Below are 55,530 nucleotides of genomic sequence, written 5' to 3'. Positions count from 1 at the left end.
GCCCATCATCCCCTGGCGCCACCAGTTCTGGATGATGCCTTCCTGCGGCTTCACGCCGGGCCGGTTGAAGCCGTAGAACGGCCCGGCGGGAATGTCGCGGTAGAACTGCGCCCGGTTCGTGGCCGTCTGCCGTTGCAGGCCGTCGAACACGTCCTTCGGCAGGCCGTCGGGATTCGACGCGGTCTTGACCATCAGCGGCGGCACGGCGTTAACGAGGCAGGCCTTCGCGGCTCGCTTCTCGCCGTGGCGAGCCAGATAGCGCACGACCTCGCCGCCGCCGGTGGAGTGGCCGACGTGGATCGCGCCCTTGAGGTCGAGATGGTTCACGACCGCGGCGAGGTCGTCGGCGTAGTGATCCATGTCGTGGCCGTTCCAGACTTGCGCCGAGCGGCCATGCCCGCGCCGATCGTGCGCGACGACACGATAGCCCTTGGAGAGGAAGAACATCATCTGCGCGTCCCAATCGTCGGAGCTAAGAGGCCATCCGTGCGAGAAGACGATCGGGGTGCCATTGGAGGGACCCAAATCCTTGTAGAAGATCTGGACCCCGTCTTTGGTAGTGATATAGCTCATGGGTGGATTTCCTTCCGGAGTTTCGGCGCCATTCGGCGCAGTAGGAGCAGCGGACGCTGCGAATGGCAAAGCCACTGCTGCTGCAGTGCCTGCCCCGATGACCAAAAACTGACGGCGCGTGACGCCAGCGACGCTAGGCTGTATTGGCGCGGGATCAATCTTCATGGGTATAGACCTGAGTGGAGACGCGATCAGTCTAGTCACGGTCTCCTCGCCGTGCGATATGCATCACGTGCAATTCGATGTTGCAGGTGCTTCACCAATGTTGCGGCAACGCATCCAGCGCGTGCCGCTGGGTCGTTCACCGAGCTCAGCCATCCGCACGACAGGATCTTCAAATGCGCCGGCTCATTCTTGATGAACTCTCGCTGAACGCGATTGGTGCGTAGCGATTGACAGAACTATCCGCACCCGGCCCCTAGTTCAGGCAGGCATTTGCTTCTAGATTTCAATGCATCACGTCAGCATCGATGCATCGGCTCGAGGGCCATGCGGCGTGTTCGTTGTCCACCCCAGTCACAGGAACCAACATGACCCAACACAGCAACTACCAACAGCAGAACAACCGGCGTCGTACACCGATCCGAGCGAGCGCGCCATGCCCGTTCCCACGATGACATTCGATCTGGAACGCACCGCCATGGTCGAGAAACACGCCGTCAGTCAGCTCATCCAGGAAACCTCATGACTCAATTTCCTACTTACGTTCAGTAGTCCAGATAACGGACCACGAAGCGCATGGAGTTCAGCCCGCTATTTCAGAAGATCACGATCGAAGGGCCTATTCGCGAGAACGCGTGCACACCCAATACAACTAGCAGGAGCTGCCGATCCTCACCTGCCTCGTGGGGACGATCAACAACTGGTACCCCGTAAACGTTGCGTCCTGTATCGCCCGGCTCGTCTGACAAGGAGTTCGGGTAGCCGCAGTGAGCTTTCCAGGCGGCGATGAAACCTGGCGGCTGTGACGATCACTCCGTCTATTCCCGATTCTGGAAGTTGCTTTAGCGAACGCGCGCTTCGGACCCCGTGACAGTGCGTCTGCCGCACCTGCTAGCGTTCCCGCGCAGCCAACCGGAGAATTATTATGTGCGAATCCTCAAAATTTCATGGCCGCCGTACCTTCTTCAAGGGCATGGCTGCCGCCGCGGCAGTGGCCTCCACGCAACTACCCTCGCTGGCCAACTCAGCGCCCGCCGGTGGCGGTGCCAAGTACGCGGATCCGGCCAAACCGGCACTGCCCAAGACGGGCATGAAGCTTGACCTCACCCGTACTGCGTTAGTCGTGATCGATCCGCAGATTGACTTCATGAGCCCGAAGGGCAAGGCGTGGCCGGTGGTCGGCGAAAGCGTGACCGAACAGAATATGGTGCCGAACCTGGTGCGACTGTTTCAGGCGTCCAAGAAGGCCGGAATTGCGATAGCGATTTCCCCCCATTACTACTATCCGCAGGACCATCGGTGGCAGTTCCAGGGTGGGGCGGAGATATTTCAGCACAACCTCGGCCTGTTCGACCGTCCGAGTGCGCTCTCGCTTGAAGGCTTCCGCGGGTCAGGCTCGGACTTCCTTCCGGAGTTCAAACCGTACATCGAGGATGACAAGACAATCATCTGCTCGCCGCACAAGCTCTATGGCCCCCAGGTCAACGACCTGAAGCTCCAACTGGGCAAGCAGCGCGTGGAGCAGGTCATTCTGACGGGCATGCTGGCAAACCTGTGCGTGGAGTCACATCTGCGCGATCTGCTCGAGAATGGCTTCGAGGTGGCAGTCGTGCGTGACGCCGTAGCAGGACCGAAGCTGCCGGAAGGCGATGGCTATGGCGCTGCGCTAGTCAATTATCGCTTCATCGCCGATGCGGTCTGGACCACAGACGATACGGTAAAGATGCTAGAAGGTAAGTCGGTCTGAAGCATTCCCAGCCTAGGCGCCCCCGGGTCATGGATGTCGGGGGTGCACGATCTGAGCATAAAGCGCAGGCATATTTTCGAGGCTACCTCGATGGCAGTATGTTGCGAGCCGGTTAGCGCATTCGATATCGGCCAGCTCCGATTGCGCATACCGCTCACGCCAACGCGAGACCTGCACGCGGTTCGGTGACCGCCTGAGGCGCTGTCGTGCCTTGGCGTTCGGGTGCGCTGTTCGGCATCGGCGTGAGCAACTCGTTTGGGCTGCTCACGGTGATTGGCTTCTACGCGACCGGAACCGATAGAGCTCAGATCATCCATTTTGCACATCGAGTTCCCATACAACCCAACGGGCGACATCATGCAAGAACTGATCGAAAGTTTCCCGAAGCTCCAGTGCGAAGAGTTTGGCAGAAGTGCAGCGTGCCCCGTCGCGTATCATCACGTGAAACTTGACGCCGCTACCTTCCGAAAACTGCGTCGCCTAGCTCCTGTCCTAGATGACGTGCTTAATGCCGGCGAAGTCGAGCACGCCGACCAGGCCGTGAATCTTGCTGCCCTAGCGGCCCTGTGCTCACAGCTGTTTGACGCATATCGCGGCAGTTCGGTGACCGCCTGATCGTCAACGATGATGTCTTCGAATGGGGACACCTGCGGCAAAGCGCGGCCGTGTTCGGTCCGGGCGACTTGGGTGAGACGCTGTCGCGCCTTGGCGTTCGGGTGCGCTGTTCGGCATCGGCGTGAGCAACTCGTTTGGGATGCTCACGGTGATTGGCATCTACGCGACCAGAACCGATAGAGCTCAGATCATCCATTTCGCACATCGAGTACACAACCAAACGGGCTATATCATGCAAGATATGATAAGGTATCCTGAAGTTACAGCGCGAAGAGTTTCTCAAGCGCACGGAGTTGTTTAAGCAGCTTGCAACCACTCAGAATCCGCGAACGTTGTTCGTCGCCTGCTCAGACAGCCATGTAGTGCCGGAGCTGCTGACACAGCAAGAGCCAGGCGAGTCGTTCGTCATTCGCAACGCCGGCAACATAGTTCCGGCTTACGGCATGCAGCAAGGTGGCGTGTCAGCCAGCATCGAATACGCAGTCGCAGGCCTGAACGAAACTGACGTCGTCATCGGTGGATACTCCGACTGTGGTGCAATGACTGCCGTCGCCACATGCAAGTGCCTGGACCGTATGCCTGCGGTGGCGGGTTGGTTGAGTCATGCCGATGCCGCGAAAGCGGTGAATGAGGCTCGGCAGCACACATCCGACCGCGCACGCGTCGATTCCATGGTCCGCGAGAACGGTCCGGCCTGGACATCAGGGATCTGGCGGCCTACTACGCCGACTTTCAAAACAGGGCAGTCCGCTTGCGGAAACGCGAGAAGAGCTGGCCCTTGTATAGAGGGTGATGCCGTGCGTGACGCTGGATGTGCCCCAGGCACCCGTACCTTGCCATACGACGAATAAGCGGCGCCGCACCCAAAACCGCAGGCAACATGGCGAGCCGAGAATTCCCGAGGATTTCAGCCAGTGTTGAAGGAAAAAACCACTTTCCACAAACGGAATGCTTGATATATCCGCAGCAATAACAAGAGATTTTTAGCGAATGTCTCAAATTCGTCCAGAATCAGCCTTTCGGCGTGCGCAGTCGAACGGCGCAGTGGGTCGGCAAGCGACGTCCACGGAAATTCACGAAGAACCAAAAAAAATGGCGCCGCAGGCATTCAGCCCGCGGCGCCATTGCGTGTCGCCGCGACGGGTACGACCCGCCGCGGCGCGACAGCATGCTTAGATCTGCACGGTGTCGGCGACTTCCTTGAAGTCTTCGATCTGGTCGAAGTTCATGTACTTGTAGATCTTGTCGCCATTGGCACTGAGCACGCCCATGTCGGCCATGTACTCGTCCTTGGTCGGGATCTTGCCCAGACGCGAGCAGATCGCTGCCAGTTCCGCCGAACCGAGGTACACGTTCGTGTTCTTGCCCAGGCGGTTCGGGAAGTTGCGGGTCGACGTCGACATCACCGTCGCGCCTTCGCGCACCTGTGCCTGGTTGCCCATGCACAGCGAACAGCCCGGCATTTCGGTGCGGGCGCCGGCCGTGCCGAACACGCCGTAGTGGCCTTCTTCCGTCAGCTGCTTCTGGTCCATCTTGGTCGGCGGCGCGACCCACAGCTTGACCGGGATGTCGCGCTTGCCTTCCAGCAGCTTCGACGCGGCGCGGAAGTGACCGATGTTGGTCATGCACGAGCCGATGAACACTTCGTCGATCGTGGCACCCGCGACGTCGGACAGCGTCTTCACGTCGTCCGGGTCGTTCGGGCAGGCGACGATCGGCTCGTGGATGTCGGCCAGGTCGATCTCGATGACGGCTGCGTATTCGGCGTCGGCATCCGGCGACAGCAGTTGCGGGTCGGCCAGCCACTGCTCCATCGCCGCGATACGGCGCTGCAGGCTGCGCGGATCCTGGTAGCCCTGCGCGATCATCCACTTCAGCAGCGTGATGTTGCTGTTCAGGTACTCGATGATCGGTTCCTTGTTCAGGTGCACCGTGCAACCGGCTGCCGAACGCTCGGCCGACGCATCCGACAGTTCGAACGCTTGCTCGACCTTCAGGTCGGGCAGGCCTTCGATTTCGAGGATGCGGCCCGAGAAGATGTTCTTCTTGCCTTGCTTGGCGACCGTCAGCATGCCCTGCTTGATCGCGTACAGCGGAATCGCGTTGACCAGGTCACGCAGCGTGACGCCCGGCTGCATCGTGCCCTTGAAGCGGACCAGCACCGATTCCGGCATGTCCAGCGGCATCGTGCCGGTGGCGGCCGCGAATGCGACCAGGCCCGAGCCTGCCGGGAAGCTGATGCCGATCGGGAAGCGCGTGTGCGAGTCGCCGCCGGTGCCGACGGTGTCGGGCAGCAGCATGCGGTTCAGCCACGAGTGGATCACGCCGTCGCCCGGACGCAGCGCGATGCCGCCGCGGGTGCTGATGAAGTTCGGCAGCGTCTGGTGCGTCTTCACGTCGACCGGCTTCGGATAAGCGGCGGTGTGGCAGAACGACTGCATCACGAGGTCGGCCGAGAAGCCGAGGCACGCCAGATCCTTCAGTTCGTCGCGGGTCATCGGGCCCGTGGTGTCCTGCGAGCCGACCGAGGTCATCTTCGGTTCGCAGTACGTGCCCGGACGCACGCCCTGGCCTTCCGGCAAACCGCATGCGCGGCCGACCATCTTCTGCGCGAGCGAGAAGCCCTTGCCGCTGTCGGCCGGCTGGTGCGGCAGGCGGAACAGCGTCGACGGTGCGAGGCCCAGCGCTTCACGCGCCTTCGCGGTCAGGCCGCGGCCGATGATCAGCGGAATGCGGCCGCCGGCGCGCACTTCGTCGAACAGCACATCGGACTTGACCTGGAATTCGGCGATCACGTTGCCGTCCTTCAGCGCCTTGCCGTCGTACGGGCGCAGTTCGACCACGTCGCCCATTTCCATCTGCGACACGTCGAGCTCGATCGGCAGCGCGCCGGCATCTTCCATCGTGTTGTAGAAGATCGGGGCGATCTTGCCGCCGAGGCACACGCCGCCGAAACGCTTGTTCGGAACGAACGGGATGTCTTCGCCGGTGAACCACAGCACCGAGTTGGTGGCCGACTTGCGCGAGGAGCCGGTGCCGACCACGTCGCCGACGTAGGCGACCAGGTGGCCCTTTTCCTTCAGCGATTCGATGAACTTGACCGGGCCGCGCTTGCCGTCTTCTTCCGGCGTGATGCCGGGGCGCGCGTTCTTCAGCATCGCCAGCGCGTGCATCGGGATGTCCGGGCGGGTGGTGGCGTCCGGCGCCGGCGACAGGTCGTCGGTGTTGGTTTCGCCCGTGACCTTGAACACGGTGATGGTCAGGCTTTCCGGCACTTCCGGACGGCTGGTGAACCATTCGGCGTCGGCCCAGCTCTGCAGTACGGCCTTCGCGTGCGCGTTGCCCTTGTCGGCGAGTTCCTTCACGTCATGGAACTGGTCGAACATCAGCAGGGTTTTCTTCAGCGCGTCGGCAGCGACAGCCGCGACGGCGTCGTCGGACAGCAGTTCGATCAGCGGCTGGATGTTGTAGCCGCCCAGCATCGTGCCGAGCAGTTCGGTCGCGCGCTCGCGCGAGATCAGCGGGCAGGCCGTTTCGCCCTTCGCGACGGCGGCCAGGAAGCCGGCCTTCACGCGGGCGGCTTCATCCACGCCGGCGGGGACGCGGTGGGTGATCAGGTCGACCAGCGTCTGCTCTTCGCCGGCGGGCGGGTTCGCCAGCAGTTCCACCAGCTCGGCGGTTTGCTGAGCCGTCAGCGGCAGGGGGGGGATACCGAGCGCGGCGCGGGCGGCCACGTGAGCACGAAAGTTTTCTAGCATGGGGGGACCTGCTGAGATTGCGTTTCAGGGGAAGGGCTTTCCAGGCACGCCGAGGCTGCTGTTCCGGACACTGCTTCACTGCTTTGAGCGGGATTCTAATCCCAATATGGTGAAGCGTCAAATGTCTTATGTCTTATATAAGAGTTGACGATCCGGCGTCGGACGACGGGGATGCGCCGGGCGGCGCAGCTGACGGGCTGAACGCGCGCGTGGGCCGGAGCCTCGGCGCAGCGGGCTGCGCGGGCGTGTTCGGTGCCCGGGCGTGGTGAGGCGGAATGGTCGACGATCCGGAAAGCCCGTCACTCCGGAATGGACGGCGCATCGGTGCCGACTTTCATCTCCACGAGGCTGCGGCGCAGCGCATCCACGTTTTCCGCGCCGTTCAGCGTGCTGAACCGCTGTTGCGCTTCACGCCACAGCGGTGCGGCACGTTCGAACAGGCTGGTGCCTTCCGGCGTGAGTTCGACGATGCGGATCCGACCGTCTTCCGGGGACGGCCGCATCGTGACGAAGCCGTCCCGTTCCAGCACGCCGATCATCTTTCCCATCGCCGTGCGCTCGATGTCGAGGCGCTCGGCCAGCACGTTGACCGACGCGCTCTCGCGCTCGTTCAACGTCGCGAGGATCAGGAACTGCGTGATGCGCAGGCCGGACGGCTGGAGATGCGCATCGTAAAGACGCGAGATCTGACGGGCGGCCTTCCTCACCGTAAAGCAATTGCATTGATCCACACCGATGGGTTGGCTTTTCGCCCGCATTTCTCTTCTCCTTGACGTCGGCCGATTGCCGGGTTCAAGCGCATTGTCACGCAAAAGCGCCGCGATACTTCTCGATGAACGCCGGCACCGACAGCGCCGGGGTGCCCGTGATCTTCTCGACGACATCGTTGGTGCCCCGGAAGACGCCGTCCCGATAGTGCTGCGCGACTTCGACGAGGTGCTGCACGAGGAACGGAGGGAACTTGTACAGTTGCTCCATCTTTTCCTTGAACTCCGCGATCGAAGTCGGCGCATATTCGATCCTGATGCCGAGCACGTCGCTCATCAGCGCGGCGATCTCCGTGTGGTTCAGTTCCACCGGGCCGTGCAGCGTGTAGGTCTGGCCGCCGTGGCCGGCCGGGTTCGCCAGCAGGTGGGCGATGACCCGGCCCTGGTCGTCCGCGCTGATCGGCGCGTGGCGTCCGTCCTCGAACGGAAACGTGATCTTCTGCGTGGCCCGGATTTCCTGGGCGAAGTGCGGATACACGAGCCAGTCCGCGAAGAAGGTGGGGCGCAGGTGCGTGGTCGGGACGCCCGACCAGTCGAACACGCGCTCGGACACCCAGTGATCCTGCGCCGCGTGGCTGGTCGATTCCCGCCGTGCCGAAATCTGCGACATGTTGACGATCGCGCCGACGCCGGCTTCCTTCGCGGCCTGCGCGAAATAGGCCGCGGCGCCGAGAATGCCCGGCGCGATCGGATGCAGGAAGTAGGCGGCGCTGACGCCTTCCATCGCGGCGCGGATCGCGTCGATGTCGGTGAAATCGCCGATGGCGATGTCGACGCCGCGTGCGCGCAGGGCGGCTGCGCGGTCATCGTCCGAGCGCACGTAGGCGCGCACGCGCTTGCCCATCTGCAGCAGTTCGTCGATGGCTGCGCCGCCGGTGCGGCCGGTCGCGCCGCTGACAAGAATCGAAGTTGCGTTCATGGCTGAATCCCTCTGTGAAATTAAGAGCATATGCTCCTGTCCGTCAATATAGGAGCATATGCTCGTATGTGCAAGTGTTTAATTCGGGGCGGTACCAGTACGGCGATGGTCGAGCCGTTTCGGCGAGTGGGGGCGCCCGGAGCGGTGCGCCGCTAAAACGCCGCCATGCCCCGGACGACGCCGGGCCGCGCACCGACCCGCGCGTACCACGTGTGGAGGAGGGGCAGCGCGGACCAGTCGAGATCCTGCGTTACCGCGAACACGCTCGTGTATGCGGCGATGTCCGCGAGCGTGAACATATCGCCGGCGATATACGGACTGTCGGTCAGGAATCGCTCGGCCTGAACGAGCGCGTCGAGCGAGCGACCGGCCAGCAACCGGGCGCCCGATTCGTCGCCTTGCTGCGCAAGCGCGAAAGCGCTGCCGTTCGGTGCGATCACTTCCGTGACGAAATAGAACAGGCGATCGAGGAACACGGCCGACTGCCGGCCTTGCTCGGGCGTCAGGCGCTCCCGGGACCGACTCGCCGCATGGAACATGATCGCGTTCGATTGGGTGAGGACCAGGTCGGGGCCGGGTTCGCCGTCTTCCACCATGACGGGCACGAGGCCACGCGGGTTGAGCGCCCGGAACGCGGCGGACTTGTGCGCGCCCGCCTTCAGGTCCACCTGGCTCACCGAATACGCAATGCCGGCCTCCGCCAGCGCAATGGCTGCCCTGCGGCAATTGCCTGTTCGTGCTCCATAAAGACGGGTTGCCATGAGCGGTCTCCGGTTGCGCTTCAGGGCCGGCCGTGGTTCCGTGCGGATCTGTCGCCCGGCGGACAGGCGTCGCTCAGTTTCGCACGTCGGTCGCAGTGTGTGAACGATTCAATTCCCGGCGCGTGATGCACGTGGATCGGCGAGCACGCTGCATCGGGATCGCTCGTCACCCGCCCGTCACCGGCGGAAAGAACGCCACCTCGCTATCCTCGCGCACGACGAACCCGCCGGTCACCATCTCGAGGTTCACGGCCGCCCGCACGGGCCGGTCGATCCGCAGCGCGTCTCCACTGCGCGCGTCGCGTGCGGCGAGCATGCCGCGCAGCGCGTCGACGGTGACTTCATGCGCATCGATCTCGACGACTTCCTCGTCGGTATGCAGCTGTTCGCGAATGCTCGCGAAGTATTTGATCGTCAGTTTCATTGGCATGTCCCAAGCGAAATCGGCGGAATCGGTGAAATCGGCAACGCATGGGCCGGCACGTTCAACCCCATCGCCGCATCGCCTGATCGTCATGCGCCTTCGGCTCGACCCAGCCGGCCACGCCGTCATGCCGGATCTCCTTCTTCCAGAACGGCGCATGGGTCTTCAGGAAGTCCATGATGAACTCGCACGCATCGAACGCCGACGCGCGATGCGCGGCGGCCACCACGACGATCACGACCGGCTGGCCGAGCGGAATGCGCCCGACGCGATGGACGATCCTGACCGCCTCGAGCCGCCAGCGCGCGCTGGCTTCCTCGACGATGCTCCATAGCGCCTGCTCGGTCATCGTCGGATAGTGCTCGACTTCGAGCGCGATCACGTCGTCGACGTCGCCTTCGTTGCGCACGACGCCGAGGAAATTCACGACCGCGCCGACATTCGGATTGCGAACGATCGGTGCGATCTCGGTGCCGGCGTCGATCGCCGCATACTGCACGCGCACCTCGAAGCCGGCGGCAATCGCCGGCGGCGGCTCGGCGTGCGGGTCGGCGGGTTCGGAATGGGTGCCGTCACGCGACGGATCGTCTGGCGACGTGGCACGGGATTCGGTGAAAGTCATGACGGTTCTCCATTAAGCGGTGCGCGCCGCTTCGCGCGGCAGCCGTCAGCCGCCGACGAGCGACATGCGCACGGTCGGATAGGTCTTGCCCGACGGCCGGGCCGCGCGCGTGGCCCGCCGCTCGGAATAGCGGTCGTCGCGCCGCGTCCAGCGCGCTCGCACGGCGTCGGCGAGGTGGTCGATCGATGCGCGATCGTCGAGCCACGGCCGCAGGTCGGTACCCTGCGTCGCGAACAGGCACGTATAGAGCTGGCCGTCGGCCGACACGCGGGCGCGCGAGCACGTGCCGCAGAACGGATGCGACACGCTCGCGATGAAGCCGACCTCGCCCGCGCCGTCGATGTGCCGGCAGCGGATCGCGGTGGCGTCGTGTCCCGGTTCACCGACGAGCACGAGCGGATAGCTTGCGTCGATCAACTCGCGCATCCGCGCGGCCGGCACGACCTTGTCGCCGGACCACGCGCTCGCGCCGCCGACGTCCATGTATTCGATGAAGCGCACGGCCACGCCGCTGTGCCGGAAGTGGCGCACGAGCGGCAGGATCTGGTCGTCGTTCGCGCCGCGCTCGATCACCGCGTTGACCTTCACCGGCGCGAGCCCGGCCGCCTGCGCGGCCTCGATGCCGGCCAGCACGCGCGCGACCGGCACGTCGGTGTCGGTCATCCGGCGAAACACGGCATCGTCGATCGCGTCGAGGCTCACGGTCACGCGCGACAGGCCCGCATCGCGCAGCGTGCGTGCCTTCGCGGCGAGCAGCGACCCGTTGGTCGTCAGCGCGATTTCGACGGGCTTGCCGTCGACGGTCGTCAGCGTCGCGAGCCGTTCGATCAGCGCTTCGAGATTGCGGCGCAGCAGCGGCTCGCCGCCGGTGAGGCGGATCTTTTCGACGCCGATCGACACGAACGCGCGCGCGATCTTCTCGAGTTGCGCGAACGACAGCCGCTCGGACGACGGCATGAACGCGTAGTCGGGCCCGAAGCTGTCGCGCGGCATGCAGTAGCCGCAGCGGAAGTTGCACTGGTCGATGACGGACAGCCGCAGATCGCGCAGCGGCCGCGCGAGCGTGTCGAGCGGGCGGGAGAGGGTGCCGGGCGATGCGCCGCCGGATGGGGCGGCGGCCGGCGCGGAAGCGAGGGCATTCACGATCGATTCGTCGGCCTGCATGAAGTGAGCGGAACGGCGTCGCCGATCGGCCGCCTGTGCGCGGATGTGTCGGCGCACGGGTCGTGACGAGCCTCATCGTGAGGATAGTCCGCCGCCTTTTTCCGACAGAGGCACAATCCCGCCCGAAATGCAGGAATACAGTTCGTGATCCTGCATGCGCGAAACGCGGGCAATACGAGCATGCGCCTGCTCACGCGAGCCAGTGCGCGAAATCGTAATACGGCACCGCGTCGCCGCGCGCGATGCGTCGGCCGGCCGGCAGCCGCGCGAGCCCGCTCGCCTGTATGAGCGATTGCAGCGTGCCGGCACCTTGCTGCCGTAGCGTATCGAGGACGGGCGCGCCATTGGCGTCGAGGGTGCGGCGCACGCGCACGAAGCGTTCGCGCTGCGCATCCGGTTCGACGTCGACGTCGATCGGCAGCGACGGTACGGGCGGCAGGCAGTCGTCGCGCCCCTGCAGGCAGCGGATCAGCGGCACGACGAACAGCGCGAACGCGATCGTCGCGGCGCCCGGATTGCCGGGCAGCAGCACCACGGGCCGTTCGTCGAGCCGCGCGAGCGCGACGGGCTTGCCGGGCTTCATCCGCACGCCCGACACCTCGAACGACGCGCCGAGCGCGGTCAGCGCGGGACGCAGCAGGTCCTTGTCGCCGACCGATGCACCGCCGACGCAGACGACCAGATCGCAGCGCGCGGCCATGCCGCGCAGCGCCTCATCGACGGCGGCCGGCGTGTCGGCCGCATGCTCGCTCGCCGCGACGCCGGCACCGGTTCCCGACACCAGCGCGGCGAGCATCGGCGCGTTGCTGTTGAAGATCTGCTGCGGCGCACGCGGCTGGCCGCACGGGACGAGCTCGTCGCCGGTCGTCAGGATGCCGACCCGCAGCGGCGGCCGCACGTCGATGCGCGCGCAACCCTGCGCGGCGGCGACGCCGACGTGCATCGCACCGAGCCGCACGCCGGCCGGCATCAGCAGGTCGCCCGCGCGCACTTCCTCGCCGCGGCGGCGGATATGCGATCCGCTGCGCTGCGGTGCGTCGAACCCGACCCAGCCGTCCTGTTCGTGCGCGTGCTCCTGCATCACGACGGTGTCGGCACCCGGCGGAATCAGGCTGCCGGTGAAGATTCGTGCGGCGGTGCGCGGTGCCAGCGGCGACGGCGCATCGCCCGCGTAGCAGCGTTGCGCGACGCGCAGCGGCTCGCCGTGTTCGAGATCGGCGTGACGGACCGCGTAGCCGTCCATCGCGCTCTGGTCGGCGGGCGGCTGGTCGAGCACGGCGGCGAGCGGCGTGGCGAGCACGTGGCCGGCCGCCTGCGCGACAGGTATGGAGACGGCCGTCCGCGGCGGCGCGAACGTGGCGGCGAACTGCCGTTGAGCGGTGTCGAAATCGGTCAGGGGTTTCATCAGGCGGTGAGCGCATGCGGTTGCGCACGCGTCGGTTCGGGTAACGGGAGCGCGTCGGGCGACACGTATTCGACGAAGCCGTCGTCGCGGCAGAAGCCGAGCAGCCGCGCGCCGGCTTCGCGGGCGACGTCGATCGCGAGCGACGTCGGCGCGGAGATCGTCGCGATCATCGGGATGCCGACGCGCGCCGCCTTGCGCACGAGCTCGTAGCTCGCGCGGCTCGACAGGAACACGAAGCCCGCGCGCAGCTCGACGCGACGCCGCGCGAGCCGGCCGATCAGCTTGTCGAGCGCGTTGTGGCGGCCGACGTCCTCGCAGACTTCCAGCACGGTGCCGTCGCGGTCGCACCACGCGGCCGCATGGATGCCGCCGGTCGCGCGCATCAGCGGCTGCCGCGCCGGCAACGCGCGGGCGGCGCGCGCGACGGCGTCGGCGCCGATGCCGGCCGCCGCGCCCGCGGCCGCGATGCGCGGCGGATGCAGGTCGAGCTGCGCGATGCTTTCGATCCCGCAGACGCCGCAGCCGGTACGGCCGGCCAGCGCGCGCCGGTGCGCCTTCAGCGCCATGAACGCCTGCTGCGACACGGTCAGCCGCACTTCGGCGCTGCCGGGCCGGCATTCGCTCTCGATATCGAAGACGTCCGATGCGCGCTCGACGATGCCCTCGCTCAGCGCGAAGCCGAGGCCGAACGCGTCGAGGTCGATCGGCGTCGCCATCATCACCGTGTGCGCGATGCCGTTGAACACGAGTGCAACCGGCGTTTCGTCGACCACACGATCGACGGTGTCCCGCGCGTCGCCGGCACGCTGACGCGTCACGTGACACGTGCGGGTGCCGGCCGGATCGTCGGGGCGGTCGCTGGGGTCCATGCGGGTTTCTCCAGGGAGATCGGCCGGCGCGGGCGCCGGGCGACGGGAACGGGTTCTGCGGGGGCGGTGCGTGGGGTCGCTCCGGCTCGCCGCGGGCAGGCTACGAGCCGATGGTACGGGCGTTCGGCCGTGCCGCGGATGCACAGCGTCGTAGTGCGGAAAGCAGTACAGCTGAAGGCCTCCGGGTGCCGAAACGGGTTTTCCGTGCACACATCTTCGGCCCCCGGGAAAGCACAGTTTCAGCGCACGTCCGCACGATTGCGAGTATCGTTCGAAACGCGATATCGTCATTCACGCTTCGTTGCCGTGCACTGCGATCCGTCGATGTTTGCACGTGCCGTCGCGAAGCCGTCGCGCGATTTCCCGCTTCGAGCTGACGTCCTCACAACCACGAGCAAATTACGGTCATGGAAATCTTCGATGCGTTCCATCTCGCCCGATTGCAGTTCGCGTTCACGGTGTCGTTCCACATCGTGTTTCCGGCGATCAGCATCGGCATGGCGAGCTTCCTGGCGGTGCTGGAATGGCGCTATCTCGTCACCGGCGACGCCGCCTACAAATCCATGTTCCAGTTCTGGTCGAAGATCTTCGCGATCGGCTTCGGGATGGGCGTCGTCTCCGGCGTCGTGATGGCCTACGAGTTCGGCACGAACTGGGCGGGCTTCTCGCGCGTCGCGGGCAACATCACCGGCCCGCTGCTCACTTACGAAGTCCTGACGGCCTTCTTCCTCGAAGCCGGCTTTCTCGGCGTGATGCTGTTCGGCTGGCAGCGCGTCAGCCCGCGTGCGCATTTCTTCGCGACGCTGATGGTCGCGGTCGGCACGCTGATCTCGACGTTCTGGATCCTCGCGTCGAACAGCTTCATGCAGACGCCGCAGGGCTACCGGATCGAGAACGGCCTCGTCGTGCCGGTCGACTGGTTCAAGATCATCTTCAACCCGTCGTTCCCGTATCGCCTCGTGCACATGACGATCGCGGCGTTCATCGTCGCGGGCTTCATCGTCGCCGCGTGCGGCGCATGGCACCTGCTGAAGGGGCGTCGCGACGAGCCGGTGAAGCGCAGCTTCTCGATGGCGCTGTGGATGCTGCTGCTGCTCGCACCGGTCCAGATCCTCGTCGGCGATGCGCACGGGCTGAACACGCGCGAATATCAGCCGGCGAAGATCGCGGCGATCGAGGGGCTGTGGGAAACCGAGAAGGGCGGCACCGCGCTGAACCTCTTCGGGCTGCCCGACATGCAGGCCGAGACGACGCGCTATGCGATCCAGGTGCCGCACCTCGGCAGCCTGATCCTCACGCACAGCTGGGACGGCGAGATTCGCGGGCTGAAGGAATTCCCGGCGCAGGACCGTCCGTACTCGCCGATCGTGTTCTGGACCTTCCGGATCATGGCCGGCCTCGGGATGCTGATGCTGCTCACCGCGCTGCTCGGCCTGCTGCTGAGAAAGGGCGGACGCCTGTATGAAACGCGCTGGTTCCAGTGGTTCGTCGTGTGCATGGGGCCGTCGGGCATCGTCGCGCTGCTGGCCGGCTGGATCACGACCGAGGTCGGGCGGCAGCCGTGGACCGTGTACGGCGTGCTGCGCACCGTCGATTCGGTCGCGCCGCTCAGCGCGCAGCAGGTCGGCGTGTCGCTGCTGATCTTCGTGGTCGTGTATTTCCTGGTGTTCGGGACGGGTATCTATTACATGTTGAATCTGATGAAGCGCGGGCCGGCTGCCCAGGCCGGGTACATCGAGCTGCACCGGCATCCGGGGCTGCGCAAGAGCGCGCTGTCCACGCCGCTGAACGTCACCGAAGCGGAGTAAGCCATGCAGATCGATCTTCCTGTCGTGTGGGCCGCGATCATCGGCCTCGGCGTGTTCATCTACGTGATGCTGGACGGCTTCGACCTCGGCATCGGCCTGCTGTTTCCGTTCTTCGACGCAAAGGTCGAGCGCGAAGTCATGCTGAATACCGTCGCGCCGGTGTGGGACGGCAACGAGACCTTTCTCGTGCTCGGCGGCGCGGGCCTGTACGGCGCATTCCCGGTCGTCTACTCGACGCTGTTGCCGGCGAACTACCTGCCGCTGATCCTGATGGTGGTCGGGCTGATCTTCCGCGGCGCGGCGTTCGAGTTGCGCGCGAAGGCGAACCGCACGCAACACCTGTGGGACCTCGCATTCATCGGCGGCTCCGCGCTGGCCGCGTTCTGCCAGGGGATCACGCTCGGCTCGCTGCTCCAGGGCATCCGGATCGTGAACAACCAGTTCGCGGGCGGGCCGTTCGACTGGCTGTCGCCGTTCAGCCTGTTCTGCGGGATCGGCGTGCTCGTCACCTATGCGACGCTCGGTTGCGGCTGGCTGATCCTGAAGGTCGACGGCGAGCTGCAGCGCAAGATGCGCGTGCTGATGAAGCCGCTCGCGGGCGTGCTGCTCGCCGTGATGGGCGTGGTCAGCCTGTGGACCGTGGTCGGGCTGCCGGCCGTCGCGCATCGCTGGTTCGGCAGCGGCAACCTCGGCTGGTTCCTGCCGGTGCCGGTGCTCGTCGTCGCGTGCGTGTGGGGCATCTTCCACACGGTGAAGCGCCAGCACGAGGCGACGCCGTTCCTGCTGACGCTCGCGCTCGTGTTCCTCGGCTACACCGGGCTCGTGATCAGCATCTGGCCGAACATCGTGCCGCCGTCGCTGACGATCTGGGATGCGTCGTCGAGCCATTCGAGCCAGCTGTTCGCGCTCGTCGGCACCGTGATCGTGCTGCCGATCATCCTCGTGTACAACGCGATGCAGTACCGCGTGTTCCGCGGCAAGGTGCGCGAGGGCGATGCGGGCTATCACTGATTGGCGCGGCTGGTGACGGGGCGCGGCGTGCGCGGGCGTATCATCACGCGCAAATGCCGTGCATCTCGTCACGCGGCCCGGCATCGATCGGACAGCGGCCCGCCACGCGCGGGCCGTTGCACGTCGGGCGCTTTCGTAGTGCGTATTTCGTTGGCAGTCGAGAATAAACACCATGATCGTCAGACCACGACAGAACTGGCTCAGGATGCTGTTCGTATGGAACGGCTCCGTGCTGCAATCGATCATTCCGCAACTGGTGTTCATGGCGGTCGTCAGCACGCTGGCGGTCTTCACGAACGGGCGCATCTTCGGCGAGAAGATTCCGCTGAACACCGCGCCGTTCACGCTGTTCGGGCTCGCGCTCGCGATCTTCCTGGGGTTTCGCAACAACGCGAGCTTCGAGCGCTTCAAGGAGGCGCGACATCTGTGGGGCAACCTGCTGATCGCCGCACGCACCGTGACGTCGCAACTGCATCGCTATCTGCCGGACGGCGTGAGCGACGCCGAGCGCAACCGGCTCGCCGATCTGCTGATCGCGCTTGCGTACGCGCTGAAGCATCAGCTGCGCCATACCGATCCAACCGAAGACCTGCTGCGGATCCTCGGGGCGGAGCGCACGGCCGCGCTCGGCGGAAAATGCTACAAGCCGGTCGCGATCCTCGACGAACTGCGCGGCGGCATCGCTCGTGCGCTGGGCCGCGCGCCCGGCGGCGACACAACCTGCTGGATGTTCGAGGCGCAACTCGACGAGCTCGGCAAGTCTGTCGGGGGGTGCGAGCGCATCCTGTCGACGCCGATCCCGTTTTCGTACAGCGTGCTGCTCCATCGCACCGTGTATGCGTATTGCGTGCTGCTGCCGTTCGGGCTCGTCGATTCGACCGAGTTCTTCACGCCGTTGATCTGCGTGTTCATTTCCTACACGCTGATCGCGCTCGAGGCAATCGCGAACGAGGTTGCCGAGCCGTTCGGTCTTGCGCCGAACGCGCTCGCGCTCGATGCGATGTCGCGCACGATCGAACGGTCGGTGCTGGAGCTCGGCGATCGGCCGATGCCGGAGGAGTTCGTGCCGGCGTCGACTTATCAGATCACGTGAGCGTGAGCGGCTTGCGCGGCGGCGTGCGTTCCACGGAGGCCACGACATGCGCGTCCAGGGGGCGGGCATTTTTGTCGACGATCGCAGAGCAAAATAATTCGGTCACGCCAGAATCCTCATGGATCGAGGCTCCGGGCGCGCTGGCCGGATTTGCCCCGGTAACGTAGAGAAGCCGACGGCGATTCACCAAAGTGCCGCTCATAGTCCACGCAGAATCGGGCCAATGGGAACGCCAGCGCTTTTCTTCTTCAGACACGACGACCGATCGTGGCGGGTCTATCCGCCTGAGACCGAAAGGCCTGCGATGGCCCCGCGGTTGTGACTTGCACACACTCGGGCGCGTTCACCCACAAATCGTCTCCGCCCACGAGCCGCCCGGGACGCCCCATCACTCCCCGGCGCGGACGCATGCCAGCACCCGGAGAAAAACCCTTGGAACGTTCGATTATCGCACGCATGTGCGCGATGATCGAACGCGAGCGCGCATGTCGCCATTGTGTCACGTCGTTGCGGGGGGCTACTCTGCGATCCATCGGGTGACATCGGTCAGTCGCCCGGCCACATAATCCGGAGACATCGATGAACGCAGACACGGACCACGTGCCTCAAGGCAAGCATCAGTCGAAGAAGGCGGCAGCGAGCGGCTGGATCGGCTCGGCGCTCGAATACTACGACTTCTTCATCTACGCCACCGCGTCTGCGCTGATCTTTCCGCAGATCTTTTTTCCAAAGGGCAATGCGACGACCGCGATCGTCGCCTCGCTCGCGACCTACGGTGTGGGTTATGTCGCGCGGCCGATCGGCGCCTTCGTGCTCGGGCACCTCGGCGATACGCACGGGCGCAAGAAAGTACTGCTCTCGTGCATGTTCCTTATGGGTTTTTCGACGATCGGCGTTGGTCTGCTGCCGACTTACGAACAGGTCGGCCTGCTCGCGCCGGTGCTGCTGGTGATCCTGCGTCTGGTGCAGGGCTTCGCCGTGGCGGGCGAGATCTCCGGCGCCAGCTCGATGATCCTGGAGCATGCGCCCTTCGGCCGGCGCGGCTTCTACTCCAGCTTCACGCTGCAAGGGGTGCAGGCGGGGCAGATCCTGGCGGCAGCCGTATTCCTGCCGCTCGCGCACTACATGCCCGCCGAGCAGTTCAACGTGTGGGGCTGGCGCATTCCCTTCCTGCTGAGCTTCGTGGTCATCATCGCGGGCTGGATCATTCGGCGCAACGTCGACGAGACGCCCGCGTTCACCGAGGAAGGGCAACGGCAGGCACTTCCTCGCTCGCCGGTGGTCGACGCGTTCAAGTACAGCTGGGCGAACATGCTGCGCGTGGTATGCATGGCGCTGATGAACGTGATTCCGGTGGTGGCGACCATCTTCGGCGCGGCATATGCAGTGCAGCCGGCCTACGGCATCGGGTTCGCCAAGGACGTCTATCTGTGGATTCCTGTCGTGGGCAACATCGTCGCGGTGCTGGTGATTCCGTATGTCGGCAATCTGTCCGACAGGATCGGCCGCAAGCCGCCGATCATCATCGGGGCGCTGCTGTCGGGCCTGCTCGCCTTTGCTTATCTGTACGCGATCAGCATCCACAATGTGCCGTTCGCTTTCGTGATGTCGCTGCTGATGTGGGGCGTGGTCTATCAAGGCTACAACGCGGTGTTCCCGAGCTTCTACCCCGAACTGTTCCCGACGCGCTCGCGTGTTTCCGCGATGGCGATCGCGCAGAACGTCGGCACGGCCATCACGGCGATGCTGCCGGCGCTCTTCACGGCCGTCGCGCCGCCGGGAGCCACCAACATCTGGCTCACCGTCGGCGCGCTCGCATTCGGCGTCACGGTGATCTCTGCGCTGGCCGCGCTCAGCGCCCGCGAGACGTATCGAATCCCGATGAGCGAGCTGGGCCAGTCGGATTCGCACGCGGTGGACAAGGCCGAGTACGACCGCCTGCGGGCACTGGCCTTTAGCGCGCGCGCCTGACTGTCGTCCGAACGAGGAAATACCAGTCATGATTTCCGGAAAGACCACCCTCATTGCGCACATCGGCTATCCGACCGAGAGCTTCAAGTCGCCGATGATCTACAACCCGTGGTTCGAGCAGCAAGGCATCGACGCGGTGGTCGTGCCGATGGGCGTCAAAGCGGAAGACTACGTGCAAAGTTTCAAGTCGATCTTCCGCTTCACGAACCTGCGCGGCGCGCTCATCACGATGCCGCACAAAGTGACGACGGTCGGACTCGTCGATGAGGTCACACCTGCCGTGCGCATCGCCGGCGCGTGCAACGCGGTGCTCAGACGTCCCGATGGCACGTTGCTGGGCGACCAGTTCGACGGCGCGGGTTTCGTGCGCGGCGTGTTGCGCAAAGGCCGACGGCTGGAGGGCGCGCGCGTGCTGATGTCGGGCGCGGGCGGTGTCGGTTCGGCGATTGCCGCGTCGCTGGCGGCGGCGGGCGTCCGCGAACTGGCGGTGTACGACGCGCGGCCCGAGTCGGCCGACGGACTCGCGCAGCGGCTGCGCGAGCACTATCCGGCTCTGAAGGTCAGCACCGGCTCGAACGATCCGGACGGCTTCGAGGTCGTGGTGAACGCGACGCCGCTCGGCATGAAGGCGGATGACCCGTTGCCGTTCGATGTTGCGCGCATCGCACCTGGCTGCTTCGTGGGCGAGGTGGTGATGAAATCGGAGTACACGCCGTTCCTGCGTGCAGCACGCCAGAAGGGCTGCGAAGTGCAGGTGGGCACCGACATGCTGTTCGAAATGATTCCGGCCTATCTGGAGTTCTTCGGTTTCGGCAGTGCGACTGCCGAAGAACTGCGACGCACGTCGACCATTGCGTACTGAGTCGCTTTGATACGGTTGTTTCGAATGCTTCGCGTGCCGGCCGCAGTTTTTTGCGACATCGTCGCGATGGTTGGCCGCGTGAAGGATCTGCTTCAGGACATACCTGCATGAGCCGCCGCGGCCCGCTGAGTTTTGCACTACTCCTTCCGTTTCTGCTGGCTGCGCAGCCGGTCGCGACCGACAGTTATCTGCCGGCGCTGCCCGCGATCGCGACGGCACTCGGTTCAGCCAGCACCAGCCTCACGGTGTTCGCGCTCGTATTCGGCATGGGGCAGTTGCCGATGGGTAGCCTGGCCGACCGCTATGGGCGTCGGCCGGTGCTGCTGGCGGGTCTCGCGGGCTACACCATCGCGGCGCTGGCCGGTGCGCTTGCGCCGAGTGCGGCGATGCTGACGGTGGCGCGCGCGTTCCAGGGGCTGGCGATGGCGGCCATTCTCGTGTGCGCGCGCGCGGCAGTGCGCGACCTGTATCCCGCGAGCGAAGGTCCGCATGTGATGGCTCGCGGCCTCACGGGGCTTGGCGCGACGGCACTGACTGCGCCGATCGCCGGCGCCTATATTGCGCAGCATGTCGGCTGGCGCTGGGTGCTCGCTGCCATGAGCCTGTACGCGCTCGTGCTGTGCGTGGCGTGCTGGCGCAGCTTCGAGGAAACCGTGCAGCGCACGGACGGGGCGCAGACGCCGGCGGGCGGCGTCCGCGAGATCTTCGATAGTCCCGAATTCCGCGCGTGGGCGCTGCTGGCTGCCGTCACCTACTGCGGCATGTTCTGCTTTCTGTTGCTTTCGCCGATGGTCTATATCGGTTACCTCGGCCTGTCGCCGGAGCTATATGGCTGGATACCCGCTGGCGGCTCGCTCGTCTACATGCTGAGCACAATGGGTTGCAGGCGTCTGCTACATCGCCACGGCCTGTTGCGAACGGTGCGCCAAGGCGCCATGCTAAGCCTTTCAGGCGCGGTCATTCAGGGGCTCGGCTGCTGGCTGCTCCCCGGCAGCGCGTGGCCGCTGCTGCTGGGCCACGGGGTTTATTGCCTGGGACACGGCATCCACCAGCCTTGCGGACAGGCCGGTGCTGTGGGAGGCCTGCCGCACCTGGCGGGACGTGCGGTGTCGTGGTCCGGCTTCATCATGATGTGCGCCGCTTTCTGCGTGGGACAGACCGCATCGGCTTTCGTTGATCCGCATTATCGGCTTGGTGCGTGGCCCATGGTCGTTCCGATGCTCGTCGCCGGATCGGCGCTGATGGCCATCGCGTTCGCCTGGTTGCCCAGGCTCGCGGATCCCGGCCGGTCGAGTACGCGGTCTGCGGCTGTCCCAGTCAGATCCGAGTAAGCGCGGGCCGACATGTATCTTTGACTTCGCGCTGCCAGCGGCCGGTCGGAGCCCGCGTGTTTGTGTAGACTCGTGGTCGTTCAATGGAGCCGAACTCATGCAACTTCTCGACCACGTGTCCATCGGCGTGCCTGATATCGACCAGGCGCGCCCGTTCTACGATGCCGTGATGGCGGCGCTGGGCGCGGCGAAGGTCTACGACCGGCCGGCCGCGCTCGGCTACGGCGAACGCTGCAATGCGAACGACACCGCATCGACGTTTCTGGCGGTCTATCTGGATCCTGCCGAAGTCGGCGCGAGCAAGCGGCATTGGTGCTTCAAGGCCGCTTCGCGCGAGCAGGTGCATGCCTTTTTCGATGCGGGCCTGGCCGCGGGCGGCCAGTCTGACGGCGAGCCGGGGTTGAGACCGCACTACCACGAACACTACTACGCTGCCTTTCTGATCGACCCTGCCGGCAACCGGATCGAGGCCGTGTGCAACGCGGCGGCGGCGCCGGAGCGCGAGCGGGGTTGACTGCTTTCAGACGTCGAGCACGAGAAGCGGGGAGCTGGAGCGCGATACGCAGCAGCAGATCAGCCTGTTGCTGGCGCGCTCGGATCGGTCGAGGCATTGATCACGATGTGCGGGCGTGCCTTCGACTACGTCGACGATACAGGTGCCGCAGATTCCCTCGGTGCAGACGGTATCGATGACGATGCCGATGCGGGCGAGCGCATCGACGATCGACACGCCTTTGTCCACACGCACCACCTGACCGGTACGCGCAACCTGGACATCGAACGTATCGGGCGCGCCGGACGAGTCGGCGGCTTCGTTCGTTGCGGGCACGGCGTCCGGCTTCGCAGCAAAGCGTTCCAGATGTACGCGGCCGGCGCCGAGCCGGGCTTCGCCGATCGCGACGACACGGTCCATGAACGGCGAGGGCCCGCAGGTGTAGAGGTGGGCGCCCTCGGCTGCGCTTCGGATGCAGCGTTCGAGTTCAGCGTCCAGTTCATGGGTGTCGACGCCGAAGTGAAACTCGACATGTGCCGCGAACGGCGGACTCGACAGCAACGGCAGAAACGCAGCATGGGCTGCATCGCGGGCGAACAGATGCAGCGTGAACGGCGCGCGTTCTCGTGACAGATGCCAGGCCATCGACATCAGCGGCGTGATGCCGATGCCTGCGCCGATCAAAAGGTGCTCACGTGCGTCGTCACGGAGTTTGAACAGGTTGCGCGGACGGCCGATCTTCAGGCCGGACCCAACCGCGACGTCCTCGTGCAACGAGCGCGAGCCACCGCGCGACGCCGTTTCGCGCTTGACGGCGAACCACAGTGCGTCGCGCCGCGCGGGATCGCCGCATAGCGAGTATTGGCGAATGACGCCGCTCGGCGCATACACGTCGATATGGGCACCAGGCTGATGCGGATCGAACGCCTCGCCGTCAGCCCGCACGATCCGGAACGAGCGGATGCCGGGGGCTTCGTCGCGGATTTCTTCGACACGAACTTGCAGTGTTCCGGAAAGCATGATGACCTCGTGATGCACGTGCTCAATCGCGATACGACGGTTCCTCGACGTCCAGGATGCGCTTCATTTCTTCGAAATGCGCGATCGAGAAGTCACGGAAGCCTTCCCAGTCACGCGCGGTCTTCTCGGCCACTTCGTCGGACAGCACATTGATCGGCCTGCCGGTCGCGTACGCGCTGACGAGGATCCGGCAGGCGCGCTCGAGCGTGTACATGTCGTCGAACGCCTCGCCGACGGTCGGCGCGGTCACCAGTACGCCGTGATTGCCCATCAGCAGACGCGACTTGTCCTTGAGCAGCGACACGAGGCGGGCGCCTTCGTCTTCGGTATCCGCCATTCCGGAGAACGCGGTGTCCAGTGCGACACGATTGAAATAGCGGGCCGTGTTCTGTTCGATGGGCAGGATGGTCGGATCGGACAATGTCGAGATCGCGGTGACATGGACGGGGTGCAGGTGCATGGCGACGCGCACATGCGGCAGTTGCTGGTGCAGCTGACCATGGATCGCCCACGCGGTCGGATCGATGCGGCCGTTTTCGAGGCCCGAGCGATCGTCGGCCTCCAGCAGAACCAGGTCGCTCGCGCGGATCCGCGAGAAGTGCATCCATTTTGGGTTCATCAGGAAGCGACGGCCGTCGTCGGAAACGGCGACGCTGAAGTGGTTCGCGACCGCTTCATGCATGCCGAGGCGGGCGAAGCAGCGGAAGGCGGCGGCGAGATCGGTGCGAAGCTGGGTTTCGTTCATGTCGAAGTGCGTGAGCGCAAGCGTGAGAAAAAAGGGGGCGCCGGCCGCAGGTTCATGGCTGGAGCCAGGGAATTGTCGAAAGGGGTCAATCAGTCGGGCGGCGCAGCGCCGGCCACGCGTCGATGCATCGATCCGCTTACTGCCTCAGGACGGCCGGGCCGTCCGCGTCGGCCGTTGCGTCGTCCGATTTCCAGAACGCGTTGCGGTCGCGATAGTTCTGCAGGAACTGCTGCAGCCGGGGGTTCGTGGAGCGGCGGAACACCTCGCCCGGTGCGCCGCTCACTGCGATCCGGCCATGGTCGAGAAACACGACGCGATCGGCCATCTGCGCGGCGAAGCCCATCTCGTGCGTGACGACGACCATCGTCATCCCGTCGCGTGCGAGCTGCTTCATGACCTGCAGCACTTCGCCGACGAGCTCCGGGTCCAGTGCGGAGGTTGGCTCGTCGAACAGCATCAGGTTCGGCTCCATCGCCAACGCGCGGGCGATCGCCACGCGCTGCTGCTGGCCACCGGACAGTTTCGACGGATGGGCATCCGCCTTGTGGGACATGCCGACCATTTCGAGCATGCGGCCACCGATGGCGTCCGCATCGGCACCGGGCATGCGGCGCACGCGCCGCAGCGCTTCGGTCACGTTGCCGAGCACGCTCATGTGCGGCCACAGATTGAACTGCTGAAACACCATGCCGATGTTGCGGCGCACGCGGTTGATCTCGGCGCTCGACGCACGCACGCGCGCGCCGTTGCGTTCGACATAGCCGAGCATCTCGCCGCCGATCCGTATTTCACCGTGATCGCAGGTTTCGAGGGCGGCCATGCAGCGCAGCAGCGTGCTCTTGCCCGATCCGGACGGACCAATCAGGCAGACCACTTCGGATTTCTCGATCGACACGTCGATTCCGCGCAGCACATCGGTTTCGCCAAAACGTTTGTGCAAACCCTTGACTTCGACGAGCGGCGTGGCGGACGCCGCGGCGAGCGTTGCGGCAGGTACGGTTGCGGGGATGGCGCTGACTGCGTTCATGATTGCCTCGATCGGTTCTGGTCACCGCGCCGTATTCACTCGTGTCAGGCGAAGGACGCAATGCAAGTTCGATGAGCCGACTTTACGTGGTCAATATTGATTGGGGAAAAACACTTTTCGAATGTCATTCGCACGTTTTTCCTATGCAGCATCGCGTGCCCGCAGGCCGTATCGCGCGACCCTGCGTGGTGCCCTGGCCGCCACGTGCGCTCGACGGAATCGGGATCAGTCGGTCGCGCGATCAGTCTCTTCGACCGTGGCGAGATGATCCGCCAGCCGCCGCAGCATCGCATCGCAACCCTGCAGCTGCTCGACGCTCACGAACTCGTCCGGCTTGTGCCCCTGGTCCATGCTGCCCGGCCCGCACACCACGGTCGGGATGCCGGCCTGCTCGAACAGTCCGCCTTCCGTGCCGAACGCAACGGTGCCGAACGCGCTCGATCCGCTGAGTATCGACAGCAGCCGTGCGGCGTCGCCATCGTCCGGTGTCGAGAGGCCCGGGTAGGCGGACAGCGGCTGCATCCGGATATCGCAATCCGCGTGAACCGCGCGCATCTTCGGCGTCAGTTGTTGCTCCGCATAGGCCCGCAATTCGCCGGTCACTTCATCGGCGTCGAAGCCGGGCAGCGTGCGGACCTCGAAATCGAATTCGCATGCGTCGGGAACGATGTTCAATGCCTTGCCGCCGCGGATCAGCCCGGTCTGGACAGTCGAGAACGGCGGATCGAAGCGCGCGTCGTGATGCTCCGGTTGCGCGAGGCGCTCGCCGATTTCCTCCAGCCGGTTGACCAGACGCGAAGCATACTGAATCGCATTGATGCCGTAGGGCGCATACGCGGAATGGCACGCTGCGCCTTTGACGTGGCAGCGCATCGCCAGTTTGCCCTTGTGGCCGAGAACCGGCTTCAATTCGGTCGGCTCGCCGATCACGCACAGCACCGGCCTGTGCGGGCGCTTCGCGAGTTCGGCCAGCATCGGCCGCACGCCGAGACAGCCGATCTCCTCGTCGTACGAGAACGCGAGATGGATCGGCAACGACAACCGGCGCTCGACGAACATCGGTACCGCGGCCAGCACCGACGCAAGAAAACCCTTCATGTCCGCGGTGCCGCGGCCATACAGCCGGCCGTCGCGTTCGCTCATCCGAAACGGCTCGACGGTCCATGCCTGGCCGTCGGCGGGCACCACGTCCGTATGACCCGAAAGCAGGATGCCGCCGCGGTCGCGCGGTCCGATCGTGGCGAACAGGTTCGCCTTGCTGCGCTCGTCGTTGTAGAACAGTTCGCTGTCTATGCCGTAGACCGCCAGATAGTCGCGGATGAACGCGATCATCGCGAGGTTCGAGTGCCGGCTGACCGTGTCGAAGCCGATCAGTTCGGCGAGCAGCGTGCGGCTGGCCGGATCACTCATCGCCGGGCACTCCGTATCGCGGCGCGGCCGTCGGATCGAGCGCGCGCGTCACGTAGTCCTGCATCTGCGGACGGTATGCATGCCACAGCGCGGCGAGCGCCGCGATCGGTGCGTCGTCGGTCCAGTCGACCCGCAGGTCGACGAGCGGCCACACCTGCGTATCGACGACCTTCAACGCGGCCGAATGCACCGGGCCGGCCTCTCCGCCTGCGTCGATCGCGGCTTGCATCGCCGCGAGCAGACGGTCGGCGAGCAGGCCCGGCGTCTGCTCGAACGCGGGCACCATCGCGGAGATCACGTCCCGACTGGCGAGCATGTTGCCCGCGGCGACGCACTGTATGCCCGCCACCGCATGATGCAGGCCGAGCGCCTGCGCGCCGGTCTGGAATGCCGTGCGGCCCCGTGCATCGACGACCGTGACCTGCCGGTAGTCGCGCCAGCGATCGGTGGCGAGCGCGGCTTCGAGCGCCTGCGCGGGATCGGCCGCGCCGTCGCCGAGCAGGTCGAGCACCTGCGGGCCGAGCGACGGCAGCGTGACGTTCTGCGTCGCCACGGCGCCTGCGCCGGTGCGAACCCACGGGCAGCGCGCACCCACTGCAATGCTCGACGAGCTGATCGCGATGCCGAGTTGTCCGGTTTCGGCACACCGTCCGACGATCGAGAATGTCATGTCACGCTCCGGCAGCGGGGGTCGGCTGCCAATTGTCGGGAATCACGGCGATCACGTCGATTTCCATCAGCCACTCCGGCTGACCGAGCGCGCTGACCACGAGGCCGGTCGAGATCGGATAGACGCCCTTGAGCCACTTGCCGACGACCTGATAGACCGGCTCGCGATAACGCGGATCGATCAGATACGTGGTGGTCTTGACGATGTGCGAGAGGTCGCTGCCGGCTTCCTCCAGCAGTTGCTTGACGTTTTTCATTGCCTGTTCGGCCTGCGCGCGCGGATCACCCAGGCCGACCAGATTGCCGTCGAAGTCGGTGCCGATCTGGCCGCGCACATAGACCGTGTTGCCGGCCCGGACAGCCTGGCACAGATCGTTGTCGAGCGCCTGGTTCGGATAGGTGTCTTTCGTGTTGAACATCCGGATACGGGTGTGGGTCGGCTGGCTCATCGTCATGAATTCCTGAAGGAGGGTTCGGCAGACAGTGTGGTGCGAATCGGTCTTGTGCTCAGTGCGCGGCGGCGCGGGTCGGCATCGGGCTCGTGCCTGCGGGCTCGGCAACATGATCGTCGGCTTGCGGCGCGGCCGCGGCCGGGAGGCTTCGTTGCGCGGCGGCCTCGTGATAGTGCTGGTAGCTGCGCTGCGTCGCGATATGTCCGGCCACATGTTTCGCGTCGTGCCAGACGCCCCAGATAAACGCGGAGCCTCGCCGCGACAGCCACGGCAGGCCGAGGAAATAGATGCCGGGCTCGCTTGCGACGCCGCGCTGATGTTTCGGATTGCCGTTCTCGTCGAAGGCGTCGACCTGCAGCCAGCCGAAGTCGTTCGCGTAGCCGGTCGCCCAGATGATCGACGTGACGCCTGCCGCGGCGAGGTCGAGTTGCTCGAGCGGTTCGGTGACGCATGGCGGATCGGCGGGAATGCGGCGGGCTTCGGGCTCCTCCGGCAGGTCGAGGCCGTTGCTGGCGGCGTACGCGTCGGCGGCGTCCAGCAGCGACAGATAGTTTTCGTCGCCGGCCGCGATGTTGGCCGCGAGATCGGCTTCGAACGTGACGATGCCTTGATCGAAAGCCCTGGTCACGCCGACCAGCATCACACCGTCGTGCGCGAGACGGCGGAAGTCGACCGTGTGACCGCCGTCCGCGCCGCTCACGGCGATTGTCACGTGTGACCGGCCGGGGCGCATCGTTTCCATGTCCCACAGACCCAGTACGCCGAGCCACCAGCAGAAATCGCGACCGCGATACGCGCGCGGCGGACGATCGTGAGGACCGACGGACAGATAAACCTGACGGCCCGAGCGTTGCAGTTCGGCCGCGATCTGGACGCCCGACGAACCCGCGCCGACGACGAGCACGTTGCCAGCGGGCAGTTGCGCCGGATTGCGGTAGTCGGCGGAGTGAATCTGCGTCAGGCGCGCGTCGGTGGGCGCGATGGCCGGAATGACCGGACATTGGAACGGGCCGGTCGCGACCACGACGCGGTTCGCGTGGAAGGTGCCGTCCGTTGTCTCGACGACGAAGCCCTGACGGCCGCTATCGCGGACCACACGCTTGACTTCGACGCCGGTGCGGATCGGCGCGTGGATCATGCGCGCGTAGTCGACGAAGTAATGGGCCACCTGATCCTTCGTTGCGAAACCGTCCGCATCGACACCGTCGATATTCATGTTGGGGAAGCGGTCGTGCCATGCCGGGCCGTTCGCCACCAGCGAATCCCAGCGCCCGGTGCGCCAGCGCTCCGCGATGCGATCGCGTTCCAGCACGAGATGCGGCACGCCAAGCGCACCGAGATGTTCGCTCATCGCGATACCGGCTTGTCCGGCGCCGACCACCAGCGTATCGATTGATGTGACTTCGACGGTCATGTTGGTTGTTCCTGGTGCGTATCGATCGGGTTGTTTATGGACTGATCAGTCCGTCTTCGCCGCAATTCGCCGCAATGCTCACGATACGGTTGCGCGAGGCGCGATGTTCGAGCACGGCAGCCGCAACGCGTCGGGAGTCCGAAGCGATGCGATTCGTGTGGCCGCGTTTCCTGCGAATTGCGTTGTGTCGAAGAAAATCTACGCCGGTGCACTGAATCTGAAAAATATATTTAAAAAATGAATTGCATCTGGTTTGCCTATGCAGATGCGAGTCGTACGGACCGGCAATGAAGTGAGCGCAATCGGGCGGCCGCGGCAAGAACGCCGGGGCCGCCATCGAATCAGGGAAAAGAAAGGACGAGGACGCGACGAAACGCACGACACCGGCGGCATTGGCTCAGGCTGACTTCCCCCTGCGCGGCGGACGACGGCTATGCCGCTTCGCGCGCGGCGCTCGCGGTCTGCGCGCGGCCACGCAGCCAGTTGATGCTGGTGAACAGCAAGATCGCGAACACGATCAGCACGGTGGCGACGGCGAGGATCGACGGATCGATCTGGTCGCGAATGCCGCTCCACATTTGCCGGGGCACGGTGCGTTGATCGGGACCGCCGATGAAGAGGATCACGATCACTTCGTCGAACGAGGTCGCGAATGCGAACACGCCGCCGGTGGCAACCGCCGGCAGGATCAGCGGCAGCGTCACGCGGCGAAAGCTCGTCCACGGCGCGGCACCGAGACTGGCGGCGGCGCGCAGCAGGCTTTGGTCGAACGACAGCAACGACGCGGTCACGGTAATCACGACAAAAGGCGTGCCCAGTGCCGCATGCGCGAGGATCACACCCGGGTAGGAGTTGACGAGCCCGAGTGGCGCGAAGATGAGGTAGAAGCCGGCCGCGACCACGACGATCGGTATGATCATGGGAGAAATCAGGATCGGCATGATCAGCGAGCGGAACGGAAAGGTGTCGCGCGCGAGACCGATTGCGGCGAGCGTGCCGAGGCTCGTTGCAATCGCGGTCGACGCCGCGCCGATTGCAAGGCTGTTCAGAAACGCCCGCTGCCAGTCCGGGCTTCCCAATGCCTGCGCGTACCAGCGCAGCGAGAAGCCTTCCATCGGGTATGAAAAATACGAACCCGAATTGAACGACAGCGGAATGATCACGAGGATCGGCGCTACCAGAAAGAACAGCACGATCGCGCAGTGGATGCGCACGCCGGCAGTGGCAATGCGTGTCGACGGCAGGCTGTTGGGGTTCACGGACACGATGCGGCTCCAGTGACGTCGTGCGTCAGCCGAACCGGAGCCGGTCGATGCCGACGAGCCGGTTGAAAATGAAATAAAACACGGCGGTGAAGATCACGAGATACGCGGACAGCGCACCGGCCAGCCCCCAGTTGAGCAGATCGTTGGTTTGCGACGCGATCAGCTGGCTGATCATCTCGTCGCCCGCGCCGCCGAGCAGGGTCGGCGTAATGTAGTAGCCAAGCGCCAGCACGAACACGAGAAAGCATCCGGCACCGATGCCCGGCAGCGTTTGAGGTACGTACACGCGAACGAATGCGACGGCCGGGTGAGCACCGAGCGATTGCGCGGCGCGCATGTAGATCGGCGGCACGCTTTTCATCACCGAGTAAATCGCGAGAATCATGTAGGGCAGCAGCACGTGCGTCATGCCGATCAGCACACCGGCGCGGTTGAAGATCAACGGCAGCGGATGATCGGCGACGTGCAGCCCGAGCAGTACGCGGTTGACCACACCGCCCGGTTGCAGCAGTACGTACCATGCGGTCGTGCGGACCAGCAGCGAGGTCCAGAACGGCACGATCACGAACAGCATCAGCACGTTGCCCTGCCTGGCCGGCAGGTTGGCGAGCAGCCACGATACCGGGTAGGCGAGCAGCAGGCACAGCAGCGTGACCGTGGCGCTGATCGACACCGTGCGCATGAACGCGGCGCGGTAGACCGCGCTGTTCGCGGGCACCGAATGAACGGCGCCATCGGGCGACACCTGCGCGTCGAGTCCGTTCAGCAGATAGTCCGGCGTCCATGACGCCGCCGCGCGTTTCAGCAGGCGCCAGGTTTCGGGCCGGTTCCAGCGATCGTCGGCGGCGAGCAGGACGGGCTTCCATGCCGTGACCGCGTCCTGGGCGCGCACCGTGCGTGCCGACTTCAGCAGCAGCGTGCGGAACTCGGGCTGATAGAAATTCATCCGGCGCGCCACGTCGCCGAGCGTGCCGGCTTCGCCGGCGCTTTTCAGTGCGCCGGCGAGGGATGCGAACACGCGCTCGTCCGGCACGCCCTGGCCGTTCCAGTGTCGCAGCGTCTGCGCGAACGCCGGCATCGCGCCGGACAGTTCCGGATTGCGCACGCCGCGGGCAAGCAGCGACGCAATCGGCGCGATGAACGTTGCGAGCAGGAACACGAGCAAGGGCAGCGTCAGCAGCAGCGCGCGTACCGCCGCCTTGCGCCGTGCGTGCCGGTATTTGGCGGCGTGCCCGGTGGCGAGCGTGGGGCCTGCCGCCGTCATCGGAAACGTTGACGAGTTGTTCATCGGAACTCCGGAGCGACGCACCCCGAGCAGGGCGCGCCGCGTCACACCACTACGACGTCATGGAGAGGCGCATCACTGGCCGAGCCAGGTCTGGAAGCGCTTGGACAGCGCATCGCCGCTGTCGGCCCAGAAATTCGCATCGATCTGGATCGGCCGCTTGAAGTTGGCCGGCGCGGTCGGCAGGTCGGCAAGGCGCGCCTTGTCGATCAGCGGCAGCGATGCCTTGCGCGGCGGCGCGTAAGCGATGTACTTCGACAGATCCGCGTATGCCTGCGGCTGCGCCGATGCGGCGATGAACTGCTTCGCGGCCGCGGCGTGCTTCGCACCCTTCGGCACACCCCACCATTCATAGTCGTAGACCTGCGCGTCCCAGACGATCTTGAACGGCTTCTTGTCCTGGTGAACGGCGCTGTCGATGCGGCCGTTGTATGCCTGCACCATCGTCACCGCGCCGTCCGCGAGCAGCTGCGGGGCTTGCGCACCGGCTTCCCACCAGACGATGTTCGACTTGATCGTGTCGAGCTTCGCAAATGCACGATCGACGCCGGCCGGGGTCGCGAGCACCTTGTAGACGTCGGCCGGAGCCACGCCGTCAGCGACCAGTGCCCATTCGAGCGTGACCTTCGGCGACTTTCGCAGGCCGCGCTTGCCCGGGAATTTCTTCAGGTCGAAGAAATCCGCGATGTGGGTCGGCGCGGTCTTCAGCTTCGACGCGTCGTATGCGTAGACGGTCGACCAGACCATCGCGGCCACCGAGCATTCGCGCAGCGCTCCCGGCAGGAAATCCGACGTGTTGCCGATGGTCTTGTTGTCCAGCTTGTCGAGCAGACCTTCGTCGCAGGCGTTGATCGCGTCGTTGGTTTCCATGTCGATCAGGTCCCACGTCGCGTTCTTCGCCTGTTCCATCGCCTGCAGCTTGGCCAGGCCGCCGTCGTACGACTCGGTCTGGAACTGGGTGCCCGTCTTCGCGGTGAACGGCTCGAACCACGCGTGGCGCGCGGCCGTTTCATAGGCGCCGCCGAACGTGACGACGGACAGCGTATCCGCGGCGTGGGCGGCAGGCAGCGCGGAGAATGCGCAGAGCCCGACGGCAGCCGCGATCGCGCGGCGCAGGGAGGTGTAGCGAGGGTTTTTCATGATCAGGCTCCAGAGGCGATGGGCACGGCAACAGGCGGGATGGGGAAGCGAACGGCGGAGCTGGCCACGCGGGCGACGGCGGACGGCGACAGCACCTTGCAGTCGTCCTCGCGCCATACGATCGTCGCGGCCGCGCCGATCGGCGGCAGCGCGACGAGGCGCGTGTTGGAGACCTTGACGACCATCGTGTCGCCGCTGCCGAGTTGCAACTGCACGCGATGATGATCGCCGCAATACACGATGTCGCGCACGGTCGCGGCGAGTGCGTTCGATCCCGCCGGCACGTGCGCGGCTTCGGCCGCGCCGAGTACCTGCGCGCGCTCGGGGCGCAGCGCGAGCGTGGCATCGTCGCCGGCCTCGACCTGGTTGCCGCGGCGACCGCGGATCGCGGTGCCGTCACGCAGCTGAAGCACGGCCCATTCGCCCTCGAGCGCGCTGACGCGCCCGGCGAGACCGTTGTTCTCGCCGACGAAGTTCGCGACGAACGCGTTCTGCGCGTTCTCGTACAGCTCGGTCGGCGTCGCGGCCTGCTGGATGCGTCCGTCAGAGAACACGGCGACGCGATTCGACATGGTCAGCGCTTCGTTTTGATCGTGCGTCACATAGACGATCGTGAGCGACAGATCGCGATGCAGCCGCATGATTTCGTATTGCATCGTTTCGCGGAGCCGTTTGTCGAGCGCGCCGAGCGGCTCGTCCATCAGTACCACGCGCGGCTCGAATACCAGTGCGCGGGCCAGCGCGACACGCTGCTGCTGGCCGCCCGACAACTGGGCGGGGCGCCGCGATGCGAGATGCGACAGCTCCACCATGTCGAGCGCGCGCTGCACGCGCTGCTTGCGGTCTTCGCGAGCGGTCTTGCGCACCGAGAGCGGAAACGCGACGTTCTCGGCGATCGTCAGGTGCGGGAACAGCGCGTAGTTCTGGAACACCATGCCGATGTCGCGCTGGTGCGGCGGCTTGTCGTCGAGACGTTGGCCGTCGAGCAGGATGGTGCCGTCGGTCGGGGTCTCGAAACCGGCGAGCATCATCAGCGTGGTGGTCTTGCCGGACCCGGACGGCCCCAGCAGCGAGACGAATTCACCCCGGGCGATGTCGAGATCGAGACCGTCGACAACCGCATGCCGGCCGTCGTAGGATTTGCTGACGCCGACGAACGAAATGTAGGGTTGACTGGTCATCGTGGGCTTCAATGAGGTGACGTGGGCGGCGCGTCGTTGGCGTGCGCCTTCAAATTGCGACGTGCGACGCCAGATAGCGCGCGAAGTCGTAGTTCGGCCGTTCCAGATGACTCAGGTGACCGGGCTTCGCAAGCGGCGCATGCACGCCGCGGAACACCGCCTCGACGCCGCGCCGGTCTTCGAGATTGACTTCGTCGAGAAGCTTCTTCAGCGTCGCCATGTATTCGGCGGCCTTCGGGTCGTCGATGAATTCCGGCGACAGGCCGCCGCCGAAGCGGATATGCACGCGATCCACACCCAGCGGCTGAAGTACCAGATACCAGAAATAGCCCGGCGTCAGCGTGACGAGATGGGTCGGGTAGATCGCGAGGAGCGCCGTCGTCTTGCGCCAATGGCCTTGCAGGCGCGTGTTGTTCGGATGCGCATTGCCGATCGGCAGCGACGCCTCTTTCGTGATCCAGTGATAGTTGAATGCGGGAAGTCCGGGCGGGCACTCCATCTCGTCGAGCTTCGAATGCGGGCCTACCGTCGCGCGATGCAGCATCGGCAGGTGATAGCTCTCCATGAAGTTTTCCGCGAGGATCTTCCAGTTGGTGTTCCACACGTGTTCTTCATGGAAGGTCTCGACATACGACGCCATGTCGTAACTGGCAATCAATTCGTCGAGTTCCTTCAGTCGGGCGGCAACGGGTGACGCGTCCTGATTGAGCGTGACGTAGACCCAGCCCTGCCAGATCTCGCAGCGAACCTGCGGAAGCTTGTAGCTGTCCTTACAGAATCCGTCCTGCCTGTCCATCATCGGTGCGACACGCAGGTCGCCGTCCAGCGAGTAATTCCACGCGTGATAGGGGCAGACGATCCGGCGCACATTGCCCCGGCCTTCGAGCAGAGTGGACATGCGGTGCAGGCAGACGTTCGACATTGCACTCAGTGTGCCGTCGTCGCGGCGGATCACGATGATCGGCTGGCCGGCGATCTCCGCTGTCAGGTAGTCGCCCGGATTCGGGAGCGCGCTCGCGCGACCCATGCACAGCCATTCGTTGCGAAAGAGGGTTTGCTGTTCCCGCTCCAGAAACTCGGGCGATGTGTAGACTCCCGGCGGCATCGCGCGGGCATCGCTGAAGTCACGTTCGCAGTTGGCTTTCAGGTCGCGGACGATCACGTCGATAGACGGCGTTGCCGTAGGGATGGAACTCATCGTGCCTCCGGGGAACATTGAAACTGATCACATTGGCAACCAATTTAACAAGTCCAATAAAGAGTCGAAATATTCTTTTCGGATGCAACAAGAAGTTTTTGCCTATGCAGCCGGCGTTGCCTGGACGTGCACCTGAGGGATGTAGGTTTCGCAGAATTGCGCGAAGCGCGTGACGAGCTGGCGGGGTTTCATGCTGCGTGACATCGCGATGCCGAGGGTGATCGGCGTGACCTCGTCGCGAAACGGACGGACCGCGAAAGTCGCGCCATCGACGGTGCGGGTTGAACGAAGCGGGAAGTTCAGGATGCTGTAGCCAAGGCCGTTGGCAACCATGCCGCGCACGACTTCCGGCTGTGACGAACGGAACGTCGGCGACGGGCGGCGGCCAAGCGGATCGAAAAGTCCTGCAAAGTACTCGCGACTGTGCGGCAGGTCGAGCAGAACATACGGTTCGTTGAGCAGATCGGCGAGTGCGACTTTCTTGCTGCGCGCGAGCTTGTGTTCGAGCGGCAGAATTGCATATGGAGGCAGCGTGACGAGCGGCGTGAATGAAACGTCTTCGGCAAGGTCGAGGCTATAGGTGAGCGCCATGTCCAGCGTGCCGTTGCTCAGTGCCGATAGCAGGTCGTCCTGGTTTGCCTCCATCGTGCGGAAGCCGATACCGCTGTGCTCGGAAACGAAGCGGCTCATCAATGCCGGCATCAAAGGCGGAGCGAGCGAGACGAGGCACCCGAGCGCGATCGTGCCCGACATGCCCCCGTCCATCTCGCGTGCCATCGTCTGCAATTCCTCAGCGTTTTTCAGCAGGTTGCGCACCTGACCGAGCACGTCGCGTCCGGCGGGCGTCAACGACACACCGCTCGCACGATGGCGGATGAAGAGCTGGATGCCGAAGGAAGATTCCAGTTCGCCGATCGATGTGGAGATCGACGGCTGGGAGATGTGCAGCTGGCGTGCGGCGGCAGTAAACGACAGTGTTTCCGCAGTGACCACGAAGTAGCGCAACTGGCGCAACGAATAGCGCAACGCAATATTTTCCATGAAGCGTGGCTCGCACAAGGTATCGGATCGGACAAGGCTCGCAACGCGAGGCGCGCTGCTATTTTGCATAGTCAAAAAGATGGTCATCGAAGATCTGCATAATTTTTTCATGTGCATTTGCACGAGTGCCCGATGGACGGCGTGGCTGCTTCCGTTCGTGCACCGTGCGCACGAATGGATTAGTCGCGTCGGTGCATGACGCGACAAAACCGTGCAAGCCCGCATCCGCGCGATGCGTGGGCAGACCCTTGATTGCCTGTGCGATACGCGTTGCCGGCGCCACGACGCGGCGCAGATGCGATGAAAGACGGCGTGCATAGGGAAAAGCTTTTCGGTGGATCGGAAAACAATATTTCTGTCGACAAATTGACCGCGTAAATTGCGTTGACGACGGATTCGCCAGGCAATGACCAGGCAGGCGTCAATCCGGTCATCCGGACATCCGGTCACTTTTCGATTCGAATGGAACACGTCAGATGAAACGATCCAAGTCCTGTACTTCGCTGTTCATGGCGTTGACCCTCGTGGCTGCCAGCGTGGCCGCCCATGCCGAGAGCCTGCTCGATCGCGTCAAGCAGCACGGCGAGCTGGTGGTGGGGACCGAAATGCAGTTCGCGCCGTTCGATTTCGTCGAAAACGGCCAGCAGGCCGGCTTCAACAAGGAACTGTTCGCGGCTGTGGGGCAGCTTGTCGGCGTGAAGGTGCGCTTCATCGATCTGCCGTGGGAAAGCGTGCTGCCCGGGCTCGACGCGGGCAAGTTCGACATGGTCGCGGGACCGCTGACCGTAACGAAGGCGCGCACGGAGCGCTACGCATTCTCGTTGCCGATCGCGGAAGCCACCGATGCTTTGCTCAAGCGAACCGGCGACGGCAGTCTCAAGACCTCGGCCGACATTGCGGGCAAGGTGGTTGGAGCGGGCAAGGGCAGCGCGCAACTCGAACAGTTGAAGAGCTACGCGGCGACGCTGCCGAAGCCGCCGACGATCCGCGAATACGTCGATAACAACCAGGCGTATGCGGACCTCGCGACCGGGCGCATCGCCGCCGTCGCCAACTCGCTGACCAACATCGCGTATGTCGCGAAGCAGCGCCCGGCCGTGTTCTCGGTGGTGCAGCCTGCGTTCGGCGCAAAGGTCTACTTCGCGTATGCGCTGCGCAAGGATGCGGACAGCGCGTCGCTGGCCAATGCGTTCAACGCGGCGCTCGTCACGTTGAACAAGAACGGCACGCTTGCGACGCTGCAGCGCAAGTGGCTCGGCGTCGCGACCGTCATGCCGACCGAGATGCCCACGCCGAACTACTGAGCGGCACGTCCGGGCAACGTTATCGAGCCCGGCAGCCGAGCACCACAACCGAGCAACCCGCCATGTTCAGCCTGAACACCTTCGTCGACGGCCTGCCGTTGCTGTTCCATGCGGCGCTGATGACGCTCGAAGTCTCCGCGGCCGGGCTGGTGCTCGGCTTCTTTATCGGCCTCGTGATCTGCTGCGGACGGCTTGCACCGCAAGTCGCGATTCGTGCCGCCGCCGGCGCGTATGTCCGCGTGTTTCGCGGGGTGCCGCTGCTCGTGCAACTGCTGCTCGTCTACTACTTCCTGCCGTTCGTGGGCATCAATGTGCCGCCCGTGACGGCGGCCGTCAGCGCCGTGTCGCTATGCTCTGCTGCGTATATCGCCGAAATTCTCCGTGGCGGATTCGCGAATCTCCCGAAGGGCCAGCTCGAGGCGGCGACGATGCTCGGGTTCTCGGCAAAGGATCGTCTGTGGCGGATTCAGGTGCCGCAGGCCGTGCGCATGACACTGCCGTCGCTCGTCAACGAAATGGTGCTGCTGATCAAGGCGTCATCGCTCGTCTCCGTGGTCGGGGTGGCGGAGATCACGCGAACCGCGCAGAACATCGCGGCCAGCACGTATCAGCCGCTCGAGGCTTATGTCGCGGCAGGGATGATCTATTTTCTGCTTTGCGGTTCGCTGGCACTGATCGCGCACGGCGCGGAGCGGCGCCTGCGCGCGGCATGACGCGTCAGTTACTCGCTGGAGATTCTCATGCTGACTTTCCATTCCGATGTACTCGCGAATAACCTGCCGGAGATCGGTGCGGGTCTCGCGATGACCGTGGCGACCTGGGCGGCGAGTACGTTCGCAGGCGCGGCGATCGGTTTCGGTGCGGCGCTTGCGCAGCAGTCGGGCGGCCGCTTCGTACGCGCGGCGATTCGCGTCTATGTCGAGCTGTTCCGTGGCACGCCGTTTCTCGTGCAGCTCTTTCTGCTGTACTACGGCGGCCCCGCATTCGGATTGACGTTCGATCCGTTGACGGCAGGCGTGGTCGGCCTTGCGCTCTATGCAGGCGCCTATTTCACCGAGGCATTTCGTTCCGGATTCCTGGCCGTGCCGAAGGGGCATGTCGAAGCGGCATCCTGTCTCGGCCTGAGCCGCTGGCAAACGACCTTTCGCGTGCAATTGCCGGAGATGATGGTGCTGATCCTGCCGGCGCTGACCAATCTGGCCATTGTGCTGAGCAAGGAAACCGCGGTACTGTCGATCGTCACCGTACCGGAACTGACGTTCGTGCTGACCGGCATCGGCTCGGCGAGCTTCGCGTTCGTCGAGACGTTGCTCGCGCTATCCGTGTGTTACCTGTTGCTTGTCGAAATGGCGACGTGGGCCGGCACGGCCGTCGAGCGGCGCGTCGCGCGGCGGCTTGCATGACTCGCCACGCCGCATCGTTCTGCTCCGTGGCTAAAAGAGGAATGCGCGCGGGTATCGCCGCTCAATCGAAGTACGTGAGCCCCATCGCGCCTTTCACCTCCGCCAGCGTCGCGCCCGCCACCTCGCGCGCATGCAGCGTGCCGCGCTTCAGGGTCGCCATTACTTCCGCCTTGTCCGCCTCGAATTCGCGGCGGCGCGCGCGGATCGGCTCGATCAAGGCCTGCAGCCGCTCGTTCAGCACGCGCTTCACGACGCTGTCGCCGAGGCCGCCGCGGCGGTAGTGGGCCTTTAGCTCGTCGACCTTCGCCACGTCGGGCTCGAACGCATCGAGGAACGTGAACACGACATTGCCTTCGACCTGGCCGGGGTCGCTCACGCGCAGGTGGTTCGGGTCCGTGTACATGTCCTTCACCGCCTGCGCGATCTCGTCGGGCGTCGAGCCGAGCGTGATCGCGTTGCCGAGCGACTTGCTCATCTTCGCCTTGCCGTCGATGCCCGGCAGCCGCGTGACCGCCGACAGCACGGCCTCGCATTCGACCAGCACCGGCTTGTCGACCGTCGCGTTGAAGCGGCGCACGAGTTCGTTGGTCTGCTCGATCATCGGCAACTGGTCGTCGCCGACCGGCACGTGCGTCGCCTTGAACGCGGTGATGTCGGCGGCCTGGCTGACGGGGTAGGTCAGGAAGCCGGCCGGGATGTCGCGCTCGAAGCCGCGCAGGCGGATCTCTTCCTTGATGGTCGGATTGCGCTCGAGGCGCGCGACCGTGACGAGGTTGAGCAGGTATTGCGACAGCTCGGCGAGCTCGGGCACCTGCGACTGGACGACGATCGTCGAGATCGCCGGGTCGATGCCGACGGCCAGGTAGTCGAGCGCGACCTCGATCACGTTCTCGGTGACGCGCTGGCGGCGGCCCATGTTGTCGGTCAGCGCCTGCGTGTCGGCGAGCAGCAGGAACTGCGTCGCCTCGTGCTGCATCTGCACGCGCGCGCGCAGCGAGCCGATGTAGTGGCCGAGATGCAGCGGGCCGGTCGTACGGTCGCCGGTGAGGATGGTCGGTCGGGTCGGGTGCGTCATGGTGTGGATTGGCTCCGGGTTATCGAAGCCGCCAGCCATGACGTGGGCACAGAAACGACAATGCCGCCATGGCTGGCGGCATCACGTTCGGGACATGCAAAAGGAAACGGGCCGCCTGGGTCAGGCGCGCCACCAGCGATGCACGTTCGGCGAGGCAGATTGGGTTTGCATCGCGCAAGTATAGCGCAGCGGCGGGCGGACGGCGCGTCAGCGCACCATCGATTCCAGCGCGAGGCGCGCGACTTCGGCGGACGGCCACAGCAGGTACAGCAGGCCGGCCATCACCAGCAACGCGCAGGCGCGCAACACCGGCGTACGGTCCTTCTCGCTCAGGGTGCGGATGTGCTGCTTCAGTTTGTTCATGCTTGCAGGCGCGATTTGCGCCACTCCAACGGTTGCTGCAACGGGCCGGGTGGGGCGGCGCCGGGGTGTTGCGGGTTTGACGGGGCTGGGGTGCCGTTCGGCGCGCGGACACGCTTGGGCGCGACAGCAGAACGGCCGGTCTTGGGCGCCTAAACAGGGAGCGATCGCATGCGCATCGTCTGCGGCCGGACCGAGATGACGCGCATCCTATCAGTTCGGCGGAGGGGGCACAGTCAAGAATTGTGGGGGGGCGCCGGCGCGGGAGGTGGGGAGCGGGGGCGAATGACGGGGGGGCGCTGCGCGTCGGGACTGGATTGTTCGTCGAAACGTGGCCGGGTGGTTTGTGCTTCTCCGAAGCCCGACCTTTTCAAGGCAAGGCTCCTCCGCGGGCCTTGCCACCGATTATCGGCGGGATGCATCAGCGTGAAAGGATCGACACGAAGCCGCTCTGCGGCGAAATCGCATCGATCGCCTTGTTATTGCGCGTTGGGCAACGTGGCACCGCCGGGCCGTGCCGACCCATCGTCGATATTCCGGCCGTTCAGGGCCGCGACGCGTGCCTGCGCAGCCTGCAGATTTTCCGGATACTGCGTCCTTCTGGCCATGGACGGCTTATACCCGGCCTTTTCGATTTGAATCAGTTCCTTGCGGACCTGCGCGCGGGTCGTGCCTGCTTGCTCGGGTTGCGCAAGCGAGATGGCGGGAATGGCGATCAACGCGCCGATTGCAAGAGATTTAAGAATGGATTCCATGATGATTTACCTTCGTTACGGGTTGCGCACACAGCTCCAACCTTATTGTTGGCTGGCGGTAGGAATAGTGTAGTCGAGGTCGCATTCCCGTGCTGGTAAAACACTATTGCCTGAATTCGTAATTAAGGTTATTCCGGAATTGATTCGAGAAAATCGATTTATTAATTCGAAATATTCGATCGATCAAGGATGGCAGTCGATTGGGCATTATTTTCACGAAGTCGCGTTTTAATTCCTCATGACAATGGCGGCAAGCTGCCCGACCCGGCAACCGCATCTTCACCGTGGCGCAACGAGTTGTTCGAGCAGATCGGGGTGATTGAACTTGTCTCGCCACCATTGCATCGCGCGTCCGGCTTCGCCGTCGCGCCACGCCAGATAGCATGGGGTGGTTTCGCGCATCCCGGTTACGCGACGCGTGACGAGCCTGCCGTCGTCGATCGCGCGCGCGGCAATGTTGGCGGGCAGCATGCCGACGGCAAGGCCTTCGCACTGCGCTGCGAGTTTGATCGCCAGGGTGGGTACCGCGAGGTAGGGCTGGGGCGGATGGAACGCGCTCGCGCGCAGAAGCGATTCGCGTGAAGGGCCATCCACCACGGCGCAACGATATCGAGCCACCGTGTCAAGCTCGAGCGGTTCCTGCATCGTCGCGAGAGGGTGATGCGGTGCGACGGCAAACACATAACGAAGCGTGCCGATCGGACGCGCGACGATGTCCGTCAGCGCGGGCGGTTCGCCGGTTGCGCCGATGACGAGATTCGCGCGCCGTGAGATCAGTGCATCCCAGGTCGTGCCGAGCACTTCGGTCGACAGGTGCAGACGTGTTTCCATCGCCAGCGCGTCGAATTCATGCACATATGGCCAGATCCCCGCAAGCGGTAGCGCTTCATCGACACAAATGCGGACTTCGGTCTCCCAGCCGTCGTGGACATGCCGGACTTTCAATTCGAGTTGCTCGGCCGCCGCGAGCAGCCGTCGGCCTTCCTCGACGACGACGCGCCCCGCGCGCGTCAGCTTCGCGCGGCGGCCGCTGCGGTCGAACAAGGTGGCGCCCAGGTCATTTTCGATCTTCTGCACGAGATAGCTGAGCGTCGACGGCGCACGGTGCATCATGGCGGCTGCGTCGGCGAACGAGCGGGTCCGGTCGATTGCGTCCAGTGCTTCGAGGGCTTCGAATGACAGTTTCATTTTTGTTTTCCTCAGTGCAATATCGGCACCATTCCTGACGTTGATTCGTTGTTGATCTGAATAATTCTTAACAATTAAGAACTCTTAATTAAAACGATCCTGCCGTCATGTAACGTGTAGGGGCTTGGCCCCGGGCGAAAACCGGCGATCCTGGTCGGAACCGCGCGGGCACGCGAAGCCATCACATCCGTACTTCAACGAAACAGGAGAATCACCATGATCAAGTCCCGCTTGGGGGCGCTTGCGCTCGCCGTACTGACGGGAGTCGTAATGCTGGATGCGCCGGTCGCGCATGCACAGGATTCGGAGGCTGCGCCGGCAGCGGCCAGTGCTCCGATCTCGAAACAGGAGTTGAAAGCGCCACGCAAAGCCCAGCGCAAGGAGGCTCGGCTCAAGCGCAACCAGGAACTGCGTACGCTGGAGAAGAATGGTTATCACATGAACAAGGACGAACACTATCCGCAAAGCCTCCAACGGGCGGAACACAAAGCCGCGGAACAGAAAGCCGCCGCCGGCGCAGCAGCGTCCGGGCAGTAACGGTCCGGCGCCGCGCCTGCCACTGGCTGGTGGACAGATGCGGCGCCCATCCCCGCCTGCGGGCGCGCATTTCGCGCGCCGGCGTCGCGCAACCGTCGGGAATCCACCGTTCTACCGTTGCGTTTATGCAAACGGTTGCGTTCCAGTGAATACTCGTCTCCAACGCATGTTTCCCGCCAGATAGGGTTAACGCTCTATCCATCGCCATGAATCGGCGCGTACTATTGCATCATCGTATGCAAACGGTTGCATGGAGGATGTCATGATGGAGCAGGCGGCAGTGAGCGCAATCACCGACGATCCCGCGTCGGTGACCGCGATCGTCAAGGCGGCGATGGCGGGAACCCGGGACGCCCGGCTGAAGGAGGTCATCGATGCGTTGGTCGATCACGGGCATGCGTTTCTGAAGCAGGTGAAACTGACGGACGAGGAATTCGAGCGCGGTCTCGCGTTTGTTCGTGCGGCGGGGCATGCATGCAACGAGCGGCACAACGAGGTGGTGCTTCTGTCGGATGTCCTCGGCTTTTCGACGCTGGTCGCCTTGCTGAACAATTCCGATGCGACCGATCGCACACCGGGCGCGTTGCTCGGGCCGTTTTACCGTGGCGGTTCGCCGGTCTACGAAGACGGCCACTCGATCGCAAGCCCGGGGTCGCCCGGCTCGCCTCTGTTCATGCACGGTCGGGTGCTCGACGTGTCGGGCCGGCCGGTCGTGAATGCCGCGGTCGATGTCTGGCAAGCGTCGCCGGTCGGTCTTTACGAGAACCAGGATCCGAACCAGCCTGACCGCAATCTGCGCGGTCGCTTTCATACCGATGCGCACGGGCGATTCAACTTCCGGACCGTGCGCCCCGCCGGTTACCCCGTGCCCGTCGACGGGCCGGTCGGCACGCTGCTCGCGGCGCAGGGCCGTCATCCGTATCGGCCCGCGCACATCCACTTCGTGATCGTCGCGCAAGGGCATGCGACGTTGGTGTCCCAGGTGTTCGCCGATGATTCCGCGCACCTCGACTCGGACGTCGTGTTCGGCGTGAATCGCCGGCTCATCGGCAATTTCGAGCGGCATGACCCGCAGACGGGACCGCACGCGGACACAGGCGAGGCGTACTACACGCTCGACTTCGACTTCGTCATGGCCGACGGCACGCCGTCGTATCCGACGCCGCCCATCGATTGAGAGGAACACAATGTCACGTAATCTGAACGACAAGGTCGCTGTCATTCTCGGCGGAACCGGCGGGATCGGCGTCGCAACCGCCACGTGTTTTGCCGACGCCGGCGCACGCGTGGTCGTTGTCGGCCGAAGCGACCTGGAGGCGACGCGGCGCATCGCTGCCTCGCTTTCGGGCGACGGGCATTCGGCAGCGGTTGCGGCGATCACCGAGAGTGCGACGCTTGCGGCACTCGCCGACGAAGTGCGCGAGCGTTACGGGCGGGCGGACATCCTGGTGAATGCCGCCGGCTTCACGAAGCCGGTTCGTCATGCAGACCTCGACGCGTTGACGGACGACTTGATCGACGAAATCATGAAGGTGAACTGGCGCGGCCAGTTTGCGGCGATCCGGGCATTTCGCGCGCTGCTCGACGAATCGGGGGACGGGCTCGTGGTCAACGTGTCCTCCATCGCGGGCACGACCGGCAACGGCAGCAATGTCGCGTACTGTGCCGCAAAGGCGGGGATCGACGTCATGGCGCTATCGCTCGGTCGCGCGCTCGCACCGACGATACGCATCGTGAACGTGTCGCCTGGTGTCGTGGATACGCAGTTTGTGCCCGGACGCGGCGACGATTTCAACGAAAAGGCTGCCGCGACGACGCCGCTTCGCCGGATCGGCGCGCCGGACGACGTCGCTGCCGCCATCGTCGCCTGCGCGACGACGCTCACGTTCACGACGGGTGCGACGATCGTCGTCGACGGCGGCCGGCGGCTCAACTGATTGCGGGGAGATCACTCGATGCACGCTCGCAAGACCATCATTACGTGCGCTGTCACGGGCAACATCACGCGACCCGAGCAGCATCCGGGATTGCCGATCACGCCCGAGCAGATTGCGAACGCTTCACTCGAAGCCGCGCAGGCCGGCGCCGCCATTGTGCACATCCACGTCCGCGATCCGGCCACCGGCAAGCCCTCGATGGACATCGATCTCTATCGCGAGGTCATGGATCGAATTCGCTCGGTTGACCGCGAGCTGATCATCAATCTGACGACCGGCCCCGGCGGACGCTTCATTCCGAGCGATGACGACCCCAGGATAGCCGCACCCGGTACCACGTTGCTGCCACCCGAAAAGCGCGTCGAACATATTCTCGCGCTCAAGCCCGATATCTGCAGCCTTGATCTGAACACCATGAATTCCGGGAGCGAGGTCGTCATCAACACGCCGATGAACGTCACGCGGATGGCCGAAGCGATACGCCGGGCCGGCGTCAAGCCCGAGCTCGAGATCTTCGACTCCGGCGACATCCACCTGGCGCGGGACCTCATCGCCAGCGGTGTCCTCGACGGCCCCGGACTCTGGACGTTCGTCAGCGGCGTCAAGTACGGCTTCGGCGCGTCGCCTGAAACGCTGCTCTATGCGCGCGGCCTGTTGCCCCCCGGGGCGATCTGGTCGGCGTTCGGGATCGGGCGTTTCGAATTCCCTGTCGTCGCGCAGGCGTGGCTGGCGGGCGGGCACGTTCGTGTCGGCCTCGAGGACAACATTTATATCGAAAAAGGCGTGCTGGCCGAGAGCAACGCGGCGCTCGTCGCGAGGGCGCGCGAGATCATCACGCTGCTCGGCGGCGAAATCGCGACGAGCGGCGACGCGCGCGATTGCCTTGGCCTTCAGTCCTGAATCGGTCCTGAGCGCAACCCGACGAACGGCATCGAATGCGGGATACCCAGGTGCGCTGAGCCGATAATCGACGTGTCATATGTCCGAATCCGTATTTTCCAGGAAACAAACGAGTATGAAATGCATTCGCGTCCTGCAGAAGAGTAGCGATATCAGCATGCTTGCACTGAGCATCGACACGCAGCCCGTCCCGCGGATCGCGACGGACGACTGCCTGATCCAGATCGAGAGCGCGGGCGTCAATCCGAGCGATGTGAAGGCCGTGCTCGGCTTCATGCCGCACGCGGTGTGGCCGCGCACGCCGGGCCGGGATTACGCGGGGCGCGTGATCGACGGTCCGCCGCAATTGATCGGCCAGGCGGTCTGGGGCAGCAGCGGCGAGCTCGGCATCCGGCGTGACGGGACTCATGCCAGCCATCTTGTCGTGCCGGCGCACGGCGTGCGCAGGAAACCGGAAAACCTGACGATGGACGAAGCGGGATCGATCGGCGTCCCGTTCGTCACGGCGTTCGAGGGCTTGCGCCGTGCCGGTGGCGTGCGGCGCGGCGACGTCGTGCTGGTCCTCGGCGCCAACGGCAAAGTCGGGCAAGCGACGGTCCAGCTGGCGACCATGGCGGGGGCGGAGGTGATCGGTGTCGTGCGCGACGATCCGTCATACATCGGGCACGCAACGGGTGACGTCACGATGATCAACGCGTCCGCGGAGCCATTCGACGAACTCGTGCGCGACATGACGGCCGGTCGTGGTGCGAACATCGTTTACAACACGGTCGGCAGCCCGTATTTCGAGCGCGCGAATCGCGCGATGGCCGTGGGCGGCACGCAAATCCTCATCTCGACGATCGAGCGAGCCGTACCGTTCGACATTTTTGCGTTCTATCGCGGACAGCACACCTACGTCGGAATCGACACGCTCGCGCTCGACACGCCGCACTGCGCCGACATTCTCGACACGTTGCTGCCGTCATTCGAGCAAGGGCTGCTGAAGCCGTTCCCGATCGATGCCGGCCACGTGTTCGATCTGGCGGATGCGGCGCATGCGTATCGAACGGTGTTTGAAGGGACGGCGCAGCGGGTGCTGCTCAAGCCATGAACGTCACGCGCTTTCGCGACGCGCCGGAATACTTCCCGCCCAATCACTTCGGCATGCAATGCGTGCGTTTGCAAGGCCGCGAGGCGGGCCCGGCCGAATCGCTTTGGCTCGGCGTATCGACGATCGAGCCGGGCGGGCATACGACCATGGAAGGCGCAGGCGTCGAGAAGCATTACGTCGTGCTGGAAGGCCGGGTTTGCGTGGACGCGGATGGCGTCGAGGTCGACTTGCAGGCGTTCGATTCGTGTCGTCTCGCGCCTGGCGAGCGGCGTGCGCTGCGCAACCGGTCGGATCGCCCTGCCAGGATCCTGCTCGCGATGCCGTTTTCGCGCCCGCCGCACGACTAGGCGGTGCGGCGGCGCGCCGGGCGGCGTGACGCCGCCCGAGATAGTCCGGCGCGGCCGCGAAAATCGGATGATCGGGCAAGCCGCAGGCCCGCCTGGTCAGGTTGTCGGGCGCCCGCCGTCCTATATTTGTTCCGTCCGATTCACGCAGGTGCGCAGGGGTGTGACGACCGATTCGGCGGCCGGCCGATCGGGTGAGATGTCACTTCGCGCGCGCCCGGTTGCCGGCTGATCGAGGGGCGGCGGTCGAGCCGCGCACGATCAGTTCGGGCGGCAACGTGATGCGCAGGGGCGCCTTGCCGGGCGTCGTGATCATGCCGAGCAACAGGCGCGCGGCCTGCCGGCCCATTTCGCGATGCTGGATCCGCAGCGTGGTCAGGGGTGGATTCAGCATGTCGAGCAGTGGCATGTCGTTGTGCCCGATCAGCGAGATGTCCTTCGGGCACGCGATCTGCCGCTCGCCGAACACGTCGTAGCAGCCGAGCGCGATCAAATCGTTCGCCGCAATGATGGCGGTCACGTCGCGATGCATGTCGAGCAGCTGCGCGCAGGCGAGGCGCCCGGCTTCGCGCGTGAATTCGGCCGCTTCCACGACGACGTTGGCCGCCAGATCATGCTGCTGGACGGCGATCTGGAAGCCCTGCAGCCGCGAAAGGCCGGTCGCGAGCCGCGCCGGCCCGGACAGGTGCGCAATGCGTGTATGGCCGAGTCCGACCAGGTGCTCGACGGCGAGTCGCATTGACAGGAAGTCGTCGTTGACGACTTCGGGCACATGGCCGCCGTCTTCGCCGCGATTGACGAGCACGACCGGCACACCGTCGAGGATGCAGCGCCGTACGAGCGGATCGTGCCGGGCGGCCGTCGCGAGGACCAGGCCGTCGACCTGGCGCTCGAGCATCTGTTCGAGCATCCGTTCCTGATTCCTGGGCGTGCCGATGATGCTCGCGATCAGCACGCCGTAGCCTTCGGCCGCGAGCTCCTCCTCGATCCCGCAAACCATGGGCGGAAACACGGGGTTGGATATGTCGGGCAGGCATACGCCGATCACTTTCGATTGTCCGCCGCGCAGCGCGGCCGCAAGCCGGTTCTGGCGATAGCCGAGCGATTTGGCCGCGGCGAGCACGCGCCGCACGACTTCATCGCCGATCAGGTGACGTGTGGCCGGATTCAGCACGCGGGACACTGTCGACGCATTGACGGACGCGGCTGCGGCGACTTCGCGAATCGTGACGCGACCGCCGCCGCGCGTTTCGGATGTTTGGCTCATGGAACCCGATGGAGAGGGGAAATCCGATTGTATCGATGCAATGGGTTGCAATCAATGTGCAGGTAAAACCCTAGTCTTTTCAGCGCTAAACCTCATTGACAGTGCGAATCGCTTGGGTAGGATATGCACACGTTTGCATAACGCAAATCACTCAGTCGCCGATGTGGCCAGATGCGCGTCGGAGCGCGGAGGTCGCGGGCGATCGGACCCCTTGGCGCGTCGCCATCGCGCGGATCGATTGACGCGGGGATGGCTGGCGCCGCGACGGTGCAGGGCATCTTTTTGCCCGCATTTATGCAAACGGTTGCATATCGTTGTCAAAAATTCCCATGCCGGTAGGCGGCGTGGCCAACGTGAACGACGTACAGGAGCCAGTTGGATGGAGACGAACCGTAAATCCGAGCGGGAACCGACACGCAGGCGGGCCGCGATGTGCATCGCCGTCGCATGTGCAGCGGCGATCGGCATCTCTCATGGTGCGAATGTGCTGGCGGCAAACGAAACGATCGCCGCCTTCTACAAGAACCAGGTGGATCCGCACTTTGCACTGGTCCGCGCGGGTGTCGACGCCGAGGCGAAGCAGCTTGGCATATCGGTCACGCACTATGCGCCGACGCGGCCGAACGATCTCGGCGAGCAACTGAGCGAGCTGGAGGATGTGGGGGTGAAGAAGCCGAGCGCCGTGCTGTTCATGGGCGTGAACCCGCGTGGTGTCGTCCCCGCGATCCAGAAGGTCAATGCAATCGGCATCCCGATCGTCAACTACAACGATCGCGTCGCGGGCGGAAAGTTTGCGTCGGTGGTCGTCGCGGACGACTACAACCTCGGTCTCGATGTGGCGCGATACCTGTTCAGGAGCCTCGGCGGCAACGGCAATGTCGTGATCCTCGAGGGCGTGAAAGGCTCGACGACCAGCGACGAACGCGAACGCGGATTCAGGAAGGCGCTGCAGGAATTCCCGGGCATCCATCTGCTGGCGTCGCAGCCGGCAAATTATCAGCGGCTGCAGGCGTTGCAGGTGATGGAGAACCTGATTCAGTCGAACCCGAAGATCGATGGCGTGCTGGCGGCCGCCGACGTGATGGCGATGGGGGCGATCGAAGCGCTCGAGGCGGCGGGGCAGAAGCAGGTGAAGGTCGTCGGTATCGGTGGCGTGCCCGAATCGGTCAAGGCGATCAAGGAGGGGCGCCTGCTCGCGACCGCCGAATTCAACGGTTTCAGGATGGGTTGCATCGCGACGATGGCCGCGGTGCGCACCCTGCGCAAGGAGCCGGTGCCCGATACGGTGCTGATCAAGGGCATCGTGATCGACAAGACGAACTATGCACCGTTCGAACTGCCGGGCGATCAGCGTCGATGCCCGGTATGGAGCGACGTGGCGAGCAAGTGACCCGTGCAGCCGGGCGCGCGGTACGCCGGTACGGCACCCCGGCTTGCGCCTGACGCACGGCTGGCCACCGAATAGCACCGCGGAGATGAACATGGCAACCTCGACTGGGCGCGCTCCGCGCCTCGAATTACGCAAGATCTGCAAGCATTTTCCAGGCGTGGCTGCGTTGACCGACGTCGACCTCACGCTGTATCCGGGTGAAGTCCACATGCTGCTCGGCGAGAACGGCGCCGGGAAATCGTCGCTGATGAAGGTGTTGTTCGGCGCCTACCGTGCCGATAGCGGCGAGATCCGATACGACGGCATGCCGGTCGCGATCGAATCGCCGGCCGACGCGCGGCGCCTCGGCATCGCGGTGATTTTCCAGGAATTCTCGCTCGTGCCGCATCTGTCGATCGCACAGAACATCTATCTCGGCCGCGAGCCTCGCAACCGCTTCGGCCTCGTCGATCATCGGCGCATGCATGCGGACGCCGCCGCGGCATTGGCGCAGCTCGGGCTTGCGTACGACACGCGGACCCACGTGGCGGACCTGGGCGTTGCGCAGCAGCAGATGGTCGAGATTGCGAAAGCGCTGTCGCACGACGCGCGCGTGCTCGTGATGGACGAGCCGACCGCCGCGATCTCGGACCGGGAAGCCGATGCGCTGTTCGCGGTCGTACATCGCCTGCGCGACGCAGGCGTCGCGATCGTCTACATCTCCCATCGAATGAAGGAGGTGTTCGATCTTGGCGATCGCGTGACGGTGCTGCGCGACGGCCGGCTGGTCACGTCGATGGCGGCCGGCGACGCGACCCCCGACGAGCTGATTGCGCTGATGGTCGGACGCAAGGTCGGCACGGTCTATCAGCGCCGATACTTCGGCGCATCCGGCGAGATTGCGCTCGATGTGCGCGATCTGACGACCGCGACCGGCGTGAACGGGGTCGACCTGCAGGTGCGCTGCGGCGAGATCGTCGGATTGTCGGGCCTGGTCGGCGCCGGGCGGACCGAGGTGGCGCGCGCGGTGATCGGCGCGGACCCGATCCAGGGCGGTCGCATCGAAATCTTCGGCGAAACGGTGTCGGGCGGTCCGCATGAGGTCGTCAGGCGCGGCGTCGGCCTGATTCCGGAAAACCGCAAGCAGGAAGGTCTCGCATTGCGCCGCTCCGTGCATGAGAACCTGCTCGTGTCGAGCTTGTGGAAGCTGTTTCCGACCGGCTGGTATCGCCCGGCACGGGCGCGGCGCGCGACGCGCGAGCTGATCGACATGCTGCGGATTGCACCCGGCGACCCGGCGAAACGGGCGCGCAATCTGAGCGGCGGCAACCAGCAAAAGATCGTGATCGGCAAGTGGCTGAGTGCCAACTGTCGCCTGTACATCTTCGACGAACCGACGCGCGGGATCGATATCGGTGCAAAGACCGAGATCTTCAATCTGATCGAGCGCCTTGTCGAGGAGGGAGCGGCGGTCCTGCTGATCAGCTCGGAGCTCTCGGAGATCGTGCACGTGTGTGACCGTGCGTACGTGATGCGCGGCGGCACGATTTCGGGCGAACTGCCACGAGGGCAGTTGAGCGAGCAAAGCATTCTGGGTCTGGCAATGCACGGAGGTCGATGATGTCGGTGGAAACTGAACTGAATGGCAGGAACCGGACAGCGCGGCGCAAGCGGCCGCTGCCGTCGATTGTGTGGGCAAGTATCGGGTTGATCGCAGCGGCGGCATTCGGCGTGCATGGGTTCGCGTCGCGCGCGAACCTCGTCGACATCGGCCTGCAGGTCTCGATGCTCGTGATGATCGCGATGCCGATGACGCTGGTGATTCTGAGCGAGGGGCTCGACCTGTCGGTTGGCGCGTTGCTGAGCCTTTGCGGCGTCGTGTTCGCACTGTCGCTCGGCGCGGGCAACGGCATGGCTGTCGCACTGGCCATGGCCGCGGCCGTCGGCGTCGCGATCGGCTTCCTGAACGGCACGCTGGTGGCGTGGCTCGGTCTGCCGCCGTTCGTCGTGACGCTCGGCACGCTCGGCGTCGCGCACGGCGTGGCGCTCGTGCTGACCGACGGCAACGCCGTCGTCGTCGCCAATCCAGCGGTCGGCACGCTGTACGGCGCGTCCGTGCTTGGCGTGCCGTTCCCGATCGCCGGTGCGCTCACCGCGTATGCGCTCACGCATCTGCTGCTTTACCACACCCGGTTCGGCGCCTACGTGTTTGCGATCGGCGGCAACCGGGACGCCCTCACGCTGGCGGGGGTTCGCACCCGTGCCTATCACATCGCGATCTACGCGATGAGCGGCCTGTTCGCAGGGCTTGCCGCACTCCTGCTTGTCGGGCGCATGAACGCCGGGGAGCCGAATGCGGCGATCGGCATGGAATTCGATGCGATCGCGGCGGTCGTGCTCGGCGGTACGTCGTTCGAGCGCGGAGAGGGGTGGTTGCCCGGGACGGCAATCGGTGTGTTGACGATCGGTGTGCTTCGCAATGCCCTCAACCTGGTCGGCATCGAATCGTCGTTGCAGGTCGTGACGATCGGTCTGCTGGTCCTCGCGGTCGTCGTGATCGACAGTGTCCGAAAATCTCTTGTTGCAGGAGCGCAGGCATGAGTACACAGAATCAGTCCCCCTCCGTGGCGATGCGCATCATGGGACTCGATCGTCGCGGCCGGTTTTCCGGCGACGCGAATGCGTTGATCGGTCGTGCCGTGTTCGTCTGCTTGATTGCGATCGCGCTCACGTTCGCGTCGGACAGTTTCGCAACGTTCGGTAACCTGCTGAACGTGCTGCGGCAAGCCAGCCTGATGTTTCTGCTTGCATCCGGCCTCACGATCGTGATTCTGTCCGGCGGATTCGATCTCTCCGTCGCGGCGAATCTCACCCTTTGCGCCTGTCTGACAGCAGGAACGATGAAAACCGGCGTATCGCCATGGCTGGCAGTCGCGGTTTCGATGTCATGCGGGGCCTCGATAGGACTTCTGAACGGTCTGGCGGTCACGCTTCTGCGGTTGCCCCCCTTCCTTGCCACCTACGGGATGCTTTGGGTCGTGCAGGGACTCGCGTTTCACTACATGGGCGGCAACGAGATCTTCGGCTTCCCGGCCGGCTTCCGCATGCTCGGTACCGGCTTCTGGTGGGGGGTGCCGATCCCCGTCTACATGATGCTGCTCGTATTGACCATCGGTTCGGTCGTCACTGCGCGCTTCAATTTCGGTCGAGAGATTTATGCGATCGGGTCCAATCCGGAAGTGGCGCGCCTGTCCGGGATTCCGGTGCGCCGACGGCGGATCATGGTGTACACGATCAGCGGCCTGATGGCCGGGATTGCCGCGGTCGTTTATCTGGCGCGCGTGAACGCGGCCGACTCGGCGATGGGTGATCCGATCCTGTTGCCCGCGATCGCGGCAATCCTGATCGGCGGGGCTTCGCTGTACGGGGGCACCGGCACCTTGCTCGGCACGTTGCTCGGCTGTCTGACGCTGGCGCTCGTCATCGACGGCATGAACTTGCTGAATCTCAACGCGAACCTGCAGCCGCTCGTTGTCGGCGTAGTGCTGCTGGCGGCGGTGCTCATCGACGCATTCGGTCGCCGGCAATCGGGCACGCCCGGCTGACGGCACCGAGATGCGGCTTGCCTGGCGAAAACAAAGAGACGATTTGACAAGCGACGGGACTCTTCGACGATGGCCCCGGAATGAAGTGTCCTTAACATGAAGTCGAAGTAACCGGCATCACCCGATGCCGGTTCAGGCGGGGAATCATCGTGGGATCGTACGATTTGTTCGCCGAATGGACCGGCTGGTAGTTAGTCATACATATTAAATGTCGGAATCCGGTCAGTGGGAATCCGGTATCAAAAGACTGATATGGAGGGGTAGACAGTGGTGGAGATGAAAAAGGCAACGATCGCGGCACTGGTCGGCGTGGCATTTGGCGGATCGGCGTTCGCGCAGAGCAGCATCACGCTCTCCGGGAAAATCGATAACGGTTTGACTTACGTGACGGACGAGGGGGGGCATCACAACTTCAAGATGGACAGCGGCGTGCTGTTTCCGAACGTCTGGATCATGTCGGGTTCCGAAGAACTCGGTGGCGGCAACAAGGCGATCTTCAAGCTGTCGTCGCTGTTCAACCTGAACAATGGGCAAACGAATCAGCCCAACACGCTGTTCGGGCAGCAGGCCTATGTCGGCGTGCAGACGTCTTACGGCACGATCACGCTCGGCAAGCAGTTCGACTTCACCGCCGAATTCCTGGCACCGCTCAACGTCAGTTCGGCCGGCAGCGGCTACGCCATTCACCTCGGCGACTTCGATCGCACGAACAACGACCGGCTGACGAACTCGATCAAGTACATGAGTCCGACCTGGGGCGGGTTCCAGTTCGGCGCGATGTACGGGTTCAGCAACACCCCCGGCAGTTTCCACGACGGCAGCGGCTGGAGCGCCGGCGTGCAATACACGAACGGGCCGCTCACGCTCGCGACGATGTACACATTCGTCGCCACGCCGACGATCGATCCGTACGCGCAGATCGGCGTGCACTCGTTCTTCGGCCTCCCGGTCGCGACGGGCTCCGGAGACAGCGTCAACGACACCGCACCGAATTTCCAGATCCGCTCGCTTGGCACGCTCGGCGCCGGCGGTTCGTACGCGATCGGAGACTTCACGCTGTATGCCGACTACACCAATACGGTCCTGAAGTTCCAGGACGCCAAGTCGGTGATGAACGTGTACGAAGGCGGCGCAACATGGCAGGTCACGCCGGCATTCCAGCTCGTCGGCGGCTATCAGCACACGAGCTTCGAAGGACACGCGTGGAATCAGGTGACGGCTGCGGCGCTGTATTCGCTTTCGAAACGAACCACGGTCTACCTGTCGTCCGATTATCTGAAGGCATCCGCCGGTGTGGACGCGGTGATCGGTGCGAGCTTTGCGCCGGCACCGACCGGTCATCAGGCGGACGTCCGGATCGGCCTCGCACATACGTTCTAGGTGTATCGCGTGACGGTCGGCCGACTTAGGGTCGGCGGGCCGGGCAAGTGTTGCGACCCGGCGCGTGCCGGGTCTGTCCATGAGAACCAGGAGGAGTCGACAATGAAACGAGTCTATGTTGCATGTGCAATGATGAGCCTGACGGCCGCCGCGGCCGTCGCGTGGGGCGCCGATGCCGCCGGTGGCGGACCGAAGCTGATTACGACGATTCCGGTCACGAGCGAGAAACCGTTCGGCTTCGACATCAGCGCCGCGGGGGACGGCAACTATTACCTCGCCGACGGTGCGAACGAGACGCTCGACGTATTCGACGCGACCACGATGAAGTTGCGTGACCGGATCAAGGCCGACTTCGCCGGTATCGGGCCGACACACGAAAAATCAGGCCCGTCGGGCGTGCTTCCCATTCCCGGCACGTCGCTGGTCTATGTGGGCGACGTGAATTCGGTCAAGGTGATCGACGTCGCGTCGAAACAACTCGTCAAGCGCATCGAAGTCAGCTCGTCCGGCATCCGTGCGGACGAGGGCTGTCTCGACCCGAAGCACCACGTCGCGATGTTCTCGAGCGGGGCGGAGCAGCCTCCTTTCGTGACCTTCATCAATACCGACACGCAGTCGGTAATGGCGAAGATGCCGCTTGCGGACTCGACCGGCCTCGAGGCATGCGAGTTCGACCCGAAGAACGACAACTTCGTGCTGAACAATGACGGGACGAAGGCGAATCCGAAGGGCGAGGTCGACCTGATTCCGGTGAAGACGGTGCTCGAGGGCAAGCCGGCCATTCAGGCCGCGCTGAAGCTGAAGGGGTGTG

Annotated in this window: 54 protein-coding genes and 1 pseudogene (2 of these 55 running past the window's edge); 26 read left to right on the top strand and 29 right to left on the bottom strand. The window is 64.6% G+C overall.

What is annotated here, in order from left to right; translation table 11 throughout:
* Nucleotides 1-573, bottom strand: partial view of an alpha/beta fold hydrolase gene (locus tag DIE06_RS23905; protein WP_124663480.1) — the 5' portion only. Its footprint begins 258 nt before the window's first position; only the first 573 of its 831 coding nucleotides appear in the window; the start codon lies at nt 571-573; its stop codon lies off the left edge, out of view.
* A gap of 1,087 nt (nt 574-1,660) precedes the next feature.
* On the opposite strand from DIE06_RS23905, the gene DIE06_RS23895 reads away from it, so the two are divergent.
* From DIE06_RS23895 to DIE06_RS23885, 3 genes and pseudogenes are all read left to right on the top strand, one after another.
* Nucleotides 1,661-2,482, top strand: a complete 822-nt coding sequence (locus tag DIE06_RS23895) for a cysteine hydrolase (protein WP_409364511.1) — start codon at nt 1,661-1,663, stop codon at nt 2,480-2,482.
* Between the two features lie 357 nt (nt 2,483-2,839).
* Nucleotides 2,840-3,097 carry a hypothetical protein gene (locus DIE06_RS23890; protein ID WP_124663478.1) on the top strand — a complete coding sequence of 86 codons (258 nt, stop codon included), beginning with the start codon at nt 2,840-2,842 and terminating at the stop codon, nt 3,095-3,097.
* 232 nt (nt 3,098-3,329) lie between these two features.
* Nucleotides 3,330-3,783, top strand: a pseudogene (locus tag DIE06_RS23885) (carbonic anhydrase); the annotation flags it as partial.
* 486 nt (nt 3,784-4,269) lie between these two features.
* On the opposite strand, the gene acnB reads toward DIE06_RS23885, so the two are convergent.
* The 9 genes from acnB to fdhD all read right to left on the bottom strand — a co-directional run bounded on the left by acnB (nt 4,270) and on the right by fdhD (nt 13,786).
* On the bottom strand, nt 4,270-6,855 hold the full coding sequence (gene acnB, locus DIE06_RS23880) for a bifunctional aconitate hydratase 2/2-methylisocitrate dehydratase (protein WP_124663477.1): 2,586 nt from the start codon (nt 6,853-6,855) through the stop codon (nt 4,270-4,272).
* Nucleotides 6,856-7,154: 299 nt separating this feature from the next.
* A complete protein-coding gene (locus tag DIE06_RS23875; RefSeq protein ID WP_124663476.1) occupies nt 7,155-7,613 on the bottom strand; it encodes a MarR family winged helix-turn-helix transcriptional regulator in 459 nt (152 codons plus the stop codon).
* A 46-nt stretch (nt 7,614-7,659) separates the two neighbouring features.
* A complete protein-coding gene (locus tag DIE06_RS23870; RefSeq protein ID WP_124663475.1) occupies nt 7,660-8,541 on the bottom strand; it encodes an NmrA family NAD(P)-binding protein in 882 nt (293 codons plus the stop codon).
* 152 nt (nt 8,542-8,693) lie between these two features.
* A complete protein-coding gene (locus tag DIE06_RS23865; RefSeq protein ID WP_124663474.1) occupies nt 8,694-9,302 on the bottom strand; it encodes a glutathione S-transferase family protein in 609 nt (202 codons plus the stop codon).
* Nucleotides 9,303-9,468: 166 nt separating this feature from the next.
* Nucleotides 9,469-9,726: a molybdopterin converting factor subunit 1 gene (gene moaD / locus DIE06_RS23860; protein WP_124663473.1), complete on the bottom strand. Its 258-nt coding sequence runs from the start codon at nt 9,724-9,726 to the stop codon at nt 9,469-9,471.
* A 61-nt stretch (nt 9,727-9,787) separates the two neighbouring features.
* Nucleotides 9,788-10,348 (bottom strand): molybdenum cofactor biosynthesis protein MoaE, encoded by a 561-nt coding sequence (locus tag DIE06_RS23855; RefSeq protein WP_124663472.1) that lies wholly within the window; start codon nt 10,346-10,348, stop codon nt 9,788-9,790.
* Between the two features lie 45 nt (nt 10,349-10,393).
* Complete coding sequence (moaA, locus tag DIE06_RS23850; protein ID WP_124663471.1) at nt 10,394-11,512, bottom strand: GTP 3',8-cyclase MoaA; 1,119 nt, start codon at nt 11,510-11,512, stop codon at nt 10,394-10,396.
* 190 nt (nt 11,513-11,702) lie between these two features.
* Nucleotides 11,703-12,917: a gephyrin-like molybdotransferase Glp gene (gene glp, locus DIE06_RS23840; RefSeq protein ID WP_124663469.1), complete on the bottom strand. Its 1,215-nt coding sequence runs from the start codon at nt 12,915-12,917 to the stop codon at nt 11,703-11,705.
* On the bottom strand, nt 12,917-13,786 hold the full coding sequence (fdhD, locus tag DIE06_RS23835; protein WP_124663468.1) for a formate dehydrogenase accessory sulfurtransferase FdhD: 870 nt from the start codon (nt 13,784-13,786) through the stop codon (nt 12,917-12,919). The genes glp and fdhD overlap by 1 nt, the downstream gene beginning before the upstream one ends.
* A 407-nt stretch (nt 13,787-14,193) precedes the next feature.
* Here fdhD and DIE06_RS23825 point away from each other — a divergent pair, with 407 nt between their 5' ends.
* The 3 genes from DIE06_RS23825 (at nt 14,194) to DIE06_RS23815 (ending at nt 17,698) form a co-directional block, all read left to right on the top strand.
* Nucleotides 14,194-15,594 carry a cytochrome ubiquinol oxidase subunit I gene (locus DIE06_RS23825; protein ID WP_124663467.1) on the top strand — a complete coding sequence of 467 codons (1,401 nt, stop codon included), beginning with the start codon at nt 14,194-14,196 and terminating at the stop codon, nt 15,592-15,594.
* Nucleotides 15,595-15,597: 3 nt separating this feature from the next.
* Complete coding sequence (cydB, locus tag DIE06_RS23820) at nt 15,598-16,605, top strand: cytochrome d ubiquinol oxidase subunit II (protein WP_124663466.1); 1,008 nt, start codon at nt 15,598-15,600, stop codon at nt 16,603-16,605.
* A 172-nt stretch (nt 16,606-16,777) separates the two neighbouring features.
* The gene (locus DIE06_RS23815) at nt 16,778-17,698 is read left to right on the top strand and encodes a bestrophin family protein (RefSeq protein WP_124663465.1); all 921 of its coding nucleotides are present in this window, start codon (nt 16,778-16,780) and stop codon (nt 17,696-17,698) included.
* Here the strand turns inward: DIE06_RS23815 and DIE06_RS38420 are convergent.
* The gene (locus DIE06_RS38420) at nt 17,691-17,954 is read right to left on the bottom strand and encodes a hypothetical protein (protein ID WP_185733461.1); all 264 of its coding nucleotides are present in this window, start codon (nt 17,952-17,954) and stop codon (nt 17,691-17,693) included. The two genes, DIE06_RS23815 and DIE06_RS38420, sit on opposite strands and share 8 nt — an antisense overlap.
* 323 nt (nt 17,955-18,277) lie before the next feature.
* Here DIE06_RS38420 and DIE06_RS23805 point away from each other — a divergent pair, with 323 nt between their 5' ends.
* The 4 genes from DIE06_RS23805 (at nt 18,278) to DIE06_RS23790 (ending at nt 22,376) form a co-directional block, all read left to right on the top strand.
* On the top strand, nt 18,278-19,669 hold the full coding sequence (locus tag DIE06_RS23805) for an MFS transporter (RefSeq protein ID WP_124663463.1): 1,392 nt from the start codon (nt 18,278-18,280) through the stop codon (nt 19,667-19,669).
* A 28-nt stretch (nt 19,670-19,697) separates the two neighbouring features.
* The gene (locus DIE06_RS23800; protein ID WP_124663462.1) at nt 19,698-20,531 is read left to right on the top strand and encodes a shikimate dehydrogenase; all 834 of its coding nucleotides are present in this window, start codon (nt 19,698-19,700) and stop codon (nt 20,529-20,531) included.
* Nucleotides 20,532-20,638: 107 nt separating this feature from the next.
* On the top strand, nt 20,639-21,862 hold the full coding sequence (locus DIE06_RS23795; RefSeq protein ID WP_124663461.1) for an MFS transporter: 1,224 nt from the start codon (nt 20,639-20,641) through the stop codon (nt 21,860-21,862).
* Nucleotides 21,863-21,959: 97 nt separating this feature from the next.
* Nucleotides 21,960-22,376, top strand: a complete 417-nt coding sequence (locus DIE06_RS23790) for a VOC family protein (RefSeq protein WP_124663460.1) — start codon at nt 21,960-21,962, stop codon at nt 22,374-22,376.
* 6 nt (nt 22,377-22,382) lie between these two features.
* Here DIE06_RS23790 and DIE06_RS23785 read toward each other — a convergent pair whose 3' ends face one another.
* The 7 genes from DIE06_RS23785 to DIE06_RS23755 all read right to left on the bottom strand — a co-directional run bounded on the left by DIE06_RS23785 (nt 22,383) and on the right by DIE06_RS23755 (nt 29,092).
* A complete protein-coding gene (locus tag DIE06_RS23785; protein ID WP_124663459.1) occupies nt 22,383-23,375 on the bottom strand; it encodes a PDR/VanB family oxidoreductase in 993 nt (330 codons plus the stop codon).
* A 22-nt stretch (nt 23,376-23,397) separates the two neighbouring features.
* Complete coding sequence (locus tag DIE06_RS23780; protein WP_124663458.1) at nt 23,398-24,120, bottom strand: class II aldolase and adducin N-terminal domain-containing protein; 723 nt, start codon at nt 24,118-24,120, stop codon at nt 23,398-23,400.
* A gap of 136 nt (nt 24,121-24,256) precedes the next feature.
* A complete protein-coding gene (locus DIE06_RS23775; RefSeq protein WP_124663457.1) occupies nt 24,257-25,147 on the bottom strand; it encodes an amino acid ABC transporter ATP-binding protein in 891 nt (296 codons plus the stop codon).
* 225 nt (nt 25,148-25,372) lie between these two features.
* Nucleotides 25,373-26,557: an acetylornithine deacetylase gene (gene argE / locus DIE06_RS23770; protein WP_124663456.1), complete on the bottom strand. Its 1,185-nt coding sequence runs from the start codon at nt 26,555-26,557 to the stop codon at nt 25,373-25,375.
* Nucleotides 26,550-27,227: a DUF1028 domain-containing protein gene (locus tag DIE06_RS23765; RefSeq protein ID WP_124663455.1), complete on the bottom strand. Its 678-nt coding sequence runs from the start codon at nt 27,225-27,227 to the stop codon at nt 26,550-26,552. The genes argE and DIE06_RS23765 overlap by 8 nt, the downstream gene beginning before the upstream one ends.
* Before the next feature lies 1 nt (nt 27,228).
* Nucleotides 27,229-27,675, bottom strand: coding sequence for a RidA family protein (locus tag DIE06_RS23760; protein ID WP_124663454.1), 447 nt, complete (start codon nt 27,673-27,675; stop codon nt 27,229-27,231).
* A 58-nt stretch (nt 27,676-27,733) separates the two neighbouring features.
* Complete coding sequence (locus DIE06_RS23755; RefSeq protein WP_124663453.1) at nt 27,734-29,092, bottom strand: NAD(P)/FAD-dependent oxidoreductase; 1,359 nt, start codon at nt 29,090-29,092, stop codon at nt 27,734-27,736.
* On the opposite strand from DIE06_RS23755, the gene DIE06_RS23750 reads away from it, so the two are divergent.
* On the top strand, nt 29,091-29,333 hold the full coding sequence (locus tag DIE06_RS23750) for a hypothetical protein (RefSeq protein ID WP_124663452.1): 243 nt from the start codon (nt 29,091-29,093) through the stop codon (nt 29,331-29,333). The genes DIE06_RS23755 and DIE06_RS23750 overlap by 2 nt on opposite strands.
* A gap of 190 nt (nt 29,334-29,523) precedes the next feature.
* Here DIE06_RS23750 and DIE06_RS23745 read toward each other — a convergent pair whose 3' ends face one another.
* The 6 genes from DIE06_RS23745 to DIE06_RS23720 form a co-directional block, all read right to left on the bottom strand.
* Nucleotides 29,524-30,357: an ABC transporter permease gene (locus DIE06_RS23745; protein ID WP_124663451.1), complete on the bottom strand. Its 834-nt coding sequence runs from the start codon at nt 30,355-30,357 to the stop codon at nt 29,524-29,526.
* 25 nt (nt 30,358-30,382) lie between these two features.
* Complete coding sequence (locus DIE06_RS23740) at nt 30,383-31,645, bottom strand: ABC transporter permease (RefSeq protein WP_185733460.1); 1,263 nt, start codon at nt 31,643-31,645, stop codon at nt 30,383-30,385.
* 72 nt (nt 31,646-31,717) lie between these two features.
* Nucleotides 31,718-32,782: an extracellular solute-binding protein gene (locus DIE06_RS23735; RefSeq protein WP_124663450.1), complete on the bottom strand. Its 1,065-nt coding sequence runs from the start codon at nt 32,780-32,782 to the stop codon at nt 31,718-31,720.
* Nucleotides 32,783-32,784: 2 nt separating this feature from the next.
* Nucleotides 32,785-33,963, bottom strand: coding sequence for an ABC transporter ATP-binding protein (locus DIE06_RS23730; protein WP_124663449.1), 1,179 nt, complete (start codon nt 33,961-33,963; stop codon nt 32,785-32,787).
* 49 nt (nt 33,964-34,012) lie between these two features.
* On the bottom strand, nt 34,013-35,161 hold the full coding sequence (locus DIE06_RS23725; RefSeq protein WP_124663448.1) for an SRPBCC family protein: 1,149 nt from the start codon (nt 35,159-35,161) through the stop codon (nt 34,013-34,015).
* 102 nt (nt 35,162-35,263) lie between these two features.
* Nucleotides 35,264-36,202, bottom strand: coding sequence for a LysR family transcriptional regulator (locus DIE06_RS23720; protein WP_124663494.1), 939 nt, complete (start codon nt 36,200-36,202; stop codon nt 35,264-35,266).
* Nucleotides 36,203-36,678: 476 nt separating this feature from the next.
* Here DIE06_RS23720 and DIE06_RS23715 point away from each other — a divergent pair, with 476 nt between their 5' ends.
* From DIE06_RS23715 to DIE06_RS23705, 3 genes are all read left to right on the top strand, one after another.
* Nucleotides 36,679-37,506, top strand: a complete 828-nt coding sequence (locus DIE06_RS23715) for a transporter substrate-binding domain-containing protein (protein WP_124663447.1) — start codon at nt 36,679-36,681, stop codon at nt 37,504-37,506.
* Between the two features lie 62 nt (nt 37,507-37,568).
* Nucleotides 37,569-38,219, top strand: coding sequence for an amino acid ABC transporter permease (locus DIE06_RS23710; RefSeq protein ID WP_124663446.1), 651 nt, complete (start codon nt 37,569-37,571; stop codon nt 38,217-38,219).
* A 27-nt stretch (nt 38,220-38,246) separates the two neighbouring features.
* Nucleotides 38,247-38,909 (top strand): amino acid ABC transporter permease, encoded by a 663-nt coding sequence (locus tag DIE06_RS23705; protein ID WP_124663445.1) that lies wholly within the window; start codon nt 38,247-38,249, stop codon nt 38,907-38,909.
* A gap of 61 nt (nt 38,910-38,970) precedes the next feature.
* On the opposite strand, the gene trpS is transcribed toward DIE06_RS23705, so the two are convergent.
* From trpS to DIE06_RS23690, 4 genes are all read right to left on the bottom strand, one after another.
* Nucleotides 38,971-39,984 (bottom strand): tryptophan--tRNA ligase, encoded by a 1,014-nt coding sequence (gene trpS / locus DIE06_RS23700; RefSeq protein WP_124663444.1) that lies wholly within the window; start codon nt 39,982-39,984, stop codon nt 38,971-38,973.
* 207 nt (nt 39,985-40,191) lie between these two features.
* Nucleotides 40,192-40,347 (bottom strand): hypothetical protein, encoded by a 156-nt coding sequence (locus tag DIE06_RS38415; protein WP_185733459.1) that lies wholly within the window; start codon nt 40,345-40,347, stop codon nt 40,192-40,194.
* A 476-nt stretch (nt 40,348-40,823) separates the two neighbouring features.
* Nucleotides 40,824-41,099 carry a DUF4148 domain-containing protein gene (locus DIE06_RS23695; RefSeq protein ID WP_124663443.1) on the bottom strand — a complete coding sequence of 92 codons (276 nt, stop codon included), beginning with the start codon at nt 41,097-41,099 and terminating at the stop codon, nt 40,824-40,826.
* Between the two features lie 279 nt (nt 41,100-41,378).
* On the bottom strand, nt 41,379-42,287 hold the full coding sequence (locus DIE06_RS23690) for a LysR family transcriptional regulator (RefSeq protein ID WP_124663442.1): 909 nt from the start codon (nt 42,285-42,287) through the stop codon (nt 41,379-41,381).
* A gap of 216 nt (nt 42,288-42,503) precedes the next feature.
* On the opposite strand from DIE06_RS23690, the gene DIE06_RS23685 reads away from it, so the two are divergent.
* The 6 genes from DIE06_RS23685 (at nt 42,504) to DIE06_RS23660 (ending at nt 47,101) form a co-directional block, all read left to right on the top strand.
* Nucleotides 42,504-42,824 (top strand): hypothetical protein, encoded by a 321-nt coding sequence (locus DIE06_RS23685; RefSeq protein ID WP_124663441.1) that lies wholly within the window; start codon nt 42,504-42,506, stop codon nt 42,822-42,824.
* A gap of 262 nt (nt 42,825-43,086) precedes the next feature.
* Complete coding sequence (locus DIE06_RS23680) at nt 43,087-44,001, top strand: dioxygenase (RefSeq protein ID WP_185733458.1); 915 nt, start codon at nt 43,087-43,089, stop codon at nt 43,999-44,001.
* 10 nt (nt 44,002-44,011) lie between these two features.
* Nucleotides 44,012-44,761, top strand: a complete 750-nt coding sequence (locus DIE06_RS23675) for an SDR family NAD(P)-dependent oxidoreductase (RefSeq protein WP_124663439.1) — start codon at nt 44,012-44,014, stop codon at nt 44,759-44,761.
* Between the two features lie 18 nt (nt 44,762-44,779).
* The gene (locus tag DIE06_RS23670) at nt 44,780-45,661 is read left to right on the top strand and encodes a 3-keto-5-aminohexanoate cleavage protein (RefSeq protein WP_124663438.1); all 882 of its coding nucleotides are present in this window, start codon (nt 44,780-44,782) and stop codon (nt 45,659-45,661) included.
* Nucleotides 45,662-45,776: 115 nt separating this feature from the next.
* Complete coding sequence (locus tag DIE06_RS23665; protein ID WP_124663437.1) at nt 45,777-46,754, top strand: zinc-binding alcohol dehydrogenase family protein; 978 nt, start codon at nt 45,777-45,779, stop codon at nt 46,752-46,754.
* Complete coding sequence (locus DIE06_RS23660) at nt 46,751-47,101, top strand: cupin domain-containing protein (protein ID WP_124663436.1); 351 nt, start codon at nt 46,751-46,753, stop codon at nt 47,099-47,101. Before DIE06_RS23665 ends, DIE06_RS23660 begins: the two co-directional genes overlap by 4 nt.
* A 199-nt stretch (nt 47,102-47,300) precedes the next feature.
* Here the strand turns inward: DIE06_RS23660 and DIE06_RS23655 are convergent, their stop codons facing one another.
* Nucleotides 47,301-48,365 (bottom strand): LacI family DNA-binding transcriptional regulator, encoded by a 1,065-nt coding sequence (locus tag DIE06_RS23655; RefSeq protein WP_124663435.1) that lies wholly within the window; start codon nt 48,363-48,365, stop codon nt 47,301-47,303.
* A 379-nt stretch (nt 48,366-48,744) separates the two neighbouring features.
* Here DIE06_RS23655 and DIE06_RS23650 point away from each other — a divergent pair, with 379 nt between their 5' ends.
* From DIE06_RS23650 to DIE06_RS23625, 6 genes are all read left to right on the top strand, one after another.
* Complete coding sequence (locus DIE06_RS23650; protein ID WP_124663434.1) at nt 48,745-49,755, top strand: sugar ABC transporter substrate-binding protein; 1,011 nt, start codon at nt 48,745-48,747, stop codon at nt 49,753-49,755.
* A 91-nt stretch (nt 49,756-49,846) separates the two neighbouring features.
* Nucleotides 49,847-51,355 carry a sugar ABC transporter ATP-binding protein gene (locus tag DIE06_RS23645; RefSeq protein ID WP_221624065.1) on the top strand — a complete coding sequence of 503 codons (1,509 nt, stop codon included), beginning with the start codon at nt 49,847-49,849 and terminating at the stop codon, nt 51,353-51,355.
* On the top strand, nt 51,355-52,335 hold the full coding sequence (locus tag DIE06_RS23640) for an ABC transporter permease (protein ID WP_124663432.1): 981 nt from the start codon (nt 51,355-51,357) through the stop codon (nt 52,333-52,335). Before DIE06_RS23645 ends, DIE06_RS23640 begins: the two co-directional genes overlap by 1 nt.
* On the top strand, nt 52,332-53,339 hold the full coding sequence (locus DIE06_RS23635; RefSeq protein ID WP_260433752.1) for an ABC transporter permease: 1,008 nt from the start codon (nt 52,332-52,334) through the stop codon (nt 53,337-53,339). Before DIE06_RS23640 ends, DIE06_RS23635 begins: the two co-directional genes overlap by 4 nt.
* A 276-nt stretch (nt 53,340-53,615) precedes the next feature.
* Complete coding sequence (locus tag DIE06_RS23630) at nt 53,616-54,719, top strand: porin (protein WP_124663492.1); 1,104 nt, start codon at nt 53,616-53,618, stop codon at nt 54,717-54,719.
* A gap of 102 nt (nt 54,720-54,821) precedes the next feature.
* Nucleotides 54,822-55,530, top strand: the 5' portion of a protein-coding gene (locus tag DIE06_RS23625) for a YncE family protein (protein WP_124663431.1). Its footprint extends 422 nt past the window's final position; only the first 709 of its 1,131 coding nucleotides appear in the window; its start codon is at nt 54,822-54,824; its stop codon lies beyond the right edge, outside the window.

Source organism: Burkholderia sp. Bp8998 (assembly GCF_003854235.1).
Lineage (GTDB): Bacteria > Pseudomonadota > Gammaproteobacteria > Burkholderiales > Burkholderiaceae > Burkholderia.
The sequence above is the reverse complement of the archived record's forward strand: the minus strand, read 5'-3'. Positions and strand labels throughout refer to the sequence as shown.

Excerpts from the sequence above, each read along its gene's own strand:
- DIE06_RS23895 (WP_409364511.1), top strand. The coding sequence starts at position 1,661 with ATGTGCGAATCCTCAAAATTTCATGGCCGCCGTACCTTCTTCAAGGGC.
- DIE06_RS23890 (WP_124663478.1), top strand. The coding sequence starts at position 2,840 with ATGCAAGAACTGATCGAAAGTTTCCCGAAGCTCCAGTGCGAAGAGTTT.
- acnB (WP_124663477.1), bottom strand. The coding sequence starts at position 6,855 with ATGCTAGAAAACTTTCGTGCTCACGTGGCCGCCCGCGCCGCGCTCGGT.
- DIE06_RS23875 (WP_124663476.1), bottom strand. The coding sequence starts at position 7,613 with ATGCGGGCGAAAAGCCAACCCATCGGTGTGGATCAATGCAATTGCTTT.
- DIE06_RS23870 (WP_124663475.1), bottom strand. The coding sequence starts at position 8,541 with ATGAACGCAACTTCGATTCTTGTCAGCGGCGCGACCGGCCGCACCGGC.
- DIE06_RS23865 (WP_124663474.1), bottom strand. The coding sequence starts at position 9,302 with ATGGCAACCCGTCTTTATGGAGCACGAACAGGCAATTGCCGCAGGGCA.
- moaD (WP_124663473.1), bottom strand. The coding sequence starts at position 9,726 with ATGAAACTGACGATCAAATACTTCGCGAGCATTCGCGAACAGCTGCAT.
- DIE06_RS23855 (WP_124663472.1), bottom strand. The coding sequence starts at position 10,348 with ATGACTTTCACCGAATCCCGTGCCACGTCGCCAGACGATCCGTCGCGT.
- moaA (WP_124663471.1), bottom strand. The coding sequence starts at position 11,512 with ATGCAGGCCGACGAATCGATCGTGAATGCCCTCGCTTCCGCGCCGGCC.
- glp (WP_124663469.1), bottom strand. The coding sequence starts at position 12,917 with ATGAAACCCCTGACCGATTTCGACACCGCTCAACGGCAGTTCGCCGCC.
- fdhD (WP_124663468.1), bottom strand. The coding sequence starts at position 13,786 with ATGGACCCCAGCGACCGCCCCGACGATCCGGCCGGCACCCGCACGTGT.
- DIE06_RS23825 (WP_124663467.1), top strand. The coding sequence starts at position 14,194 with ATGGAAATCTTCGATGCGTTCCATCTCGCCCGATTGCAGTTCGCGTTC.
- cydB (WP_124663466.1), top strand. The coding sequence starts at position 15,598 with ATGCAGATCGATCTTCCTGTCGTGTGGGCCGCGATCATCGGCCTCGGC.
- DIE06_RS23815 (WP_124663465.1), top strand. The coding sequence starts at position 16,778 with ATGATCGTCAGACCACGACAGAACTGGCTCAGGATGCTGTTCGTATGG.
- DIE06_RS23805 (WP_124663463.1), top strand. The coding sequence starts at position 18,278 with ATGAACGCAGACACGGACCACGTGCCTCAAGGCAAGCATCAGTCGAAG.
- DIE06_RS23800 (WP_124663462.1), top strand. The coding sequence starts at position 19,698 with ATGATTTCCGGAAAGACCACCCTCATTGCGCACATCGGCTATCCGACC.
- DIE06_RS23795 (WP_124663461.1), top strand. The coding sequence starts at position 20,639 with ATGAGCCGCCGCGGCCCGCTGAGTTTTGCACTACTCCTTCCGTTTCTG.
- DIE06_RS23790 (WP_124663460.1), top strand. The coding sequence starts at position 21,960 with ATGCAACTTCTCGACCACGTGTCCATCGGCGTGCCTGATATCGACCAG.
- DIE06_RS23785 (WP_124663459.1), bottom strand. The coding sequence starts at position 23,375 with ATGCTTTCCGGAACACTGCAAGTTCGTGTCGAAGAAATCCGCGACGAA.
- DIE06_RS23780 (WP_124663458.1), bottom strand. The coding sequence starts at position 24,120 with ATGAACGAAACCCAGCTTCGCACCGATCTCGCCGCCGCCTTCCGCTGC.
- DIE06_RS23775 (WP_124663457.1), bottom strand. The coding sequence starts at position 25,147 with ATGAACGCAGTCAGCGCCATCCCCGCAACCGTACCTGCCGCAACGCTC.
- argE (WP_124663456.1), bottom strand. The coding sequence starts at position 26,557 with ATGAGTGATCCGGCCAGCCGCACGCTGCTCGCCGAACTGATCGGCTTC.
- DIE06_RS23765 (WP_124663455.1), bottom strand. The coding sequence starts at position 27,227 with ATGACATTCTCGATCGTCGGACGGTGTGCCGAAACCGGACAACTCGGC.
- DIE06_RS23760 (WP_124663454.1), bottom strand. The coding sequence starts at position 27,675 with ATGAGCCAGCCGACCCACACCCGTATCCGGATGTTCAACACGAAAGAC.
- DIE06_RS23750 (WP_124663452.1), top strand. The coding sequence starts at position 29,091 with ATGTTGGTTGTTCCTGGTGCGTATCGATCGGGTTGTTTATGGACTGAT.
- DIE06_RS23755 (WP_124663453.1), bottom strand. The coding sequence starts at position 29,092 with ATGACCGTCGAAGTCACATCAATCGATACGCTGGTGGTCGGCGCCGGA.
- DIE06_RS23740 (WP_185733460.1), bottom strand. The coding sequence starts at position 31,645 with ATGAACAACTCGTCAACGTTTCCGATGACGGCGGCAGGCCCCACGCTC.
- DIE06_RS23735 (WP_124663450.1), bottom strand. The coding sequence starts at position 32,782 with ATGAAAAACCCTCGCTACACCTCCCTGCGCCGCGCGATCGCGGCTGCC.
- DIE06_RS23730 (WP_124663449.1), bottom strand. The coding sequence starts at position 33,963 with ATGACCAGTCAACCCTACATTTCGTTCGTCGGCGTCAGCAAATCCTAC.
- DIE06_RS23725 (WP_124663448.1), bottom strand. The coding sequence starts at position 35,161 with ATGAGTTCCATCCCTACGGCAACGCCGTCTATCGACGTGATCGTCCGC.
- DIE06_RS23720 (WP_124663494.1), bottom strand. The coding sequence starts at position 36,202 with ATGGAAAATATTGCGTTGCGCTATTCGTTGCGCCAGTTGCGCTACTTC.
- DIE06_RS23715 (WP_124663447.1), top strand. The coding sequence starts at position 36,679 with ATGAAACGATCCAAGTCCTGTACTTCGCTGTTCATGGCGTTGACCCTC.
- DIE06_RS23710 (WP_124663446.1), top strand. The coding sequence starts at position 37,569 with ATGTTCAGCCTGAACACCTTCGTCGACGGCCTGCCGTTGCTGTTCCAT.
- DIE06_RS23705 (WP_124663445.1), top strand. The coding sequence starts at position 38,247 with ATGCTGACTTTCCATTCCGATGTACTCGCGAATAACCTGCCGGAGATC.
- trpS (WP_124663444.1), bottom strand. The coding sequence starts at position 39,984 with ATGACGCACCCGACCCGACCGACCATCCTCACCGGCGACCGTACGACC.
- DIE06_RS38415 (WP_185733459.1), bottom strand. The coding sequence starts at position 40,347 with ATGAACAAACTGAAGCAGCACATCCGCACCCTGAGCGAGAAGGACCGT.
- DIE06_RS23695 (WP_124663443.1), bottom strand. The coding sequence starts at position 41,099 with ATGGAATCCATTCTTAAATCTCTTGCAATCGGCGCGTTGATCGCCATT.
- DIE06_RS23690 (WP_124663442.1), bottom strand. The coding sequence starts at position 42,287 with ATGAAACTGTCATTCGAAGCCCTCGAAGCACTGGACGCAATCGACCGG.
- DIE06_RS23685 (WP_124663441.1), top strand. The coding sequence starts at position 42,504 with ATGATCAAGTCCCGCTTGGGGGCGCTTGCGCTCGCCGTACTGACGGGA.
- DIE06_RS23680 (WP_185733458.1), top strand. The coding sequence starts at position 43,087 with ATGATGGAGCAGGCGGCAGTGAGCGCAATCACCGACGATCCCGCGTCG.
- DIE06_RS23675 (WP_124663439.1), top strand. The coding sequence starts at position 44,012 with ATGTCACGTAATCTGAACGACAAGGTCGCTGTCATTCTCGGCGGAACC.
- DIE06_RS23670 (WP_124663438.1), top strand. The coding sequence starts at position 44,780 with ATGCACGCTCGCAAGACCATCATTACGTGCGCTGTCACGGGCAACATC.
- DIE06_RS23665 (WP_124663437.1), top strand. The coding sequence starts at position 45,777 with ATGAAATGCATTCGCGTCCTGCAGAAGAGTAGCGATATCAGCATGCTT.
- DIE06_RS23660 (WP_124663436.1), top strand. The coding sequence starts at position 46,751 with ATGAACGTCACGCGCTTTCGCGACGCGCCGGAATACTTCCCGCCCAAT.
- DIE06_RS23655 (WP_124663435.1), bottom strand. The coding sequence starts at position 48,365 with ATGAGCCAAACATCCGAAACGCGCGGCGGCGGTCGCGTCACGATTCGC.
- DIE06_RS23650 (WP_124663434.1), top strand. The coding sequence starts at position 48,745 with ATGGAGACGAACCGTAAATCCGAGCGGGAACCGACACGCAGGCGGGCC.
- DIE06_RS23645 (WP_221624065.1), top strand. The coding sequence starts at position 49,847 with ATGGCAACCTCGACTGGGCGCGCTCCGCGCCTCGAATTACGCAAGATC.
- DIE06_RS23640 (WP_124663432.1), top strand. The coding sequence starts at position 51,355 with ATGTCGGTGGAAACTGAACTGAATGGCAGGAACCGGACAGCGCGGCGC.
- DIE06_RS23635 (WP_260433752.1), top strand. The coding sequence starts at position 52,332 with ATGAGTACACAGAATCAGTCCCCCTCCGTGGCGATGCGCATCATGGGA.
- DIE06_RS23630 (WP_124663492.1), top strand. The coding sequence starts at position 53,616 with ATGAAAAAGGCAACGATCGCGGCACTGGTCGGCGTGGCATTTGGCGGA.